Origin of the sequence: Pseudomonas sp. LRP2-20 (assembly GCF_024349685.1) — a bacterium.
In the GTDB taxonomy this organism is placed as follows: domain Bacteria; phylum Pseudomonadota; class Gammaproteobacteria; order Pseudomonadales; family Pseudomonadaceae; genus Aquipseudomonas.
Genome location: NZ_AP025944.1, coordinates 2932348 through 2990018, shown reverse-complemented (window position 1 = coordinate 2990018; position 57671 = coordinate 2932348). Strand labels below are relative to the sequence as shown.

Annotated in this window: 51 protein-coding genes and 1 pseudogene (2 of these 52 only partly in view); 20 read left to right on the top strand and 32 right to left on the bottom strand. The window is 63.6% G+C overall.

Annotated elements, in window-relative coordinates; translation table 11 throughout:
• A protein-coding gene (locus OCX61_RS13235) for a sensor histidine kinase (protein ID WP_261944220.1) crosses the window boundary here: on the bottom strand, nt 1–334 show its beginning. The gene continues 1214 nt to the left of window position 1, outside the view; only the first 334 of its 1548 coding nucleotides appear in the window; the start codon lies at nt 332–334; the stop codon falls past the left edge of the window.
• Between the two features lie 182 nt (nt 335–516).
• Between OCX61_RS13235 and OCX61_RS13230 the strand changes: the two genes are divergently transcribed.
• Nucleotides 517–897, top strand: coding sequence for a response regulator (locus OCX61_RS13230; RefSeq protein ID WP_261944219.1), 381 nt, complete (start codon nt 517–519; stop codon nt 895–897).
• 110 nt (nt 898–1007) lie between these two features.
• On the opposite strand, the gene OCX61_RS13225 is transcribed toward OCX61_RS13230, so the two are convergent.
• The gene (locus OCX61_RS13225; protein ID WP_261944311.1) at nt 1008–1301 is read right to left on the bottom strand and encodes a DUF6555 family protein; all 294 of its coding nucleotides are present in this window, start codon (nt 1299–1301) and stop codon (nt 1008–1010) included.
• A gap of 299 nt (nt 1302–1600) precedes the next feature.
• Nucleotides 1601–2200, bottom strand: a complete 600-nt coding sequence (wrbA, locus tag OCX61_RS13220) for an NAD(P)H:quinone oxidoreductase (RefSeq protein ID WP_261944218.1) — start codon at nt 2198–2200, stop codon at nt 1601–1603.
• 55 nt (nt 2201–2255) lie between these two features.
• On the opposite strand from wrbA, the gene OCX61_RS13215 reads away from it, so the two are divergent.
• Together OCX61_RS13215 and OCX61_RS13210 are read left to right on the top strand one after the other, a co-directional pair.
• Nucleotides 2256–2483, top strand: coding sequence for a hypothetical protein (locus tag OCX61_RS13215; RefSeq protein WP_261944217.1), 228 nt, complete (start codon nt 2256–2258; stop codon nt 2481–2483).
• A 30-nt stretch (nt 2484–2513) separates the two neighbouring features.
• Nucleotides 2514–3380, top strand: coding sequence for a patatin-like phospholipase family protein (locus OCX61_RS13210; protein ID WP_261944216.1), 867 nt, complete (start codon nt 2514–2516; stop codon nt 3378–3380).
• A 284-nt stretch (nt 3381–3664) separates the two neighbouring features.
• Here the strand turns inward: OCX61_RS13210 and OCX61_RS13205 are convergent, their stop codons facing one another.
• The 4 genes from OCX61_RS13205 to OCX61_RS13190 form a co-directional block, all read right to left on the bottom strand.
• Complete coding sequence (locus OCX61_RS13205; RefSeq protein ID WP_261944215.1) at nt 3665–5191, bottom strand: FAD-dependent oxidoreductase; 1527 nt, start codon at nt 5189–5191, stop codon at nt 3665–3667.
• Nucleotides 5192–5269: 78 nt separating this feature from the next.
• Nucleotides 5270–6994 carry an amidohydrolase gene (locus OCX61_RS13200; protein WP_261944214.1) on the bottom strand — a complete coding sequence of 575 codons (1725 nt, stop codon included), beginning with the start codon at nt 6992–6994 and terminating at the stop codon, nt 5270–5272.
• Between the two features lie 124 nt (nt 6995–7118).
• Entirely contained in the window at nt 7119–7742 is a 624-nt protein-coding gene (locus OCX61_RS13195; protein WP_261944213.1) for a dTMP kinase, read from the bottom strand.
• 144 nt (nt 7743–7886) lie between these two features.
• A complete protein-coding gene (locus tag OCX61_RS13190; RefSeq protein WP_261944212.1) occupies nt 7887–8639 on the bottom strand; it encodes an SDR family NAD(P)-dependent oxidoreductase in 753 nt (250 codons plus the stop codon).
• Nucleotides 8640–8743: 104 nt separating this feature from the next.
• Between OCX61_RS13190 and OCX61_RS13185 the strand changes: the two genes are divergently transcribed.
• A complete protein-coding gene (locus OCX61_RS13185; protein ID WP_261944211.1) occupies nt 8744–9667 on the top strand; it encodes a LysR family transcriptional regulator in 924 nt (307 codons plus the stop codon).
• Nucleotides 9668–9749: 82 nt separating this feature from the next.
• The gene (locus tag OCX61_RS13180) at nt 9750–12290 is read left to right on the top strand and encodes an HWE histidine kinase domain-containing protein (protein WP_261944210.1); all 2541 of its coding nucleotides are present in this window, start codon (nt 9750–9752) and stop codon (nt 12288–12290) included.
• On the opposite strand, the gene OCX61_RS13175 is transcribed toward OCX61_RS13180, so the two are convergent.
• The gene (locus OCX61_RS13175; RefSeq protein ID WP_261944209.1) at nt 12291–13568 is read right to left on the bottom strand and encodes a peptidase MATCAP family protein; all 1278 of its coding nucleotides are present in this window, start codon (nt 13566–13568) and stop codon (nt 12291–12293) included.
• An 85-nt stretch (nt 13569–13653) separates the two neighbouring features.
• Nucleotides 13654–14595 (bottom strand): GlxA family transcriptional regulator, encoded by a 942-nt coding sequence (locus OCX61_RS13170; protein WP_261944208.1) that lies wholly within the window; start codon nt 14593–14595, stop codon nt 13654–13656.
• A 176-nt stretch (nt 14596–14771) separates the two neighbouring features.
• On the opposite strand from OCX61_RS13170, the gene OCX61_RS13165 reads away from it, so the two are divergent.
• Both OCX61_RS13165 and OCX61_RS13160 read left to right on the top strand, forming a co-directional pair.
• A complete protein-coding gene (locus OCX61_RS13165) occupies nt 14772–15908 on the top strand; it encodes an HlyD family secretion protein (RefSeq protein ID WP_261944207.1) in 1137 nt (378 codons plus the stop codon).
• On the top strand, nt 15905–17470 hold the full coding sequence (locus tag OCX61_RS13160) for a DHA2 family efflux MFS transporter permease subunit (RefSeq protein WP_261944206.1): 1566 nt from the start codon (nt 15905–15907) through the stop codon (nt 17468–17470). Before OCX61_RS13165 ends, OCX61_RS13160 begins: the two co-directional genes overlap by 4 nt.
• Before the next feature lie 46 nt (nt 17471–17516).
• On the opposite strand, the gene OCX61_RS13155 is transcribed toward OCX61_RS13160, so the two are convergent.
• The gene (locus OCX61_RS13155) at nt 17517–18020 is read right to left on the bottom strand and encodes a peroxiredoxin (RefSeq protein ID WP_261944205.1); all 504 of its coding nucleotides are present in this window, start codon (nt 18018–18020) and stop codon (nt 17517–17519) included.
• Between the two features lie 68 nt (nt 18021–18088).
• Between OCX61_RS13155 and OCX61_RS13150 the strand changes: the two genes are divergently transcribed.
• The gene (locus OCX61_RS13150) at nt 18089–18406 is read left to right on the top strand and encodes a DUF7693 family protein (RefSeq protein ID WP_261944204.1); all 318 of its coding nucleotides are present in this window, start codon (nt 18089–18091) and stop codon (nt 18404–18406) included.
• Here the strand turns inward: OCX61_RS13150 and OCX61_RS13145 are convergent, their stop codons facing one another.
• On the bottom strand, nt 18407–19900 hold the full coding sequence (locus OCX61_RS13145) for an aldehyde dehydrogenase (protein ID WP_261944203.1): 1494 nt from the start codon (nt 19898–19900) through the stop codon (nt 18407–18409).
• Nucleotides 19901–20208: 308 nt separating this feature from the next.
• On the opposite strand from OCX61_RS13145, the gene OCX61_RS13140 reads away from it, so the two are divergent.
• On the top strand, nt 20209–21588 hold the full coding sequence (locus OCX61_RS13140; RefSeq protein WP_261944202.1) for an APC family permease: 1380 nt from the start codon (nt 20209–20211) through the stop codon (nt 21586–21588).
• Between the two features lie 515 nt (nt 21589–22103).
• Nucleotides 22104–23291 carry an MFS transporter gene (locus tag OCX61_RS13135; RefSeq protein ID WP_261944201.1) on the top strand — a complete coding sequence of 396 codons (1188 nt, stop codon included), beginning with the start codon at nt 22104–22106 and terminating at the stop codon, nt 23289–23291.
• A 315-nt stretch (nt 23292–23606) separates the two neighbouring features.
• Here the strand turns inward: OCX61_RS13135 and OCX61_RS13130 are convergent, their stop codons facing one another.
• Nucleotides 23607–24530, bottom strand: coding sequence for a LysR substrate-binding domain-containing protein (locus OCX61_RS13130; protein WP_261944200.1), 924 nt, complete (start codon nt 24528–24530; stop codon nt 23607–23609).
• 377 nt (nt 24531–24907) lie between these two features.
• On the opposite strand from OCX61_RS13130, the gene cprA reads away from it, so the two are divergent.
• On the top strand, nt 24908–26056 hold the full coding sequence (gene cprA, locus OCX61_RS13125; RefSeq protein ID WP_261944199.1) for a cationic peptide resistance protein CprA: 1149 nt from the start codon (nt 24908–24910) through the stop codon (nt 26054–26056).
• A 149-nt stretch (nt 26057–26205) separates the two neighbouring features.
• On the opposite strand, the gene OCX61_RS13120 is transcribed toward cprA, so the two are convergent.
• The 14 genes and pseudogenes from OCX61_RS13120 to OCX61_RS13055 all read right to left on the bottom strand — a co-directional run bounded on the left by OCX61_RS13120 (nt 26206) and on the right by OCX61_RS13055 (nt 42050).
• A complete protein-coding gene (locus OCX61_RS13120) occupies nt 26206–27171 on the bottom strand; it encodes a 2-hydroxyacid dehydrogenase (protein WP_261944198.1) in 966 nt (321 codons plus the stop codon).
• Nucleotides 27172–27188: 17 nt separating this feature from the next.
• A pseudogene (locus OCX61_RS13115) lies at nt 27189–28473 on the bottom strand (MFS transporter).
• Between the two features lie 63 nt (nt 28474–28536).
• Nucleotides 28537–29487, bottom strand: a complete 951-nt coding sequence (locus tag OCX61_RS13110; protein ID WP_261944196.1) for a sugar kinase — start codon at nt 29485–29487, stop codon at nt 28537–28539.
• On the bottom strand, nt 29480–30265 hold the full coding sequence (locus tag OCX61_RS13105; RefSeq protein WP_261944195.1) for a sugar phosphate isomerase/epimerase family protein: 786 nt from the start codon (nt 30263–30265) through the stop codon (nt 29480–29482). Before OCX61_RS13105 ends, OCX61_RS13110 begins: the two co-directional genes overlap by 8 nt.
• 70 nt (nt 30266–30335) lie before the next feature.
• Nucleotides 30336–31358 carry a LacI family DNA-binding transcriptional regulator gene (locus OCX61_RS13100; protein WP_261944194.1) on the bottom strand — a complete coding sequence of 341 codons (1023 nt, stop codon included), beginning with the start codon at nt 31356–31358 and terminating at the stop codon, nt 30336–30338.
• A 265-nt stretch (nt 31359–31623) separates the two neighbouring features.
• Entirely contained in the window at nt 31624–32862 is a 1239-nt protein-coding gene (locus tag OCX61_RS13095) for a cytochrome c (RefSeq protein ID WP_261944193.1), read from the bottom strand.
• Nucleotides 32863–32874: 12 nt separating this feature from the next.
• Entirely contained in the window at nt 32875–34659 is a 1785-nt protein-coding gene (locus OCX61_RS13090; RefSeq protein ID WP_261944192.1) for a GMC family oxidoreductase, read from the bottom strand.
• Nucleotides 34660–34662: 3 nt separating this feature from the next.
• Entirely contained in the window at nt 34663–35397 is a 735-nt protein-coding gene (locus OCX61_RS13085; protein WP_261944191.1) for a gluconate 2-dehydrogenase subunit 3 family protein, read from the bottom strand.
• A 286-nt stretch (nt 35398–35683) separates the two neighbouring features.
• Nucleotides 35684–36967: an OprD family porin gene (locus OCX61_RS13080; RefSeq protein WP_261944190.1), complete on the bottom strand. Its 1284-nt coding sequence runs from the start codon at nt 36965–36967 to the stop codon at nt 35684–35686.
• Between the two features lie 41 nt (nt 36968–37008).
• On the bottom strand, nt 37009–38325 hold the full coding sequence (locus OCX61_RS13075) for an MFS transporter (protein ID WP_261944189.1): 1317 nt from the start codon (nt 38323–38325) through the stop codon (nt 37009–37011).
• 67 nt (nt 38326–38392) lie between these two features.
• The gene (locus OCX61_RS13070; protein ID WP_261944188.1) at nt 38393–38917 is read right to left on the bottom strand and encodes a gamma carbonic anhydrase family protein; all 525 of its coding nucleotides are present in this window, start codon (nt 38915–38917) and stop codon (nt 38393–38395) included.
• A complete protein-coding gene (locus OCX61_RS13065) occupies nt 38918–40120 on the bottom strand; it encodes a CaiB/BaiF CoA transferase family protein (protein WP_261944187.1) in 1203 nt (400 codons plus the stop codon).
• Nucleotides 40120–41040, bottom strand: a complete 921-nt coding sequence (locus OCX61_RS13060) for a hydroxymethylglutaryl-CoA lyase (protein ID WP_261944186.1) — start codon at nt 41038–41040, stop codon at nt 40120–40122. The genes OCX61_RS13065 and OCX61_RS13060 overlap by 1 nt, the downstream gene beginning before the upstream one ends.
• A 98-nt stretch (nt 41041–41138) precedes the next feature.
• The gene (locus tag OCX61_RS13055) at nt 41139–42050 is read right to left on the bottom strand and encodes a LysR family transcriptional regulator (RefSeq protein ID WP_261944185.1); all 912 of its coding nucleotides are present in this window, start codon (nt 42048–42050) and stop codon (nt 41139–41141) included.
• 207 nt (nt 42051–42257) lie between these two features.
• Between OCX61_RS13055 and makC (OCX61_RS13050) the strand changes: the two genes are divergently transcribed.
• From makC (OCX61_RS13050) to OCX61_RS13020, 7 genes are all read left to right on the top strand, one after another.
• On the top strand, nt 42258–42650 hold the full coding sequence (gene makC, locus OCX61_RS13050; RefSeq protein ID WP_261944184.1) for an alpha-pore-forming tripartite toxin MakABE regulator: 393 nt from the start codon (nt 42258–42260) through the stop codon (nt 42648–42650).
• Nucleotides 42651–42683: 33 nt separating this feature from the next.
• A complete protein-coding gene (gene makC / locus OCX61_RS13045) occupies nt 42684–43085 on the top strand; it encodes an alpha-pore-forming tripartite toxin MakABE regulator (RefSeq protein WP_261944183.1) in 402 nt (133 codons plus the stop codon).
• 15 nt (nt 43086–43100) lie between these two features.
• A complete protein-coding gene (gene makB, locus OCX61_RS13040) occupies nt 43101–44198 on the top strand; it encodes an alpha-pore-forming cytotoxin subunit MakB (RefSeq protein ID WP_261944182.1) in 1098 nt (365 codons plus the stop codon).
• 46 nt (nt 44199–44244) lie between these two features.
• Nucleotides 44245–45357 (top strand): alpha-pore-forming cytotoxin MakA, encoded by a 1113-nt coding sequence (gene makA / locus OCX61_RS13035; RefSeq protein ID WP_261944181.1) that lies wholly within the window; start codon nt 44245–44247, stop codon nt 45355–45357.
• Nucleotides 45358–45425: 68 nt separating this feature from the next.
• Nucleotides 45426–46487: an alpha-pore-forming cytotoxin subunit MakE gene (makE, locus tag OCX61_RS13030; protein ID WP_261944180.1), complete on the top strand. Its 1062-nt coding sequence runs from the start codon at nt 45426–45428 to the stop codon at nt 46485–46487.
• A gap of 64 nt (nt 46488–46551) precedes the next feature.
• Nucleotides 46552–47403, top strand: coding sequence for a LysR family transcriptional regulator (locus OCX61_RS13025; RefSeq protein WP_261944179.1), 852 nt, complete (start codon nt 46552–46554; stop codon nt 47401–47403).
• Between the two features lie 99 nt (nt 47404–47502).
• Entirely contained in the window at nt 47503–48498 is a 996-nt protein-coding gene (locus OCX61_RS13020; RefSeq protein WP_261944178.1) for an aldo/keto reductase, read from the top strand.
• A 137-nt stretch (nt 48499–48635) separates the two neighbouring features.
• On the opposite strand, the gene OCX61_RS13015 is transcribed toward OCX61_RS13020, so the two are convergent.
• The 4 genes from OCX61_RS13015 to OCX61_RS13000 form a co-directional block, all read right to left on the bottom strand.
• Nucleotides 48636–49988: an MFS transporter gene (locus tag OCX61_RS13015; protein WP_261944177.1), complete on the bottom strand. Its 1353-nt coding sequence runs from the start codon at nt 49986–49988 to the stop codon at nt 48636–48638.
• Between the two features lie 126 nt (nt 49989–50114).
• Nucleotides 50115–50444, bottom strand: a complete 330-nt coding sequence (locus OCX61_RS13010; RefSeq protein ID WP_261944176.1) for an NIPSNAP family protein — start codon at nt 50442–50444, stop codon at nt 50115–50117.
• Nucleotides 50444–52162, bottom strand: a complete 1719-nt coding sequence (locus OCX61_RS13005) for an FAD-dependent oxidoreductase (protein WP_261944175.1) — start codon at nt 52160–52162, stop codon at nt 50444–50446. The genes OCX61_RS13010 and OCX61_RS13005 overlap by 1 nt, the downstream gene beginning before the upstream one ends.
• A complete protein-coding gene (locus OCX61_RS13000) occupies nt 52159–52986 on the bottom strand; it encodes an SDR family NAD(P)-dependent oxidoreductase (protein WP_261944174.1) in 828 nt (275 codons plus the stop codon). Before OCX61_RS13000 ends, OCX61_RS13005 begins: the two co-directional genes overlap by 4 nt.
• A 176-nt stretch (nt 52987–53162) precedes the next feature.
• Here OCX61_RS13000 and OCX61_RS12995 point away from each other — a divergent pair, with 176 nt between their 5' ends.
• Entirely contained in the window at nt 53163–54041 is an 879-nt protein-coding gene (locus OCX61_RS12995; protein WP_261944173.1) for a helix-turn-helix domain-containing protein, read from the top strand.
• Between the two features lie 70 nt (nt 54042–54111).
• A complete protein-coding gene (locus tag OCX61_RS12990) occupies nt 54112–55359 on the top strand; it encodes an IS256 family transposase (protein WP_261940477.1) in 1248 nt (415 codons plus the stop codon).
• Between the two features lie 190 nt (nt 55360–55549).
• On the opposite strand, the gene OCX61_RS12985 is transcribed toward OCX61_RS12990, so the two are convergent.
• Complete coding sequence (locus tag OCX61_RS12985; RefSeq protein ID WP_261944172.1) at nt 55550–56956, bottom strand: hypothetical protein; 1407 nt, start codon at nt 56954–56956, stop codon at nt 55550–55552.
• Nucleotides 56957–57103: 147 nt separating this feature from the next.
• A protein-coding gene (locus OCX61_RS12980; protein ID WP_261944171.1) for a lipocalin-like domain-containing protein crosses the window boundary here: on the bottom strand, nt 57104–57671 show its 3' portion. It continues 497 nt past the right edge of the window; only the last 568 of its 1065 coding nucleotides appear in the window; its start codon lies beyond the right edge, outside the window — the gene reads right to left on this strand; it ends in the stop codon at nt 57104–57106.

The window sequence follows — 57671 nt, the reverse complement described above, 5'->3', positions numbered from 1 at the left end:
TGGAGAGTACCGGCCTGTAGGTAGCCAAGGCGTACCCAGCCGGGCTGGCCAGATCGCCACCCACCGTCGCCCGCCCAATGTCATGGGCATCCCAACCAACACCGTGGGACAGGACAAAGCTTTCCCCGTCCTCCGCTGGCTGGAGCACCTTGGAAAATCGAGTGTTCATGCCCTCAGCGACTACTTCACATGCATGGGTGAGCAAGTGATCCAAGTCAGTAGCCTTCAAAGACATCACGCCAAACTCTACAACCAGTTCATGTTGGCGGTGCAGGCGCGCATGGGTCTTCTTCAAGGCCGCTCGAATTGTTTCGTCCGCTGGTAGCTGCTGCATAGTCTTCCCTTCCGATTTAACGGGAACGCCCTGAATCCCTTCTGGTCGTGAAGGCGGTTCGCTTACCGCTGTCCAACGATAGCCGCTAATCCATGGCGGCGCATAGCGCACCACTCATCGCCTCAGGGCAACGGCGTAAAGCCCCCGCGCCCTAACGCATATGAGAAGCGAGCAGACCCTTCATGCCGAAAACCATTCTGATTGTGGAAGATGACGTCCTCCTCAGAGACCTTACCGCCGAGAGTCTCTCGTCACTCTACGCCGTAACCATCATGTCCTGCGCAAATGCGGACGAGGCGCTGCATCGTCTTTGCTGCGAAAAAATACCCACGTTGGTAATGACCGATATCCATATGCCAGGCCCCATGAACGGCTTGGGCCTGGCGCAGGAAATCTGGCGCAGGTGGCCTACCCTGCCGGTGATTCTGACCTCGGGCGACGCAGTCATCGACACCGGGCTACTGCCTGCTCGCACAGCATTTCTCCCCAAACCCTGGCAAATGTCCGATCTGGCCTCGTTGATCAATACGCTAGTCACACTGCCGCCTCAGTCAGAGCGCTGAAGCAAAGGCCTGGCCGAGTTTTTCAGGCTGGCATAGCCATAGGGGCGCCAGCGGCAGCGGGCCAGGCCTTCATGGCAACACCTCCAAAGAGGTGGGTCGGCTGCAGGTCTTCAGAAACCTTCGGCAGCCCCTGAGAACTTGCCGACATCAATAGGTTGCGCAACAAACTCGGGGCCCTCGCCCGCCAGCCGCCACGTCACCTTGGCGATGCCGTCGCGCTCGGCCATCGGGCGACTGACCATTTTGATCTTCTGCTGACTGAATCTCGGGATGATGCCAACGCCGGCATCGCAACTGGCCCAGTGCCAGGCGATGGCATTGTCCATTTTCTCCAGGCGAATAATGAATGACCGAGGCTTACCGTGAAGCTCGTACTCAATGACATAGAGTTGCTGTCCCACCACCACACTTCCCTCGCTGATAGATGCGCTATTGAGCAAGCCAGGGAAGAAATAATTCCATCGGAACGGCAGCTGGTACGGCATTCTTCGAATACAGCCAGGTGTCGGGGCTGCTTGCCCTGAGAGCAAGCACCTCCAGCGCCCCGTTTTTGCGAACACTTGCAACGATCATCGCTGTTTGATCGAGTCTGGCCATTCAATGGCTCGCTGCGCAGCAGATGCCCCTGCTTGAGCGGCCAATGCGAGCGCCCGAACGTATTGACGCTGCGACAACCGGGGGTTGCGAGCGCTCGCAGAATTGCCTAACCCGCCAGCTTGGCCACGAATTTCGCGACGTATTCGCCTTGATGCTCAGCGATACCCAGTTCGCGGGCATCTGGTTGGCGGGAGCCGTCCCCCCCTGCAATGGTCGAGGCACCGTACGGGGTACCGCCACCCACCTGCGAGATGTCGAACAGGGCCGGCGTGCTGTAGCCAATCGGCACGATGATCATGCCGTGGTGAGCCAGCGTCGTCCAAGTGGAGGTGATGGTCATCTCCTGGCCACCGCCCGTGCCGGTGGAGGTGAATACGCTGGCAACCTTTCCAACCAGCGCGCCGCTTGCCCAAAGGCTGCCGGTCTGATCAAGGAAGTTGCGCATCTGGCCGGACATGTTGCCGAAGCGGGTCGGAGTGCCGAAGATGATGGCATCGTAGTCACCCAGCTCCGAAGGGCTGGCAACGGGCGCCTGCTGGTCGACCTTGCCATGCGCGGCTTTGAAGGCCTCGGGATCCATGGTTTCCGGTACCCGCTTGACTGCCACTTCGACGCCAGGAACCTTGCGAGCGCCTTCGGCCACCTTATGCGCCATGGTCTCGATATGGCCATACATCGAATGGTACAGCACCAGTACTTTTGCCATTTTTACGTCCTCTTCGCGTGGAGTGTTGTTGGCATCGCCACTCAAGAAACGCGCGATGCTGCTGAACCAACCCATGTTGCAACCTCCGTTTCAAACGCAGGGCCGCAACATCGCCTGTGCTCTCGGGGCCAGGCGCAATGTCGTATTTGGCTTCATGACCCTCATCCAGCGTAGCCGCTATCAGGCCTACCTTCGCAGGCCATTCAGGGATTGCCAGCATGCGTTGATCAGGGCGATGCGCAACGAACGCAACGCCATGAAACAGGGCACCCACTACACTTAGTCGACACAGGTCTGCACAGAGGCTGCCGCCATGACGACGCAAACTGCAATCGTGTTCGCGGGTGGTGGCAGCCTGGGCGCGGTTCAAGTTGGCATGCTGAGGGCGCTGGTCGAGGCCAATGTTCAGTTCGACCGGGTCATTGGTGCTTCGGTGGGCGCAATCAATGGTGCCTACTTTGCCGCCCGGCCCAACGCTCAGGGGGTCGAGACGCTCGCCAGTTTCTGGCGGGGGCTGAACAGAACGGACATCTTCCCCCTGTCCTGGCTCGATACCTGTAGAGGGTTGATCAAACGGCGCGGTTATCTGCTCCAGCCGGCAGCGCTACACCGGTTGCTTGGCCAGGCGCTGCCGATTCACCGTATCGAGGATGCGCAGCTGCCTTTGCATATTGTCACCACCGACTTGCTCAGTGGTGCCGAAACCGTCCTGGCCAGCGGTGAGCTTGAGCAAGCGTTGCTGGCCAGCGCCGCCATCCCGCTGGTATTCCCCAGCGTGCAAATCGGCGAGCAGTTCCTGGTGGACGGCGGCGTGGCCAGCAACACGCCGATTTCGACAGCCGTAGCCCTGGGCGCTGACAAGGTCGTGGTCATCCCCACGGGATACAGTTGTGCCTTGACCCAGCCACCCAAGGGGCTGGTGGCCCTGGCCCTGCACACCGTCAACCTGATGAGCATGCGCCAGCTGGTGAGCGACATCGAACACTTCCGTGCGCTGACCAGCCTGCACATCGTTCCGCCGTTGTGTCCTGTCGATGTCTCGGTGTTCAATTTCGACCAGACGGATTCCCTGCTGGCGCGTGCCTATGAGCAAACGCTTCAGTGGCTGGAGCGCGGCGGGCTGGAGCGAACCAAGGTACCGGGTGCACTGACCATTCATTCGCACGCACGCGAGCACTGACGGGGCCTCAGGCTTTACCGCCGGTTCCGCCTGTTCCGCCGTTGCCATCAAGCCAAGTGGCCGAGGCTGTCAATTGACCCGATATAGGGTGGCGCAGACCCGAACATGGGCGAACGCTCAGGTACGTGACGATGGCCACTGCATCCACGGCTAGCACGGCTACGGCGACCAGGAACATGAAGCAGTGGTCTTCAAAGAGCATTGCCGTATTACCCACGTTGAGGAGTCTTGCAGTCTCTCAGCAATTCCTGTTCCAAGGCGCAGGCAGCACTGAGAGGGACGCCTCAGGCAGAAAGCATGATGCCGTGCGTCTTGAAATATCGGCTCAATGCAGATGAGTCCCCCTCAGGGTCAGCCAGCGCAACATAGCTATCAGGCCTCAACAGATAAGCCGCATTTCTGGCAACGCCAGCTTGCTCGTACGCAGGTTCCCAAGCGAAAACACTCAGTGCAATGCCGTGCTGTGCGCACCATTGGGCCAGGCCTGCCTTGGCTTCGCCGTACACATGCACTTGCCACTCAGTGCCTGCCAGTGAGGCGTAGTTGTCCGCAACATCCCCAGGCAACCACGGCAGGCGATCACCGCCCTGGACCTCACCGGCCTTGCCTTGGCTCAGCGGGCTGTCGCGGTAATCAATGGTGGTTTGCGACACCACGCGGAACAGGTACTCACGCACGCTTTCACGCTTGTACGCAACGCTTGCGATCGCCGGCGCGATGCGCGTACGCACAAAATCGGCGAAACCGCCTTGAGCGGTCACCAAGGTGAACAGTTTGTCCGTTGTCTCCACCAGCTTGCGGGCGAACGCCTGGCGTTCGGCCTGGTAGCTGTCGAGCAGCGCATCGGGGGCTTTGCCTTTGACCACCGCGGCCAACTTCCAGGCCAGGTTGTTCGCGTCGAGAATGCCGGTGTTCATGCCCTGCCCGCCTGCCGGGCTATGGACATGCGCAGCATCGCCAAGCAGAAACGCCCTGCCACGGCGGAAATGATCGGTGACACGGTGGTGAACGCGGTAGCTGGAAAACCAGTTCACCTCGGTGATCTTGAGGTTCAAGCCGTTGATGGCATCATGGCCAACATCGGCGAACGTCAGATGCTCAGGGTGCTCGGCACGCTCGTCTCGCACGGTGCCAATCAGCCGGTATTGGTCCTTTTCGCCGTAGCACAAGAGCAGTACAAAGTCGGATTTATCAAACGCGATGTGTGCCTCACCCGCAGGTTCGACACCCGTTAGCCTGACATCCGCTACGTAGAAAAGCTGCTTGTAGGTCCCCCCCTCGAAACCGCTGCCGAGCGCATGCCGAACCCGCGAGTGAGCGCCATCGCAACCCGCCAGGTAAGCGGCAGTGCAGGCCCCTTCCCGCCCATCGGCCTGTTTCAGAATGGCCGTGACCTGGCTTTCCCCCTGTTCGAACGACAGCAGTTCGGTCCGCCATTCCACTTCCACGCCGAGTGCATGCAGGCGCTGCCCCAGCAAGCGCTCATGGCGATCCTGGGGATAGATCAACACGAAGGGATACGCCGAAATGGCTGCGCCTGCATCCTGCAAGGGGATGCGCGCCCGGCGGCGGCCTCGGGCCCACAGGTTCATGGCAGGGGTTTTATAGCCGGCTTCGATCACCGCCTCGGCCAGGCCGAGCTGGCGATAAAGTTCCAGCGTGCGGGCCTGAACCGCCATGGCGCGGGACGCTTCGCCAGGGCCGCTGCTCTTGTCGACGATCCTTACCGCGATGCCCTGCCGGGTGAGCCAAAGCGCAAGCGCCAGCCCGGTCGGGCCGGCGCCAACAATGAGCACGTCGGTGTGCGCCATGATCTCATCTCGCACATGAATGACTACACCGCCATTAATGTGCCTGAGCCCAGGCAAAGTCAACGATACCCGGGCCGTTCAGCGGGCGTAGATCTGCTTGCCCGCGAACCAGGTCTGTTCCACCTGGGTGTCGCGCAGCGCTGCCGGTGCAACGCTCAGCACATCGCGATCGAGGACGATCATGTCGGCCTGCTTGCCGACCCTGAGCGACCCCACCTGCTGGTCCAGGCGCATGGCCTTGGCGGCGTTGAGGGTGTAGGCCTGGAACATCTGCTCGCGGTCGATGGCTTCGGCCGCGTTGAGCACACCCTTCGGCCCTTTACGGGTCACCGCCTGGTAAATGGCTTTCCACGGCTCCGGAGTGGTGATCGGCCAGTCGCTCGCGCCCGAAAGGGTCGCGCCATGCTTGAGCAGCGAGCGCGCCGGGAAGGTATGCATGAAGGCCATGGCGTCGACATAGGGCTTTACCAGCGCCATGTTCGACTCATCGGCAGCCGCCCAGTACAGCTGCATCGCGGCAATCACGTTCAACGCCTTGAAGCGTGGGTAATCCTGCGGGCTGACCATCTGCAGGTGGGTGATCGAGTGCGCAATACCGCTGGCGCGATCATGGCGGGCCTGGGCAATACCGTTGAGTGCCTCGCGCACCGCGCGGTCACCGATGGCATGCACGTGCACCAGCCAGCCACGCGCGTCTGCGGCGCTGACCAGTTCGCCAAAGGTTGCCGGGTCCAGCAGCAACTCGCCGCGCATGCCTGTGTTCTTGTAGGGTTCGAGCATCGCTGCAGTCTGCGCCGGGGCTTCGGCCACACCATCAGCAAAAACCTTGATCCCTGGCAAGGTGAGGTTATGCACGCCCAGGAACTGCTGACGCACCTTGTCCAGCTCATCCAGGTCGGCTGGGCGCGCCTTGGAACTGGCCATCAGCAGCGCCGCGACGTGAACGGTAAGCTCGCCGCGCTCGGACAGGTCCTTGTACACCGGCAACAAGCCGAGGGAGTCGTTCTTCACGTCAGCCCCTGGCAACTCGTTGGCCAGCGGGTCCATCCAGCCGGTGATGCCCAGTTGCTTGTAGTAGTTCAAGGCCATGCGCCCTGCGGTCATCAGCACTTCATGGCTCAGTGGCGGCAACAGCTCGGTAACCGGGTAGTAGCTGGCATCGGCGAGAAAGCCGTTGGGTGAGCCATCGGGGTGCTGGCCGATCGTATTACGCGCATCAGCAGGCAACGCGGCAAGGGTCTTGGCGTCGATCCCGGCGCGCTTGAGCATGGCCTGGTTGGCCCAGCCGGTGTGCATGTCGTTGGCAGCGAAGAGAATCGGCTGCTCGGCCCATTCGCCATGGTTGAAACGTCGCTCAAGGGCGGCGATATCATCCCAGTAGGTGCCTGGTACGCCACCGACCGAGAGGAACTCGCCACGACGGGCTTTACCGTTGTCGCGCCACTCGCGCAGGCGCTGCTCCAGCTCATCGAGCGGAATCTGCTCGCCCGCCAGGTTGGCCAGCTCCAGCTGCAGCCCACCCTTGATGGCGTGGGAGTGGGAATCGAGCATGCCCGGCATCAACACCTTGCCGCCAAGGTCGATGACCTGGGTAGCGTTGCTCTTCAGGCGCAGCACGTCCCGGTCGGCGCCCACGGCAACGATCTTTTCGCCTTCGACAGCAACGGCCTGCTGCAAAGGCTGGCCTGGCTCGGCGGTATAGACCTTGGCGTTATGCAGGATCACATCCACGGCGGCCAGTCCTGGTAGAGAGGTGCAGGCCAGTCCCGCCGCAATCGCCATGTTCAGGAGCTGCTTGTTCATTCGAGGCCTCGTTCTTGTCTTGATCGAGGCGCAGCCTAGCCAAGCCGCCAGGGCGGTTAAATGCGAAGGCAGGCACAACTTTTTTTGCAAAAAGGAAAGAATCCTCAAGCCAAGGTAAAGCAGCTCAAGGACGCGGTACGTGGAGCACGCGCTGGATCTCGGCAACCACCTGGTCCGTCGCCTGCGCGATCGTGCCTTCATTGCGGCACAGCACCCAGCCATGTTCGGCCACCGCCCGTTCGAAGGCTTCGGTGCAGGCGATCTGTTCATCCAGCTTGTGGATTACCGTACTGCCCAGCCCGCGCGTGCGGGCCGCAGCCCGCGCCCAGGACGTATCAGGCGATGTGACCACGCCGACATGCAGGTCTGGCACTTGCACGTTGCGCTCGTGGTTCATGCGCAGGATTTCGGCAAACGGGACCGTTCGGCGAAACGCGGCGTCGGAGGGGTACCAGCGATCGATCAGGATGATGCTGTCCGCAGGTTGCCTGGGCAGCACATTGCGGGAAATCCAGGCGCGGCTATCGGCCAGGCGCGCGCAGACCTTCAACTCCAGGTCCCGGCAGGGGTTTCTCACCAGCGTGTTGACCAGCGCCATGGTTTCCCCCCTGAAGGGGTCGCTTTTCTTCTCGCAAAGCCGGATCACCTTCCTGTCATCAGCCCTCAGCGCCCGGGTGATGGCCTCCAGCAGCGTGGTCTTGCCGGTGCCCTTGGGGCCATCCAGCGCAATAAACAGCGGACGTTTCATTTTCAATACTGCGTGGAAGCAGACCTGGATACAGAGATGAGCATGATGCACGCAAAGCAGGCCACAGTCTCGCTTGTCAGCCTGATGGCGGTTTACCGGGCGGAGTACATTTGTACTCCTTCCGGTAAACCGCCATCCTGAGGGTCAGATCTGCGCCTGGCCACCGTCCACGAACAGCTCGGCGCCGTTGACGAAGCTGGCGTCATCGCTGGCCAGGAACACGGCAGCATTGGCGATTTCGACCGGCTCCCCGACTCGCCCCAGCGGCACCTGCGACGCCAGGTAATCCAGCAGGCCCTGCTGTTGCCCGGCATCCGGCCCGGCGAGGTCGACCAACCCTGGGGTACGCGTTGCGCCTGGGCTCAGGGTGTTGACCCGCACGGCGCGATCCTTCAGATCCAGAATCCAGCTACGGGCAAAGGCCCGAACGGCGGCCTTGGATGCCGAATACACGCTGAAAGCCGCTGTGCCGGAGCTACCGGCCGTGGAACCGGTCAGAATGATCGAGGCGTTCTGCGCCAGCAGCGGCAGCGCCTTTTGCACGGTGAACAGCACACCTTTCACGTTACGGTCGAAGGTGTCGTCATAGTGGGCTTCGGTAATGTCGCCCAATGGCAGCATGGAGCCGCCGCCAGCGTTGGCGAACAGCACATCCAGGCGGCCCTTTTCCTGAGCGATGCGGGCATAGAGTGCATCCAGTTGCTCCAGCCGGGTGGAGTCCACCGCAATACCGGTGGCGTTGCCCACCAGCGCCACCGCCTTGTCCAGCTCAGCCTGGCGGCGCCCGGTGATGTAGACATGGGCACCCTCCTCTGCAAAACGTTTTGCCGTGGCCAAGCCAATGCCGGTGGTGCCGCCAGTGACCAGTGCGATCTTGCCTTCAAGTTTCTTGCTCATGGTGTTTCTCCCGTTGAGGTGGTGAGTTGCTGTGGGGAGAAGCGTATCGACCGGCAGATCATTTCAAAATAGAATCATTTGAAAGCCATCATTGCAGAAATGAAATGCCAAGAATTCCAGATTTCGAAGGCCTGGCGATGTTCGCCAAAGTGGCCGAAGAAGGCTCTTACGCCGCCGCCTCACGGGCCCTGGGCGTTTCGGTGCCCACCGTATCGCGCGCAGTTGCGCGCCTGGAAGAACGCCTGGGCGCACGCCTGTTCAACCGCACGTCGCGCCAGCTCTCGCTGACGGAGTTCGGCCAGGGGATGGTCGAGCAAGCCAGCGCGCTGTATCGCCAGGCCGAGGCAATGGAAAGCGAGGCCCAGGAGCTGTCGCTGCAGCCGCGCGGGTTGGTGCGCCTGGCAGTGCCGATGGCCTTTGGCTTGCGTTGGGTCGCGCCGCTGCTGCCCGAACTATTGGCGCTATACCCGGAGCTTGAGCTTGACCTGCATCTGTCGGACTCGACCGTCGACCTGGTCGCCGATGGCTTCGATGCGGCCTTGCGCATCGCCGCCCTGCCCGACTCATCGCTGGTGGCACGGCGCATCTGTTCGGTCAGCCAGTACCTGGTGGCCGCACCGTCCTACCTTGCCCGCCATGGCCAGCCCACGCACCCGCGCGAGCTGGCTGGCCACGCCTGCATGAGTTACGCCTATCGTGCCCGCAGCCAGGTGTGGCGCTTCAGCCACAGCGACGGCAGCAGCCACGACGTGGTGCCCCGCGGGCCGCTGCGGGTGACCAATTCGGATGCCCTGGTCGCGCCCTTGCTGTCGGGCCTGGCCATTGCCGAGTTACCGGAATTCATGGCCGCCGAGTACCTGGCCGACGGACGCCTTGTGCACCTGCTGCCCGAATGGCGGATGACCCAGGGCGGGCTGTACTTCGTGACCCCGTCGGCGCGTACACGGCCACGCAAGGTCCAGGCACTGGCCGAGTTTTTCGTCGAGCGGTTGGCGAACCCGCAGTGGCAAGTTCAGTTGTCAGGCTAGCGTCGAGGCCTGCCCCCGATTCTGCCGGTTGATGCTGTACTGTAAGTCAGGTATTTGTCTCTCTTTTTCAGGCGCGGGCCCAATGACCTTCGACCCCCAGGTAAACCTGACCAACTGCGATCGCGAGCCGATCCAGGTTCCCGGCAGCATTCAACCCCACGGCTGCATGCTTGCCTGCGATGCGTCAGCGACGGTCGTGCTGCGCCATTCGCTGAATCTGCCACAGATGCTTGGTGTGACAGGTGCAGTCAATGGCCAGAGGCTGAGCGCCTTATTCGGTGATGAAGTGGCTCACACCCTGCGCAACTCGCTGGCCCGCACCCGCGAAGGCACACGGCCATCGCAGACGTTCAGCATGCAGCTGCCTTCAGGTCAGGCGTTCGATGTTGCGGCCCACGTGTTCAAGGGCACCGCGATCATCGAGTTCGAGCCCGCCGGCGCCAGCATTGCCGAACCCATCGAACTGGCACGCACGCTGATCGCCCAGCTGCGCGAAGTCGACCAGACCCACAAGCTGTTCCGCGACGCCGCCCGTTTCGTGCGTGCGGTGCTCGGTTATGACCGCGTGATGATCTACCAGCTGGGTGCCGACGGCGCCGGCAAAGTCGTGGCAGAGGCCAAGCGTGGCGACCTGGAAAGCTTCCTTGGCCAGTACTTCCCGGCGTCCGACATCCCCCAGCAGGCCCGCGCCCTGTACCTGCGCAACCCGATCCGGATCATCTCCGACGTCAAGTTCAAGGCGGTTGCCATCGACCCAGTACTGGACCCGTCCGGCGAGCCCCTGGACCTCTCCTACGCGCACTTGCGCAGCGTTTCGCCGATCCATTGCGAATACCTGAGCAACATGGGTGTGGGGGCCTCGATGTCGATCTCGGTCATCGTCGGTGGCGAGCTATGGGGGCTGATCGCCTGCCACCATTACGCACCGCGCACCCTGGCCATGGGGCAACGGGTGGCGGCGGAAATGTTCGGCGAGTTCTTTTCGCTGCACATCGAGACCCTGCGAACCCGCCAGCACCTCGAAGCGGCCGTCAACGTCCACAAGGCGCTGGATGCGCTGCTGCGCGACGCCAACCATGCGCCCGACATCGAGGCATTCTTCCATTCGCGCCTGGGCGAATTTCAGTCGCTGATCCCGTGTGACGGCATCGGCATGTCGATGCAGGGACGCTGGACGTCGACCGGCCTGACGCCACCCAAGGCGGCCATTGCCGAACTGCTGGGGCTGGCGCAGGGGGTCAGCGAAGGCCAGACCTGGGCATCCAACCGGCTTTCGATGGCGCTCCCTGCGGCCCAGGACTACTGCACGGAAGTCTCCGGCGTGCTGATCATCCCGATGTCGCAGCAGCCAAGGGACTACCTGATGCTGTTCCGCAAGGAGGTGGTCGAGACCTTGGACTGGGCCGGTGACCCGAACAAGACCTACGAGAGTGGCGCGCTGGGCGACCGCCTGACACCGCGCAAGAGCTTCGCGATCTGGAAAGAGACGGTGCACCGGCAATCACTGCCCTGGAGCGAGCAGGACCGGCAGTTCGGCGAGGCCATTCGCCGGGCGATCGTCGAAGTGGCATTGCACAACAGCGAGCTGCTGGCCAACGAGCGCTCGAAGGCTGAAATCCGCCAGCGCATGCTCAACGAAGAGCTCAATCATCGGGTCAAGAACATCCTTTCCTTGATCGGCGCACTGGTTGCCCACCCAACGTCCGAGGGCCAGACGCTCAAGGACTATGTGGCGACGCTCAAGGGCCGCATCCACGCGCTGTCGCTGGCCCACGACCAGGTGGTGCGCGGCGACGGTGGCGGGCGCCTGGCCACCCTGCTCGAGGCCGAGCTGTCGCCCTATCGCACCTCGGCCGAGGCCATCGAGATGACCGGGCCCAATGTGATTCTCGACGCACGCGCCTATTCGGTGATGGCCCTGGTGTTGCACGAGCTGGCGACCAATGCGGCCAAGTACGGGGCGCTGTCGAGGGCCGGCGGCAGGCTCTGTGTCAGTTGGGCGCTCGATGCGGGCAATGCCTGCGATATCACCTGGCGCGAGCGCAACGGGCCAACGGTTCGCCCGCCGAGCCGCCGTGGCTTTGGTACGGTGCTGATCGATCGCAGCATACCGTTCGACCTGGGTGGCACCAGCAACGTCGAATACCTGCCCGAAGGCCTTCAGGGCTTTTTCAGAATCCCGGCCAGGCACCTCTCGGTGGCCGCAGCGCCTGAAGCGCTACACCCCGCTACGCCGATGGCGCAACCGAACGCTGTGCTCGCTGCGCGCGCAGATGCCTGTGTGCTGATTCTGGAAGACCAGCTGGTCATTGCCGTAGGGCTTGAGCAAATACTCAACGATGCTCTGATCACCAACGTCATCACCGCTGGCTCCGAGCATGAGGCGATGAAGCTGTTGGGCCAGCGCACGCCTGACGCCGCGATACTGGACATCAACCTGGGCACCGGCACATCGATCTGCGTGGCCGATGAGCTGGTGCGGCGTGGCGTTCCGTTCCTGTTTGCCACGGGCTATGGCGATGGCGTCAGCATTCCGCAGCATTTGCAGGAGGTTGCGGTGATACGCAAGCCCTACGATGCCAATGCCATTCTGGCCAGCCTGCAGGCATTGCTTGCGCCGTGATCACTGGGCGCTGGCATCCGCCTCGTGGTCGTCGGCAAAGGCCATGAACATTGGCAGGTCGAGTACATCCAGCCTGATCTGGGCGATGAAAGCCGAAAACGCAAGATTGGCGGCGAGCCTGCGCATGTCGCAGGCCCAGGCCGGAATGTAGCTCGGCGCCTGGAGCCAACCGGACTCGAACAGCGGCGCCAGGCGCACGGTATCGGCCAGGGTCAGGCGCCCGGCAAACAGGTGGCCGACCAGTTCCGGTCGGTTGTCACGGATCGCCACGCGCAGCAGGGTATGCACACCCAGCAAGCCGGTCAGGTAGGCAGCATCCTTGGTAAAGGCCGAGCCACCGCGCAGGTCGGCACCGCGGAAAATCCGCTGGGTCGAGCGGAACGACTCTTGCGGCGACTGCCCGGCGTTCACAAAGCCTTCGAAGACTTCAATGAAGTCAGCGCCATCCAGTGCCTGCTGCACCGCCAGCGCACGCAGGGCGACACGGCGCAGGCGGTTGATGTCCATGCTGCCAGTGAACAGTTCGGCCAACGTGGCGATGCCCTCCTGGGTCTGGGTGGTCCGTGGCGCGCCCAGGCCCAGGCTCTTGAGGTTGGGCTGGTTGGCACCGTTCTGGGCGGTGGCAACATGCACGAAGGCCTCGTGCTGCAACAGTTGCTGCTTGTCCAGCTCGCTGAACAGGGCGCCAGCACGCAGGCGAATACGGCGGCTCCCGGCGATGGCCTTGGCGGCGAGGTTGGCATCCAGCACGATGCTGATCCGGTCCGGCCCAAAAAAACGGTCCACTTCCGGTTGCATCCAGGCAGCGAAGTCCTCGGCAGGAATGTCAGCCTCGGTTGGCGGAATCTGCTCGCTGCCCAGCAGGGCATCGGTGGTCTTGAGGAAGAAACCGGCCGCATCGAGCATGGTCAGTTGCTGCCTGGGGTAGAGAAAGTCCGGGCGCCGGTACAGCGCCGAGGAATAACGCGTGAAGTCAGGGGTGCCAATGGCCCCCAGCATGCGACCGGCGGTGGCATAGCTGCGTGCGGTCATCGCCAGGAAGCGCCCGGCTGGATGCCCTTGATCGCATTGCCCGATAAAGGCCTCCAGCGCGGCGATATCGCTGCTGTGCTCGCGCGGCTGCAACTGCACCTGGGGCAACTGCGCATTGCCGGCGCGCCACTGGCTGAGGAATACCTGCTCGATGCCATCCGGCCAGGCCAGGGCATCGAGCACGCGGATCTTGCGGGCAAGTCCTGGCAGCGCGGCATCGAGCTCGGACAGGGAGGCAGTACCCATGGCAGTGTCCTTGAGTCACCCAGCGTCATCTCGACAGCTTAGCCCGTGCCGGTTCTGTGCGTAGCCGCAGGGCCAGCAGCTGCCCTCAGCCCATCGGGGTGCCGCTGCGCCGTATCATTTGCGGCGTCTGACCGATCGTACGCAAGAACGCCCGCCTCATCCTTTCCCGGTCGGCGAAGCCTGCCTCCCGGGCAACGACTTCGATGGAATGCCCGCTGTCTTCGAGCAGCATTCGCGCCGCCTCGACCCGAAGGTGCTCCACCGCCTTGGCCGGCGATTGACCGGTTTCGGCAGTGAACGCGCGGCTGAACTGCCGGGGGCTCAGGTGCGAAACCCCAGCCAGTTCTTCCACGCTCAAGGTGTTTCTCAGGTTGCGCCGGGCGTAATCGAGGGCTTTCTGGATGCGATCGGACTTGGGCTCGAGGTCCAACAGCACCGAAAACTGCGACTGCCCGCCGGCCCGGCGGTGATAGACCACCAATTTGCGGGCAACGATCCGGGCGGTTTCCAGGCCATGGTCCTGCTCGATCATGGCCAGCGCCAGGTCGATGCTTGCGGTCATGCCTGCCGAGGTCCACACAGGGCCATCGATGATGTAAATCCGGTCCGGTTCGACCTTGACCTTGGGGTAGCGCTCCTCCAGTTGCTTGGCAAACAGCCAGTGGGTCGTTGCCCGCCGGCCATCGAGCACGCCACTTTCGGCCAGGACGAAGGCGCCAACACAGGGCGCGGCAACTCGACGAGCAGTGTCCATCGACGCGCGCACAAAGCTGGCAAGGCCGGTGGTGACCGGCATCACCGACGTGCCAGAGCCGAACATCACGGTATCGAACACCTGCCCGCCGCCAAACGCGCGGGTCTCGATGCGAATACCCGCCGAAGACGTGACCAGCCCCCCGTCCTCCGACAGCAGTGTGACTTCGTAGGCGGGCTTGCCCAGGGTCAGGTTGGCGATCTCGAACGCCGTGATCGCCGTCAGCCCCATCAACTGGAAGCCTGGAAGGACGACAAAACCGAGGGTGTGCATGCGGATACCCGATGTCCTAAAAGGTGTCTTATATGACATTTAAGGCATGACCACAAGGCAATAGGATGTCATCCAGACGCGGCGCACATCCCTTGCCGTAATCGCCGACATCCGGGGCGGCCGATAGCAGGTGGCACCCCCTTCATTAGCCAAGCTCAGACAGAGGACTGACCGTCATGAACGCTCAGGTCGACATCGAACCCGGCGCGGTCCTGGACAGCGACACCGCGCCTGTCAAAGCCTTTGGCCGAGTAGCTGCCCTGCGCTTGGGCGCCCTGGCGCTGGCAATCATTGCCGGCGTGGCCTGCGCGAGCCACTGGTGGGTCAGCGGCCGGTTCATCGAAGACACCGACGATGCCTACGTGGGCGCCGAGGTGACCGTGATCAGCGCCAAGGTCCCCGGCTACATCAGTGAAGTCGCGGTGGTCGACAACCAGTTCGTCAAGGCGGGTGACCTGTTGGCGCGGATCGACGTGCGCGACTACAACGCCGCCTTGGCCAAAGCTGAAGGAGCCGTGGCGGCGCAGCATGCGCGCCTGGCCAATCTGGACGCGGTCGAACTGCTGCAACAGGCGGTCATCAGCCAGGCCAAAGCACAGATCGACGCGCGTAGCGCCGAAGCCCAGCGGGCCATGGATGACAGAACGCGTTATCAAAACCTGGTGCAAAGCCAGGCGGTCTCGGTGCAGAGCGCCCAGCGCGTCGACACGGCCTGGAAAACCGCGCAAGCCGATCGCGTCCACGCGCAAGCCGGCCTGCTGGCCGCACGCCAGCAGCTGGCCGTGATCGACACCCAACGCCAACAGGCACGCGCCGCACTGGCCCAGGCCGAAGCGGACCGCGAGCAAGCCCGGCTCAATGTCGAATACACCGAGCTGCGTGCGCCGGTCGATGGTTACGTCGGCAATCGCCGAGCCAAGGTCGGCGCCTATGCCGCAGCCGGTAGCCAACTGATTTCGGTGGTACCGGCCCACGGGTTGTGGATCGACGCCAACTTCAAGGAAGACCAGCTGGCACGCATGCAAGTGGGCCAGGCCGTCAGCATCACGGCCGATATCCTGCCAGGGCGCACCTTCCACGGCCGTGTCGAGAGCATTGCGCCGGCCACCGGCGCGCAGTTCAGTGTGTTGCCGCCCGAGAATGCCACCGGCAACTTCACCAAGATCGTGCAGCGCGTGCCGGTGCGTGTCCGCCTGGCAGATGGCGATGCCGACTTCGGCGCCCTGCGCCCTGGCCTTTCGGTGCTTGCCGAAATCGATACCAAGGCCCCGCGCGAGACGCCAGCGGGCCTCGCCACGGCTAGCCAGCCATGAACAGCGAACTGCCGGTGCTCAGCCCCCGCCAGAAGGTGGCAGCCTTTGCCTCCATGTGTGTGGGAATGTTCATTGCCTTGATCGATATCCAGATTGTCTCGGCATCGCTCAAGGACATCGGGGGTGGGCTGTCTGCCGGTGCGGATGACACCGCCTGGGTGCAGACGGCCTACCTGATAGCCGAGATCATCGTGATCCCACTCTCAGGCTGGCTGTCGCGGGTGATGAGCACGCGCTGGCTATTTGCCGCCTCGGCCGCGGGCTTTACCTTGACCAGCCTGCTCTGCGCAGTGGCCTGGAACATCCAGAGCATGATCGCATTCCGCGCGCTGCAAGGCTTTTTGGGTGGGTCGATGATCCCCCTGGTGTTCACCACGGCGTTTATCTACTTCAGCGGCCCGCAACGGGTGATTGCCGCCTCGGTGATTGGCGCCATCGCCTCGCTCGCGCCAACCCTGGGGCCAGCGGTTGGCGGCTGGATCACCGATGTCTCGTCCTGGCACTGGTTGTTCTACATCAACCTGGTGCCCGGTATCTTCGTCACCGTCGCTGTCCCCCTGCTGGTCAAGGTCGACCAGCCCAACCTGGCTTTGCTCAAGGGCGCCGACTACCTGGGGATGGGCCTGATGGCAGTGTTTCTGGGTTGCCTGGAGTACACCCTGGAAGAAGGGCCACGCTGGAACTGGTTCAGCGACAGCACGATTGCCACCACGGCCTGGCTGGCAGGCCTGTGTGGCGTTCTGTTCGTATGGCGCAGCCTGAAGGTGGCGCAGCCCATCGTCGACTTGCATGCCCTGGGCGATCGCAACTTTGCCCTGGGTTGCCTGTTTTCGTTCATCACCGGCATCGGGATCTTCGCCACGATCTACCTGACACCGTTGTTCCTGGGCCGTGTGCGCGGTTACGGTGCCCTCGATATCGGCCTGGCGGTGTTCTCCACCGGGGTATTCCAGCTATTGGCGATCCCGGTGTACGCCTTTCTCGCCAACCGTGTGGACTTGCGCTGGATACTGATGTTGGGCCTGGCACTGTTTGGCCTGTCGATGTGGGACTTTACGCCCATTACCCATGACTGGGGTGCCAGGGAGCTGTTGTTGCCCCAGGCCATTCGAGGGTTCGCACAACAAATGGCGGTGCCGCCGACGGTCACGCTGACCCTGGGGGCGCTGTCGCCGGCACGTCTGAAGCTCGCCTCGGGCTTGTTCAACCTGATGCGCAACCTGGGCGGCGCGCTGGGCATCGCGGCCTGCGCCACGATTCTCAATGACCGTACCAACCTGCACTTCTTGCGCCTGGCCGAGCACCTGAACATTCGCAACGAGACCATGAACACCTGGCTCGAACAATGGCATGACGGCGCCCAGGCACTGGGCCAGAACAGCTCGCAAGCTAGCCAGACTGCACTGCATCAGCTCTGGGCATTGACCTGGCGCGAAGCGCAGACAATGACGTACGCCGACGCCTTCCTGGTCATCATGCTGTGCTTCGCGATCGCCACGCTGCTGGTCCCGTTGATGCGCAAGGTCCAGCCACCACGGCAACCGTCGGCGGATGCCCATTGACCCGGCCCAGGCAGCCGCCAGGGCCGGCCAGGTCATCGCCGCCGCGTCATGCCTTGACCACGGCCAGCATGCTCGCCGCGTCGCTGACCTCGAACTTGCCAGGCGCCTCCACCGCAACGTGCTTGACCACGCCATTGTCGACCAGCATGGCGTAGCGTTGCGAACGCCGGCCCAGGCCACGGGCCGAAAGGTCCTGGATCAGCCCCAGCGCCTCGCTGAACTCGCCGTTGCCATCGCCGATCATCCTCACCGCCTCGCCCACCTGCAGGCTATTGCCCCAGGCGTTCATGACGAAGGCATCGTTCACCGAAACACAGAGAATTTCGTCAACGCCGGCCGCGAACAGCGCCTGGGCTGCAGCCACATAACCTGGCACGTGACGCTCCGAACAGGTCGGTGTGAACGCACCGGGCAATCCGAAAATCAGCACTTTCTTTTGCTTGCAGCGCTCAGCCACGGAAAACGCATTCGGGCCGATCGGGCAGGCGCCCTCATTGCTGTTGTACTCGTAGAGCGTCACATCGGGCAGTTGCTCGCCGGGCTTGATCATCGCTGTCTCCTGGGTAGGCAAGGGGCTGAGGCTGGTATGATGCAGCATTCCACCACACCGGGTACATGATGCTCGCTCCAGGCCCCCTCACCCACCGCGAAGTCAGCCAGTTGCTGCGCGAAATCGCCCTCGGCGTGCGCAGCATGCAGCGCCAGGGCGATGCCAGCTGGGCGCAGATCGGCTGTGGCCCGATGACACTGGCATGTGACGGCTGGCAAATCACCCTGTTCAACGACAACAACGCGCTGGCTTATTGCGTCAGCTGCCTCAGCCCATGTGGCCGGGCTTACGTGTTCGAAGCCGCGCAGGGCTTTGGCAGCAACCCGGTGGAGTGGTTGAGCACCTGGGAGCACCGCCAGCTCGGGATGCTCCTGGGCAATCTGTAATCACCCACGCAACTGGTACCAGGTGGTCTTCAACTGCGAGTACTTGTCGAACGAGTGCAACGACAGGTCGCGGCCGAACCCGGACTGCTTGCCACCGCCAAACGGCACGGTCACATCCAGCGCATCGACCGTGTTGACCGACACCGTACCCGCCTTGAGCGCACGCGCAACCCGGTGCGCACGGTTCAGGTCATCGCTCCACACCGACGCCGCCAGCCCGTAGATGCTGTCGTTGGCCAGGCGGACGGCCTGTTCCTCGGTATCGAACGCACTGACTGCCAGCACCGGGCCGAAGACCTCGTCCCGGGCAAGGCTCATGCCGTTGTCGACGCCGGCAAAGATAGTCGGTTCGATGAAATTGTCCGAGGCCCCGATGGTCAGGCGTCGCCCGCCACAGACCAGGCGCGCGCCCTGCTCCGAGGCCAGGCCGATGGCCCGGGCGATGCGCGTGGTCTGTTCGCCATCGACGATGGCGCCTGCACGGCTGGCCGGGTCCAGCGGGTTGCCTGGCAGCCACTGGCGGGCCTTGGCCTGCAGGCGTTCGATGAATTCGTCATGGATCGCGCGCTGCACATACAGCCGCGAGTTGGCCGAACACACTTCGCCCTGGTTGAAGAAGATGCCAAAGGCGGCCTTCTCGGCGGCCAGGTCCAGGTCCTGGCAGTCAGCGAACACCAGGTTCGGGCTCTTGCCGCCACACTCCAGCCACACCTGCTTGAGGTTGGACTGTGCCGAGTACTGCATGAAGTACTTGCCGACCTGGGTGGAGCCGGTGAACACCAGGCAGTCGACGTCCGGGTGCAGGCCCAGCGCGCGACCCGCCGTTTCGCCAAGGCCCGGGACCACGTTGAGCACGCCCTCCGGCAGGCCGGCTTCCAGTGCCAGTTCGGCCAGGCGCAAGGCCGAGAACGGCGATTGCTCGGCGGGCTTGAGGACCACGCTGTTGCCCGCCGCCAGCGCCGGGGCGAGCTTCCAGGCGGCCATGTCGAGGGGGAAGTTCCACGGTACCACGGCCGCGACCACCCCCAGCGCTTCGCGGGTGATGGTGGCCAAGGCGTTGGCCGCGGTCGGTGCGACCTGGTCGTAGAGCTTGTCGAGTGCCTCGCCATACCAGGCGAAGACGTGGGCCGAACCCGGTACATCGATGTTGTAGGCGTCCATGACCGGCTTGCCCATGTTCAGCGAGTCCAGCAGCGCCAGCTCTTCGCGGTGGGCCATGATCAGCTCGGCCAGGCGCAGCAGCACTTTCTTGCGCTCGCCGGGCGCCATGCGTGGCCATGGCCCCTGCTCGAACGCCCTGCGCGCTGCGCTGACGGCAAGGTCGACGTCGGCCTGGTCACAGGCAGCGACACGGGCAAGGACCTGTTGGGTGGCGGGGTTGATGCTGTCGAACGTTGCACCGCTGGCTGCCCCGACCTGGCGGCCGCCGATCAAGGCCTTGTCTCGCAAGCTCAGGCCTGCAGCGCGCTGTTGCCAGTATCCAAGATCGTACATACACACTCCTGACGACCGTCCGTGCGGTCCGCTTGTTATGGGTCTGGCGAACATTCTTGGCCCAGCCGCAGGCCTGGCGAAACCAGCTTTTTGCTGCCCCTTGCAGAGGAAAATGCTCGCCAGCGCCGGGCGCCAGGGTTTACGCGACTGGCGCAGGACGCTCCCCCCAAAGGGTGATTTCGAGGGTTCCCCGAGTGTGGGAGCATTCGAGCCGCCCCACCCCAGCCACGCCTCTGACCAAACGCCCTTACCAGTAGCGAGCCCGCTCGCCTACTGCAGCTTCCTGCATCCCATTTCAGGAGTCAGCCATGCATACAACAACAAATACAGCCCAGCCCCATCCCCATCAGCCAGCATCACCCAGCAACGCTTCAGGTCGTTTCAGAAAGTCCATGGGCATGACCGCGCTGGTGCTGTTCGGCCTCGCCTACATGGTCCCGCTCGCCGTGTTCACCACCTACGGGCTGGTCACCCAGATGACCAAGGGCCACCTGCCCATCGCCTACCTCCTCACCCTCGCCGCCATGCTGCTCACCGCCTACAGCTACGGGCGCATGGTCCAGGCCCACCCCTACTCCGGTTCGGTCTATACCTATACGCGCAAGGCGTTCGGCAGCCACTTCGGCTTCATCGCCGGCTGGACCTTGCTGCTGGACTACATTTTCCTGCCGCTGCTCAGCTACCTGCTGATCGGCATCTACATGTCCGAGTATTTCCCGGCCATCCATGCCTGGGTGTGGGTCGCCGGGTCGATTGCCTTGGTGACGTTCCTCAACCTGATCGGTATCGAGTCGATCACCCGGGTCAACTGGATCCTGGTGGTTGCGCAGTTGGTGTTCATCGTGGTGTTCGTCGCCCTCTCCATACGCCACGTGGGTAGCCAGGCCGCGCCGGTATCGCTGCTGGCACCGTTCCACCATGAAGGCTTCAGCGTGCCGCTGATCATGACCGGGGCGGCGGTGCTGTGCTTGTCGTTCCTGGGCTTTGATGCGGTGTCGACCATGGCCGAGGAAACCAGCAACCCGACCCGGCGCATACCGCAGGCGATCATGGCAGTGTCGCTGATCGGCGGCCTGCTGTTCCTGGTGGTGTCGTACTTTGCGCAGATGGTGTTCCCCGACTGGGCCAGCTTTGCCGACCCGGATTCGGCTTCGGTGGACGTGATGCGCCGTGTGGGGGGCGAGTACCTGGTGACGGCCTTCACCGCGACCTACGTGGCGGGTTGCTTCGCTTCGGCGATGGTGTCCCAGGCCAGCGTGTCGCGGGTGTTGTTCGCCATGGGCCGCGATGGCGCGTTGCCGCGGGTGTTCGGCCAGCTGGTGACGAAGAAACGCGTGCCGGCGGCAGCGATCATGCTGGTCAGCCTGCTGTCGCTGGTGGCGCTGTTCATTACCCTGGATACCGTGGCCAACATGATCAGCTTCGGCGCGCTGTTCGCCTTCTCGGCGGTGAACCTGGCGGTGGTCAAGCACTACCTGGTGGACCAGCAGTTGCGAGGGATGCGCAACTGCCTGCTGTATGGCGCCATTCCAGCGCTTGGGTTCCTCAGCACGATCTGGTTGTGGACCAGCCTGTCGAGCATGTCCTTTACCATTGGCTTGTGCTGGATGGGCGCGGGGTTTGTCTGCTTGCTCGGGCTGACCAAGGCGTTTCGGGTGAAGTTGCCGGAGTTGCAGATGGCTGAATGAGGGGGGGTGAGTGGTTTTGAAGTGCCAGCCGTTAGATTTTCTGTGGCTGTGGGATGTGCCCGCCGTTAGATTTTCTGCGGTTGTGGGATGTGCCCGACGTTAGATTTTCTGCGGTTGTGGGATGTGCCCGACGTTAGATTTTCTGCGGTTGTGGGATGTGCCCGACGTTAAATTTTCTGCGGTTGTGAGATCGAGCGCCGCCCGCGCGGCGCATCGCGAGCTTTGCTCGCTCCTACGTTTGTTTCGGGCCAATTATTCCTGGCGGATTTGCGCGCGAACGTTTTGGTGCATGACGCGATATCGCGCCGTACAAACAAGGCGGTCGCGCGCGCCTGCCACAGGTGTTACTGGCCCGAAACAAACGTAGGAGCGAGCAAAGCTCGCGATGCGCCGCGCGGGCGGCGCTCGATCTCACAGGCGCTGCACCTCTTGAGGCATACACCCTGCGCCCCACCCCATCCCTGAATGATATGATCCCCCGTTAAACGTTTCAGTATGTTTCACAAGGGACCCCAATGTCTGTTCAGGAATCACCGCCACTCGCCGTTTCCAAGGGCGATGTCGGCAAGATGGAAGCTGCCATGGCGCTCGGCAGCTTCGCCATCGGCACCGGCGAATTCGCCATCATGGGCCTGATGCCCGATATCGCCAGCAACCTGCAATTGAGCGAGCCACAAGTCGGCCACGCCATCAGCGCCTACGCGCTAGGTGTGGTGGTCGGCGCCCCGGCCCTGGCCATCCTCGGTGCCAAGCTGCTGCGCAAGCACCTGTTGCTGTTGCTCATGGCACTGTATGCCCTCGGCAACCTGGCCACCGCCTTCGCCCCGTCATTTGCCAGCATGGTTGCCTTCCGCTTCATCAGCGGCCTGCCCCATGGTGCCTACTTCGGCATCGCCGCCGTGGTCGCGTCGAGCATGGTGCCCAGCAACCAGCGCGCAGGCGCCGTGGCACGGGTGATGATGGGCCTGACCCTGGCAATGCTGCTGGGCAACCCGGTGGCAACCTTCCTCGGCCAGTTCTTCGGCTGGCGTTCAGCGTTCATCCTGGTGGGTGCCATCGCCCTGTGCACCATCGCGCTGGTCTGGCGTTACGTGCCACAGCGCCACGATGAACCGCGCAGCGACCCGCGCAAGGAACTGCAAGCCTTTACCCTGCCACAAGTGTGGATGGCGCTGGGCATTGCCGCGATCGGCTTTGCCGGCATGTTCTGCGTGTTCAGCTACCTGGCGCCGACCATGCTGCAAGTGACCCAGGTGGCGCCGGAGTGGATCCCCTTCGGCCTGGCCGCGTTCGGCGCTGGCGGCATCATCGGCAACATTGCCGGCGGCAAGCTGTTCGACCGCCTGCAGTTCCGCGCCGTGGGCATTGTGCTGGTGTGGTCGGCGGCCGTGCTGCTGTTCTTCAGCTTCGCCGCCCACGCGCTGTGGTCGGTGCTGTTGGGGATCGGCCTGGTCGGCACCATGATCGCCCTGGCCGCGCCGCTGCAGATCCGCCTGATGGACATCGCCCATGAAGCGCCGAGCCTGGCGGCCGCTTCCAACCATGCTGCCTTCAACCTGGCCAACGCCCTGGGTCCCTGGTTTGGCGGCATGGCCATCAGCGCCGGGCTGGGCTGGACCAGCACCGGGTATATCGGTGCGGCAACGGCAATGGCGGGGTTGCTGATCTACCTGGTGGCACGCCGGATGAAGGGCGGGCACTGAGCTTTCTGCCAGGTGCCTGTCTTGAGTGTTTAGGGGAGGCATGAAACGAGCGCCGCCCGCGCGGCGCATCGCGAGCTGCGCTCGCTCCTACATTTGTTTCGGGCCAATCATTCCTGGGGGATTTTCGCGCGCACGCCTGGGCGCATGACGCGATATCGCGTCGTACCAACTAGGCGGTCGCGCGCGCCTGCCACAGGCCTCACTGGCCCGAAACAAACGTAGGAGCGAGCGCAGCTCGCGATGCGCCGCGCGGGCGGCGCTCGATTTCACGGGCGCCAAGCATGCTGAGGCGAACATCCCCCAGCATCAAATCCCCTACCCGACCCGTATCTCACGATTGCCACTCATGTAGTACTCCAACCGCCCACGCAGCCAGCGCTCTGCCGGGTCGCTGTCGGTAGTGCTCAGCCAGACCATGGCCAGCTCCAGCGGCACGGTATCGAACGGCAAGGTTTCTGCCTGCAGGTTGCCCCAGCTGGCCATGGCCTCGGCAGCGTAGTCCGGGCAGCAGGCAAGCAGGTCGGTGTCGGCCAAAATGGCCGGCAATGAACTGAACTGCGGCACCGACAACACCACATTGCGCGAATGGCCGATTTCCTTCAGCCAGTCATCGACCACTCCCTGGGTGTTTGCCGTTGGCGACACCTGCACGTGGGGGCGCTGGCAAAACTGCTCCAGGGTCAGCGCTTGCGCGGACTTGTCGGCCCTGAGCACCCGCGCCTGCATGGTACGTAATACTTTACGCTTGGCATTGGCCGGCAAGCCGCGGGTCTGGCTGATGCCCACCGTGACCTCCCCCGACGCCAGCAGGTCGGGGATACGCCAGTAGTCGACATGCTGCACGACCACCACCACATGCGGCGCCTCGGTGCGCAGCGCCCGCAGCAACGGCGGCAGCAGCCCAGATTCGACATCATCGGACAAGCCGATCCTGAAGGTCATCGTACTGGTCGGCGGGTCGAAATCATGGGTCAGGCTCAGGGCAGCCGACATCGCGTCCAGTGCCGGGGTAAGGTGCTTGATCACCTCCGCCGCCCGGGCAGATGGCTCCATGCGGTTGCCGACACGGACCAGCAACGGATCGTTGAACATCGTGCGCAGCCTGGCCAGGGCCGCGCTGACTGTGGGCTGGGCGAGAAACAGCTTCTCGGCGGCGCGGGTGAGGTTGCGCTCTTGCATCAAGGCCTCGAACACCACCATGAGGTTGATGTCCGCCTTGCGCAGTTCGTTTCGATTCATGCCCGCTCCTGATTGTCGTCCAATGCCAACAGGATAGGCGTCAGCTCAGTGCACCGCCCAGCCCCGGCTTATCGCCCCGGATAATGGTCTCTGCGTGCGAGTTTCCCGGCGCCCTCAGAGCCTGAAGGTATTTTTCACATTTAACTCACTTGCTCATAACAACGCCTATGTCATATTTGCACAGCGCATCATTTAATTAATAAAGGCTAAAACTTTCATTAACTTTTGTTTCATATGAAACCCGCATTTCGTTAATTGCAACTTTCCTCCCAACGCCCTGACAATCGGCTCCGCTCCGAGCTGAACGCCAGTCCCTGCGCGCTCCAGGCACGAGCTCAACCCTCGATACCCGCCAATAAACTTTTCAGAGGAAGTTTATGAACGCGCCTGCCCCACACATCAACTTCGCTCTTCACGAACATCTGCTGCTGACCGGCGCCACCGGTTTTCTCGGTGGTTCGGTCACGGCCCAACTGATCGCCAATGGCCGCAGTGCCAACTTATGTTTCCTGGTCCGTGCCGACAGCCGAGAGCAAGGCCTCGAACGCCTGCGCGACAACCTGCGCCAACACGGCGTTGGCGAACGTGACTGCCAGGCCTTGCGCGCCGACCAGATCATTTGCGGCGACTTCCTCGATACCCGCTGGCTGGCCGAGGCCACGCCCCGGCTGATGCAGATCGACCGGGTGATCAACTGTGCGGCGGTGGCGTCGTTCTCGAAGAACCCGAACATCTGGCCGGTCAATGTCGAAGGCACCTACGCCTTCGCCGAGGTGATGAGCCGCTCGACGCGCCTCAAGCGCTTCCTGCACGTGGGCACGGCCATGAGCTGCGGCCCGCAGCGTGAGTCGCCGATCAGCGAGTCGTGGGACTTCCCCGCGGCCGAGCAACAGCTGGTCGACTACACCGCCTCCAAGGCCGAGATCGAACGGCGCATGAGCGAGCAGCTGCCGCAACTGCCGCTGGTGGTGGCGCGCCCGTCCATCGTGGTCGGCCACCGCACCCTCGGTTGCCAGGCTTCGGCCAGCATCTTCTGGGTGTTCCGCATGGGCTTCGCGCTGGAGAGCTTCACCTGCGAGCTGAACGAGCAGATCGATGTGATCCCGGTCGATTACTGCGCCGAAGCGCTGATCGGCCTGACGCTCAAGCCACGCCTGGAGCACAACCTGTACCACATCTCCGCCGGCCACCAGGCCGCCTGCACCTTTGGCGAGATCGACCAGGCCTTCGCCCATGCTAACGGCGCGCAGCCGGTTGGCGAGCGCTACCGCAAGGTCGATGTCGATGACCTGAAAAGCCTGGCGCAAGACTTCGAAGCGCGCATCGGCCCGGCCAACCCGCGCCTGGTACTGCGCGCCCTGCGCCTGTACAGCGGCTTTGCCGACCTCAACTACCTGTTCGACAACAGCCGCCTGCTCGAAGAAGGCATCGCCATGCCGCCACGGTTTACCGACTACCTGGATGTGTGCGTGAAGTCGTCCAGCGGGGTGAGCATCGCCACCCAGATGCAGTGGGATTTCAAGTAGGTCCATACCTCAAGGCTTGACACTCGCCCTGTGGGAGCGGGTTTACCCGCGAAGAAGGCGACGGTGCATGGCACCGGCTTCGCCGGTGTTCGCGGCGGTTCGACGCCTCGATGAACCCGCTCCCACAGAGAAGCGTTGACCATGCTTAATTAGCGGTCGTTGACCAGATTTGGCGGTCTGTGGCCCGACAAGGCACTCAACAGGTTGTCTACCGCACACCTGGCCATGGCCTCCCGCGTCTCATGGGTCGCTGAACCGATATGCGGCGTCGCCACCACGTTATCGAGCTGCAACAACGGCGAATCGGCAGCCAACGGCTCCTGTACGAACACATCCAGCCCGGCCCCGCGAATCCGCTTGTGCTGCAGCGCCTCGATCAACGCTGCCTCATCCACCACCCGCCCACGGGCAATGTTCACCAGGATCGCCTCGGGCTTCATCAGCGCCAGCTCACGGGCGCCGATCAGGCCCTCGGTGCTGGCACTGAGCGGCACCGTCAGGCACAGGTAATCGGCCTCGGCCAACAGCGTGTCCAGGCTGCAGTAACGCGCGGCATAACGCGCATCCACGTCGGGCTTTGGCCGCGAACTGTGGTACAGCACGCGCATCCCGAACCCGGCCGCGCCACGCCGCGCCAGCGCTTCACCGATGCGGCCCATGCCAACGATGCCCAGGGTCTTGCCGTGCACATCGGTGCCGAAGTGCGCTGGCCCAAGGCTCGCCTGCCATTTCCCCTGGCGAACCCAACCGGCCAGCTCGACCACCCGCCGCGCAGTAGCCAGGATCAAGGCAAAACCGGTATCGGCCGTGGTTTCGGTGAGCACGTCAGGGGTGTTGGTGAGCATCACACCACGCCGTGTCAGGTCGGCGATGTCGTAATTGTCGACCCCAACCGACACACTGGAAATCACCTCCAGCTGCGGCGCCAGGTCGAGCAAGTCGCTGTCCAGGCGCAGACTGGCGCCCAGCAGGCCATGCGCGCCGGGCAAGGCGTCGCGCAGACGCGCCAGGCCATCCGCGGCGCTGGTGTCCACCCAGGTCACCTCCACCTGTTGCTCAAGCTTTGCCTGCAAGGCGTCGGACAGGCGTTTGTACAAGACGATGCGTTTCTTCATTGCAGCTTCCTATTGGCTCATGGCCAGTCGTGGGCCGCCGCGCTTGGCCCGGCCTGAGGTCTGTGAGGTTTTCAGTACGGCGGTCAGGGCGACAGCAGTCAGCAGCGCCCCCGACATGAACAGGTAAGAGGCGCCCGGGCCACCCGTGGCGCCGTTGAGATAGCCCACCAGCCACGAGCCACCGAACGACCCCAGCGCGCCCATGCTGTTGATCAGCGCCATCGCCCCGCCGGCCACGTTGCTCGGCAGAATCTCCGGCACGATGGCGAAGAACGGGCCGTACGGCGCGTACATGCAGGCACCGGCAATCACCAGCAGCGCGTAGGACAACCAGAAGTGCTCGGTGCCCAAGGCATAGGAGCCGTAGAACGCCACCGCAGCGATCAGCAGCGGCGGCCAGACGAAGCGCTTGCGCTTCTGCAGCCGGTCCGAGGCCCACGACACACCGATCATGCCCAGCACGGCCGCCATGTAGGGCACCGAGGCCAGCCAGCCGGCCGCAACGATATCGACATTGGCCGCCTGCTTGAGAATCGACGGCAACCACAGCACGAAGCCATACACACCGATGCTCCAGCAGAAATACTGCAGCGACAGCACGATCACCTGGGGCGAGCGGAACGCCTCGCGGTAATTCTTCACCGGTTTGATACCTTGCTGCTCGGCCGCCAGGGCCTGCTCCAGGCTGGCCTTTTCCTGTTCGCTCAGCCACGTCACCTGGGCCGGGCGGTCATCCACCAGGCGCCACCAGATGAAGGCCCAGAGCACCGCCGGCAGGCCCTCGATGATGAACATCCAGCGCCAGTCGAAATGCTTGATCAGGTACCCCGACACCACCGACATCCACAGGATGGTCACCGGGTTGCCGAGCATCAGGAAGGTGTTGGCCCGCGAGCGCTCGGCGCGGGTGAACCAATGGCACAGGTACACCAGTATGGCCGGCATCACCGCCGCTTCCACCACCCCGAGCAGGAAGCGGATGGCGATCAGCAGGTAGACGTTGCTGATCATCCCGGTCAGGGTCGCCAGGCCGCCCCAGAGGATCAGGCTGACGAAAATCAGTTTCTTCACGCTGCGCTTTTGCGCGTAGATCGCGCCGGGCACCTGGAAGAAGAAGTAGCCAAGGAAGAACAGCGCCCCCAACAGCGAAGACAGCACGGGCGTGATCTTCAGGTCGTCGGCCATGCCCGAGGCAGCAGCAAAGCCGTAGTTGGCGCGGTCCAGGTAGGCCAGGCTGTAGGTGATGAAGACGATCGGAATGATGTACCACCAGCGACGTGGTGCGAGGCGAGTCGATTGCATGAAACGTTCTCCTGAGCTTGTTGTTTTTGTCGCAACAGGGCCGGCATGCCGGCGTTCAGCGGTTCAGGCACTTCTGCGCAGTTCGTGCGCTTGCAGCTCAAAGCGGTGTGGCAGGCCTTCCATGTCGCCACGTGATTGCACGGCGCGGCTGCCGCACCAGTTGCCGCGGGCCACCGCGTCGGCCAGCGGGCGGCCTTCGAGCAGCGCGCTGACCACACCGACGGCAAAGGCATCACCGGCGCCCACGGTGTCCACCACCTTGGCCACCGGTACCGGGGCGACCTGCCCCGAGCCTCGGCCATCGCGGTAGTAGGCCCCTGCATCGCCGAGCTTGATCACCACGTGTTCCACGCCCTGGTCGAGGTAGAAGGCCGCGATGTCGGCGGGTGTATGCTGGCCAGTCAGCAGGCGGCCCTCTTCCAGGCCGGGCAAGACCCAGTGGGCTTTCATCGCCAGGGCGTTGATTTCACGGACCATGGTCGTGCGGTCAGGCCACAGCGACGGGCGCAGGTTCGGGTCGAATGACACACTCCGCCCCGCCGCCCGCATGCCGTCGATCAGGGCATGGGACAGTGCCCGGCAGCTGGCCGACAGCGCCGGAGGAATGCCCGTGGCATGCAGATGGCGGGCCTGCAGCAGTGCCGGGTCGAGCAGCGCGGTGGACAGGCGGCTGGCGGCCGAGTCGGTGCGGAAGTACTCCACGGCCGGATCGCTGCCATCATCGCAACGGCTTTTCAGCTGAAAGCCGGTCGGGCGACTGGCATCGACCTCGACGCGGCTGCAATCGAGGCCTTCCTGGCGCAGGCTGGCGAGCACGAAACGCCCCAGCGAGTCATCGCCTACCCGGCTCAGCCAGCGCACGCGAAAACCCAGCCGGGCCAGGCCAATGGCAACGTTGCTGTCGGCGCCGGCGATGCGTTTGCCGAAGCTGCCGACGCTGGCCAGGTCGCCGGCCTGTTCGGCGACGAACATGGCCATGGTCTCGCCGAAACACAGCACGTCATGCTCAAGCATGGCTTACCTCCTCGTTCATCCCCAGCCCCAGTCTTGCCAGGTTGTGTACCTGGGCGCGGGTCAGCGCCAGCAGGTCATCGCTGACCAACGGGTATTCGACCGCACGCACCAGGCCGGGGCTGAATTCATCGAACAGCGCCGCCCAGGCCAGCAGGTCGGCAGCCTTCGGCGCCGTAGCGTGCAAGCGGCCATCTGCGCCTTGCTGCACCGCCTTGCAGTGCACGTAACGCACCCAGCGGCCAAGCTGGCGGGCGGCTTGCAACGCGGACTCTCCCTGCCACCGCCAGTTGCCGATGTCGAAGGTCATGCCCAGCGGCAGCCCCCAACCCTGCGCTTGCTGGAAGAAACGCAGCAGCGGCTCGATACGCCCACCTTGTGGGGTCTGGTCATTCTCCACCAGCAACACAGGGGCCCCCTCGTGCAGCAGTGCCTGCAACGCACTGACATCGCATTGCTCATGGTAATGCCCCAGTGAAACCTTCAGCGCCACGGCGCCCAACGCCCTTGCCAGCGCCAGTTTCGCAGGCAGGCGTGGGTCTGGCTGGCCTTGCGCCGTCCACAGTTCCAGTGGCGAGGAATACAGACACTCCAGCCCTGCCCCGGCGATCGCTGCCGAAAGCGCGACAGTGTCGGGCGCTTCGTCAAACAACTCTTCGCGCAGTTCGATGCGCCTGGCGCCGGCAGCCGCCAGCAGTTCGACAAAACTCAACTGGCCGCGTTGCCGCACAAGGTCGGCGCCGTAGCTGGAGAGGCTGATGGAAACGGGGTTCGCGTACATTGTTGTTGTCCTTATGAAACCGGTTTCATTTTTTAGCTGCAGTAGCACGGGCAGCCCTGCTGCCCGCAGGTTATTGATGTGCCTGGGTAGAACCTCGGGTGATCAGCGTGGCCTTGAAATCAATGCGTCGAGGCGCGTCGTGGCTACCGCGCAGGCGTTCGAGCAGGCACTCGAAAGCGGCCACGCCGATGCGCTCGGTGGGCTGGGCCAGTGCCGTGATGCCGCTGCCGACCAAGGGGTACCAGTCCAGTTCATCGAGGGCGATCAGGCCCACCTCGCTGAACAGCTTGCAGCCCGAATCGTGCAACACGCGGGTAACCGCCAGGGTGGCCACGCCGTTGAAGGTGAAGATCGCCTGCGGCCCGTGGCCCTTGCTGGCAAGAAAGGCGCCGAGCTTGGCCGGCAGGCCGGCGTCGACTTCCAGCAGTTGCTGGCGCATGCCGTTGCGGTTGCTGATCGATGCGGTGAACGCCTGTACCCGCTCCAGGCGCGAGCTGGTGCCGTCGAGCGGTTCGGTGACCGCGAGAATATCGCGGTAGCCTTGCGCCTGCAGGTGGTCCAGCGCCTGCTCGATGGCATCGGCGTTGTCCAGGCCGACCAGGTCGACCTTGAGCTCCGGCAGTTGCCGGTCGACCAGCACCATGGGGATGTCGCGCTGCAGGTTGAGCAGTTCGCCGGGATGGCGGCCGAGGGTGTTCACGATCAGCCCTTCGACGTTGTAGGACTGCAAGGCCGTCAGGTGGTGGCGCTCCTGCTCGTCGTCGCGGTTGGTGTTGCACACCACCAGGCTGTAGCCGTGCTGGCGGCATGCGGTTTCCACGCCATGCATCACGGCCACTGAATAGGGGTTGAGAATGTCAGCCACGAGCATGCCGATCAGGCGTGTCTGCCCACGCTTGAGGCCGCGGGCCATTTGGTTGGGCCGGTAGCCCAGACGTTCGATGACCTGTTCCAGGCGCTTGGCGGTGGCTTCGGCCAGCAGCTGGCGATCGCCGCCGATGTAGCGCGAGACCGTGGCCTTGGACACACCGGCCACACGTGCCACTTCGCTGATGGTCACCCGCTCGCGGGCATTGGAGGGTGAATCGGTCATTGCGGGTCCCTTGTGATTGTTTTGGGTGACGGCGAATGAAACCGGTTTCAATACAGCAAAACCTTGCGCGTTCGTCAACCTGACTTTTGCCGGGAGTGTCACAAGGAGAGTGAGGTAAGGCAAGAAGTGTGTGCAATAACCTATTGATTTAAATACTCAAGGTTGACACCAGACGGTGTGGGAGCGGGTTCACCCGCGAATGCGATGTCGGGTTCAACAACGCATTCGCGGGTAAACCCGCTCCCACAGAGTTACAGCGCTGCAGTTACCGCAGCTGCTTCACATCAGCGGCGCTGACCGCACTGCCCTGGTTACCCCAGCTAGTGCGAATGAAATTGACCACATCCGCCACTTCCTGGTCGCTCAGGCGCCAGCCGAACGCCGGCATGGTGAAGTTCGACGGCGCCGTATGGGTCGCCGGCACCGTGCCGCCCGCCAGCACCACATGGATCAGCGAGGTGGCATCCGCCGTCTGCACCACCGGGTTGCCCGCCAGGGCCGGGAACACCCGGGTATAGCCATGGCCATCGGTACGGTGGCAAGCCGCGCAGTTGTCGATGTACACCGACGCCCCCGGCTTGCTGTCGTCGCCCTGCCACAAGGCATCGGCCACCTGCTTGTCATACACGTGCGGCTTGTCGTTCGGATCGCTCGGCGGCAGGGTCTTCAGGTAGCGGGCGATGGCGGTCAGGTCGGCGTCGCTCAGGTGCTGCATGCTGTGTTCGACCACATCGCTCATGCCGCCGAACACCGCGCTGCGGTCGCTGCGCCCCGTCTTGAGGAACTGCACCAGCTGCGCCTCGCTCCAGCTGCCCAGGCCGTCCTTGTAGTCGCCACGCAGGTTCTTGGCGATCCAGCCTTCCAACGGCGCACTGCCAGCCAGGAACTGCTCGCCGTCCGCGGGGCTCAGCGCCTTTTCCTGCATGGTCAGGGCGCGCGGGGTGTGGCAGGCGCCACAGTGGCCCAGGCCTTCGACCAGGTAGGCGCCACGACTGACCACCGGGTCTGCAGCGGCTGGGGCCTGCCAGGCTTGCACCTCGGGGGCGAACAGCCCGCGCCAGATCGACAGCGGCCAGCGCATGCTCAACGGCCAGGGGATATCGGTCGGCTTGTTGGCCTGCGCGACCGGCTCGACGCCGTGCATGAAGTACGCATACAGCGCCTGCATGTCGTCGTCGCTGACCCGTGCATAGGACGGGTACGGCATGGCCGGGTACAAGGTGCTGCCGTCCTTGGCGATGCCTTTGCGCACGGCCTGGTCGAAGTCGGTGAAGCTGTACTGGCCGATGCCGCTGGCGTGGGGCGTGATGTTGGTGGAATACACCGTGCCGATCGGGGTTTGCATCGGCAACCCACCGGCAAAGGGCTGGCCGCCCTTGGCGGTATGGCAGGCCACGCAGTCACCCGCGCGGGCCAGGTATTCGCCCTTCTTCACCAAGGCATCGTCGGCCTGGGCTGCGGCGGTGGCGCCCAGCAGCAGGGTTGCGATCAACAGGTTCTTCATGTTCATCGCTCCTCAAGCCTGGACCAGCGGGCCGGGGTTCTTCAGGTACTGCTCGCGGATCGCCCGGGCCGACCAGTAGGTCAGCGCGGCTACCAGGCCCGTGGGGTTGTAGCCCAGGCCCTGGGGGAACGCCGAAGCACCGGGGACAAACACGTTGTGCACGTCCCAGCTCTGCAGGTAGCGGTTCAGGGCGCTGGTTGCAGGGTCGCTGCCCATGATCGCGCCACCGTTGAGGTGGGTGGTCTGGTAGCTGGCGGTGTTGAAGTGCTCCTTGACCTTCTTGCCGAGGATGGCAATGGACTTGGGGTTCATCGCCTGGGCGATCTTGCTCAGCTTGTCGACCATGAACTGGTTCATCCTGATGTCGTTCTCTTGCCAGTCGAAGGTCATGCGCAGCAGCGGCTGGCCGTAGGCATCGCGGTAGGTCGGGTCGAGGTCAAGGTAGTTACCGCGGTAGGACTGGTGCGCACCGTGGGCGTCCATCGACACCTGGTGGGTGTAGTAGTCGGCGGTGGCCTTCTTCCAGGCGCTGCCCCAGGCCGGGGTGCCCGGCGGGTTGGCGACCCCGGCGATCGGCCGGCTGCCGGCCTGGTTGACCCACATCGGCGAGCCACCGACGAAGCCGTGCGGCCCATGGTCGAAGTTGTCGGCGTTGAAGTCGTCGATGGCCACGCCGTTGCCGCCAGCACCGATGAAGTTGTTGGTGTAGGTGTCCTTGTCGAAGAACGCCTTGACCGTGCCCATGTTCTGGTAGGCAAAGTTGCGCCCGACCACCCCTTCGTTCTTGACCGGATCGTAAGGCTTGCCGATGCCGGACAGCAGCATCAGGCGCACGTTGTTGAACTGGAAGGCGGCAAGGATGACGATGTCCGCCGGTTGCTCCACTTCGCGGCCCTGGGCATCGATGTAGGTCACACCGGTGGCCTTGCGCTTGCTGTCGTCAAGGTTCACCCGCAGCACGTGGGCGTTGGCGCGCAGTTCGAAGTTCGGCACCTGGCGCAGCGCCGGCAGGATGTTCACGTTCGGCGAGGCCTTGGAGTACATGTAGCAGACGTAGCCGCTGCAGAAGCCGCAGAAGTTGCACGGGCCCATCTGCGCGCCGTACGGGTTGGTGTACGGCCCGGAGGTGTTGGCCGACGGCAAGTTGTAGGGTTTGTAGCCGAGGCTGGCGGCGGCCTTTTCGAACAGCTTGGCCGACACCACGTTCTTTTGCGATTCCAGCGGGAACGGGTTGGAGCGGTCAGGCGCGTAGGGGTTGCCGCCCTTCCCTTCGCCCACCCGCTTGCCCTTGACGGTCCAGGCCTGGCCCGAGGTGCCGAAGACCTTCTCGGCGAAGTCGAAATGCGGCTCGAGCTCCTCGTAGCTGACGCCGAAGTCCTGGATGGTCATGTCTTCGGGGATGAAGCGCTTGCCGTAGCGCTCCTCGTAGTGGCTGCGCATGCGCAGCTCCATCGGGTCGACCCGAAAGTGCACGCCCGACCAGTGCAGGCCCGCACCGCCAACGCCCTTGCCCGGCAGGAAGGCGCCGAGCTGGCGGTTGGGCAGCGCAACATCGTTGACGCTGTGGCGGATGGTGACGGTTTCTTTCGACACATCGACGAACAGCTTCTTGCGCACGCTGTAGGTCAGCTCGTCGATCACCTGCGGGTAGCTGCCATCCGGGTAGGTGTCCTGCATCGGCCCGCGCTCCAGCGCCACCACCTGCAGCCCGGCTTCGGTGAGCTCCTTGGCCATGATTGCGCCGGCCCAGCCGAAGCCGACAATCACCACGTCAGCCTTCTTCATTGCATTGGCCATGCCTTACGCCCTCTCGCCACGAATCGAAACTGCCGGGAACGGGTATGGCGCGTTGCGCTCGACCCAGTCCATGAAATCTGCCCGGGCACCTGGGAAGCCGATCTGCGTCCAGCCGACCATGCCTTTGTTGCCGCCGTGAATCGGGTCGCAGAAGAAGCCTTCGCGGGTGTTCTGCACCAGCAGGCTGAAGAACACCTTGGCCGGCAACTGCTCGAAAACGATCTCACCGGCTTCGATCTTGCCGAGAATCCTGTCTCGGGTAGCGCTATCTTGCTCGGCAAAGGTTTTACCGCTGGCGTTTTTGCTCCAGGCCTCCGTGGCGGCTATCCCTAAGCGGTAGATCTGTTGCGGGCTGAGTTGCAGCTGGTAGCCGAGCTCCGGGGCGGCGTCGGCCTTGAACGGGCCTTGCATGTACCACTGGGCGCCGGTGGCGTAAGGGGTGTTCATCTGGCGGTCGATGAATTCGGCAGCGCCAGCTTCCAGTGCACCGGGGCCGAGTTCGTCAGCGGGAATGATGCGCGACACGGCCGCTTGCAGGAACGCCCACTCTTCGGCGGTGAAAAAGGTCGGCTGATAGTTGCCAGCCGGGGGTGTGGCCGGCACCTTGGGTTCGCGCACAGGCTCGGCCAGCAACTGACTGGCACCGAGGCCGGTACTGGCCACGGTGACCACCGGGATCAAGGTCAGGGTCTTGCGCAGGAAGTCCCGGCGCGGGTTGTCGGGGGCATGCTCAGGCATTTCTAGTCCTCATCGGCATTGGGGCGGCCTTGGGTTGCGCCATCTGGTGTCCGGTCAGGCCGGAAAAACGGCGTAATCTAGCTGGTTTGGACATCTTTTGAAACCGGTTTCAGAGCCTGCGACATCTTGCACCTTGACACGGCCCCCTGTGGGAGCCGCGCTTGCCGGCGATCGAGGGCAAAGCCCTCGCCTGTTACCTGCAGGATTTTTGAAGCCCCGACAACCCTGGGGCCGCTGTGCGGCCCATCGCCGCCAAGCGCAGCTCCCACAGAAGAACTGCCGCACCTCAGAAATCGAAGGTATAGCCGACAATCAACCGGTTCTCGTCCGCCGCATCGGCAAAATTCGAGCGCATGCTCGCGTTACGCCAGCGCAGCGACACGTTCCTGAATGGCCCCGATTGCACCACATAAGTGATGTCCGTGGTCCGCTCCCACTCCTTGCCCTCACCGTCCCGTACCTCGAGTGCCCTGCCCTTGGCCGTGGCGATACGCTGCGGGTCGACCTGGTCACCCTTCACATAACGCACGTTGAATGTCAGCCCAGGGATGCCGAGGGCGGCAAAGTTGTAGTCATAGCGCAGCATCCAGGCACGCTCGTTGGCCAGGGCGAAGGTGCTGACCTGCTGTTCACTGAACAGGTAGGTATCAGTACCGCCCACATAGGCGTAGGCGGTATCGCCGCGGATCTTCTGGTAGCCGCCGCTGAGGCTGTGGCCGTGCAGGCTGTAGCCGAAGTTGGTACTCAAGGTGCGGTTGTCCACCTCCCCCAGCAACGCTCTGCCCTGTTCCCTGGCGTTGAACCAGCGCCACTCGGTGAACGCCTCACCCGGCCCCAGGGCGATGCGGTACTTGAAACCGGCGAAATCACGGCGGAACAGGTCTTCGAGTTCACTGCTGTGCACGCTCAAAGTCAGGTTGTTCAAGGGTTGGTAATCGGCCCCGGCGTAATACAACCGGTCACTGCTCACCGTCGCTGAATAGGCGCCTTGTTGCGCCATCGCCGTCAGGTCTTCGAAGTCGGTGGAATCGCGCAGCTTGGTAGCATCCACCTGCAACACGGTGAAGGTGAAATCATCCAGGTCCTTGCTGACCACCTGCACCCCATTGAACCATTGCGGGAACAGGCGGCTGTAATTCGACGCCAGCAGCGGCAGTTGGGGGCTCAACCCACCCGCCTGCAGCTCGGTCCGTGACAGCTTCGCCTTGAAGGTGACGACCGCCTTGCCATAGTTGTCCGCAGCACGCTTGTCACTGCCTCGCGGCAACAGCCCGGTGCCGCTGCGGTCGGGCGCAGAGTCGAGCTTGACGCCCAGCATGCCGGCCGCGTCCAGGCCCAAGCCGATAACCCCGTCGGTATAGCCGGACTGCCACTTGAGCATGAAACCCTGGGCCCACTCGCCGCGCCGCGACTGGTTGGCCGTATCACCATGGAAATCGCGGTCGAAGTAGAAGTTGCGCAGTTCCAGGCTGCCCTTGCCGTCATCGACCCAGCCTGCCTGGGCTGCCTGGCACGCGCAGCCAAGCGCCGCGAGCATCAGCGATGCCCGCTGGGAGTGAGAAATGTTCATGGTTTCGCCTTGTTATTGTTCTTGTTGGACAGCAGGGGAACTCAGGCTTTCGGGTTCCTGACGTAGCGCATCACCACCAGGCAGGCGATCAGGATCAGCGGCGCAATCGACAACATGCCCATGTAGCTGCTGCCGGTAAGGTCGTTGATCTTGCCGACCATCACCGGCGCGACGATGCCGCTCAACTGGCCGACCGAGTTGATCGCCGCCGTGCCAGTGGCAATGGCCAGGCCCGAGAAGGTCGACTGCGGGATGGTCCAGAAGATCGGGATGGCGATGAAGGTGCCGGCGGTGGCCAGCACCAGCGCCGCCATCATGGCCCAGGACGAGTCCGCGTACAGGCACGCCAACAGGTAACCCAGCGCCGACGCCAGCAGGCAGTACACCAGGTAACGCTTGCGTTCGCCGGTGCGGTCGGAGCGCCGGGTCAGCAGCACCATGCCGATGCAGGCCACCGCATAGGGCAGTGCCGACAGCACACCGACCCAGAGCATGTCCTGCACGCCGGACGACTTGATCAGGTGCGGCATCCAGAAGTTCAGGCCGTAGGAAGCGGTTTTCACCACGTAGTAGATGAACGCCATGATCGCCACTTCACGGGTCAGCAGTACCCGCCAGATCGACCCCAGCACCGGCTTCTGCACGCGTCGGTCCTGGGCCAGGTTCTCTGCCAGCAGGTCTTTCTCCTGGCGGCTCAGCCATTTGGCCGACTCGATGTCGCGGTCCAGTTTCCACAGCACCAGCCCGCCCAGCAGCACGCACGGCAACCCCGACATCAGGAACAGCCAATGCCAGCCGGCCAGGCCCAGCACGCCATCCATCGTCCCCAGCAGGAAGCCCGCTGCCGGCCCGCCCACGGCACCTGCCAGGGGCACGGCGAGGAACCACAGGCCGTTCATCTTCGCCAGGTGTTTCCTGGGGAACCAGCAGGCCAGGTAGAACAGGATCGCCGGCCCGAACCCGGCCTCCATCACCCCGATCAGAAAGCGCAGGAAGTACAGCGTGTACTGGGTGTAGGCAAACACCAGTGCCGCCGTGGCCAAGCCCCAGGACACCATGATCCGGCAGATCCACGCCGGCGCTCCGTAGCGCTTGAGGCCCAGGCTGCTCGGCACTTCGAACAGCACGTAGCCGATGAAGAACATGCTGGCGGCCAGGCCATAGGCGGCATCGCTCAGGCCCAGCTCAGCCTGCATCTGGGTCTTGGCAAAGCTGATGTTGATGCGGTCAAAGTAGGAAAACAGAAAGCAGATGATGGCCAGCGGCATGATGCGCCAGGCCACACGGCGGTACAGCAGCAGTTCATCGATGTGGCTGTCGGCGCGCTCGCGCGCCACTTCGCCGGTCAGGGCAACCATGGTGGATCTCCATTCTTGTAATTATTGGAGAGCGACGGCGCCCCAGGTGGGCACCGCGTGCAACGCGTCAGGCAATGCGCACGAGCTTGCCCTTGAAGGCCTGGCCCTTGCGCGCGTACTCGGCGGCATTGGCCTGCAGGCCAGCGATGGCTTCTGGGCTCAGCTCCCGTACCACCTTGGCCGGCGCCCCGAGGATCAGCGAGTTGTCGGGGAACACCTTGCCCTCGGTGACGATAGCGCCGGCACCGACCAGGCAGTTGCGGCCGATGACCGCACCGTTGAGTATCACCGCCTGGATCCCGACCAGCGCGCCATCGCCGATGCTGCAGCCGTGCAGCATGGCCTGGTGGCCGATGGTGACGTTGCCGCCCACGGTCAGGGCAAAGCCCGGGTCGGCATGCAGCACCGCCCCTTCCTGGACGTTGCTGTGCTGGCCGATGCGGATTGGCGCGTTGTCACCGCGCAGCACCGCCTGCGGCCACACACTGACGCCCTGCTCCAGGGTGACGTCGCCAATCACTGTGGCCTCCTCGGCAATGAAGGTTTGCGGGTGAATGGCCGGCGCCAGCGTGTCGTATCGATAGATCGCCATTCAGCGCACTCCCTGGTCCTGATCGTCGGTTTTCAGCACGCCAGCCGCGCACAGTTCGGCGATGTGCTCATCGCTGTAACCCAGCTCGCGCATGACCTTGTACGTGTGTTCGCCAATGCGCGGGATCGGCCGGCGCGGCTGCAGGCGCTGGCCGTCCAGCGACAGCGGCAGCAAAGGCATCGGCGTGCTGCTGCCATCTTCCAGCAGCTGCTCAGCCAGGCCACCGCTCTGGGTCAGGTGCGGGTCATCGAACAGCTCTTCCGGGCGGCGGATCGGCGCGAACGGAATGCCATTGGCCTCCAGCTCCACAGCCAGTTTCCGGGCATCGAGGTTGGCGAACACCTCGGCCAGGTGCGCCAGCAGCCGCGGCCGCTGCAATACCCGGTCATTGTTGCTAGCCAACGTCGGGTCATCGAGCAAGGCGGCCTGGCCCAGCAGCTGGCACAGGGCATGCCACTGGCCCTCACCCGTGGCGGCAACGAACATCTGCTCGCCACCCGCGAACGCGAACACATCGTAGATGGCCCAGGCGCTGATGCGGTTGGGCATCGGCGCCGCCGCCTGGCCCGTCACCACGTACTGCTGCATGTGCTGGGCCGCGAGCAGCACGCAGTTCTCGTACAGCGCGCTCTGCACTTCACGGCCAAGCCCCGTGGTGTTGCGCTCGTTGAGCGCGGCCAGTACACCAATGGCGCCGAACATGCCGCCCATGATGTCGTTCACCGAACTGCCGGCGCGCAGCGGGCGGCCCACCGGGCCGGTCATGTAGGCCAGGCCGGCCATCATCTGCACCACCTCGTCTAGGGCCAGGCGGTTGTCGTACGGGCCACTGAGGAAGCCCTTGTGCGAGGCGTAGATCAGCCGCGGGTTGCGCTGGCGCAACGCGGCATGGTCCAGGCCCAGCTTGAGCATGCGCCCGGGCTTGAAGTTCTCGATGAACACGTCAGCGGTGTCGATCAGCGCCAGCACCGCCTCACGGCCCTGGGGCGTGTCGAGATCGACGGCGATGCATTGCTTGTTGCGGTTGAAGGTGCGGAAGAACCCTGCCCCCGCCCCCAGCAACCGGCGCGTACCGTCACCCCGGGTGGGTTCGATCTTGATCACTTCGGCACCCAGGTCACCGAGGATCATGCCGCAGGTGGGGCCCATGACCATGTGCGAAATCTCGACGACACGAATGCCGTCCAAGGGGAGTCTGGACATTATGCGATTCCTGGGTAATTGAGCGGCAACCCGGCGCGGGCGATAGCGCCGTAGAGCGGTTCATCCGGCAAGGCCTCACGCAGCAACTGGCGTGTGGCGATCAGCGCTGGCAAGTCGATACCGGTGTCCAGGCCCATGCTGTGCAGCATGAACACCAGGTCTTCGGTCACCGTGTTACCCGACGCTCCCGGTGCGAACGGGCAACCGCCAAGGCCGGCAAGCGATGCATCCAGCTCGCGAATACCCTGCTGCACCGCCACCAGGCTGTTGGCCAGGGCCAGGCCACGGGTGTCGTGGAAGTGCGCGGCGCGCAGGCGCTCGCCGGCAATGCCTCGCACGGCCTGGATCACCGTTGCCACCTGGCCGGGGTTGGCGTAGCCGGTAGTGTCGCCCAGCGAGACCAGGTCGCAGCCCGCCTCGATCACCTGGCGAGTCAGCTCGCACAGGTCGGCCAATGGCACATCACCCTGGCGGGTGCAACCAAAGGCCACCGACATGCCGGCGATCATCTGCACATCGTGACGCCCCAGCTCGCTGCGCAGCTGGCACATGCGCCCCAGTTCCTCGACCATTTCCTGCGGCGTGCGGCGCACGTTGGCCAGGCTGTGGGCGGTACTGACCGATACCGGCGCGACGATACGCTGGGCGCCGGACTCCAGGGCATCCTGCGCACCGCGCAGATTGGGCGCCAGCACTGTCACCAGCAGGTCGGGGTAAGTCAGGGCGTGGGCCACCACCTGCCTGGCGTCGGCCATCTGCGGCAGCAGCCGGGCCGGCACGAACGAGGCGACTTCCATATGGCGCACGCCGGCGGCATAGGCGCTGTCGATCCAGCGCAGCTTGGCGGCGGTCGGCATCACCGTGTGCAGGCTCTGCAGGCCATCGCGCATACCGACTTCATTGAGGGTTATTGTTGTCATCGGGGTCTCTCTGTCTGAAGCGTGGGGCCAGACTAAGAGCAGCACGGCGGGCAGAAAAGACGTGTTTCACGGGCTGATCCATCGCCAGCCACGATGGATCAATTGCCTGTTTGCCAAGCCGGCGCGCGCAGCAGCAAATGGTCCAGCAAGCGGCGCGCAGACAGGCTCAAGGCATGACGGTCGCGCATGCAGATGACGAACTCGCCCAGCGCCCAGTCATCGGTCAGTGGAATCACCCGCAGGTCGAACAGCTGCGCATAGCGCGCCACCGCCTCCTGCGGAAACACCGCCAGGCCCAGGCCAAACTGCACCAGGCGATAGGCCGCATCGAACGACGACACGTACGAGCGAAAGCGCAGTTCCTTGCCCGCCGCCTCGGCGCTGTTGCGCATGAACGTGTTGAGCGTGGCGAATGCCGACAAACCCAGGTGTTCGTAATCCAGCGTCTCTTCGAACGCGATGCTGCCCCGCCCGGCCAGCGGGTGATCGGCGCCAACCACCACGGCCAGATGATCCTGCCGGTACGGCACGAACTCCAGATCGCCGACGGCCATCGACGTGCGGCAGATCCCCAGGTCGGCACTGCCTTCAGCCACCCCACGTACCACATCAGGGCTGAAGCGTTCTTCGATATCGGCCTGGATCAGCGGGTTGTCGAGCATGAACGCCGACAACTCTTCAGGCAGGAACTCCATGATCGACGACACGTTGGCCAGCACCCGCACATGCCCGCGGGCGCCTTCTGCGTACTCGCTCAACTCGCTGTCCAGGCGCTCCATGGCCCGGGTCAGGCCACGGGCATGACGCAACAGCGCAAGGCCCGCCGGGGTCGGCTCTACGCCGCGTTTGCTGCGCTTGAGCAACGCCGTGCCAAAGCGCGCTTCGATATCCGAAATCCGCTTGCTGACCGCCGATGGCGCCATGAACGCCCGCTCGCTGGCACGGGCGATGGTGCCGGCTTCGCAGACCACGATGAACAGGTGCAACGACAGGTGATCGAGGGGTTGCATGGCGGTACCCATTGCGCAAATGGCAGCCATCCTAACACCAGTCGTCGGCTTTCCCAGCGCCGCCACGGGCAGGCTCAACCATTCATCTGGCGGCACCTTGCCCTCATCCAGGCCCTCATCTACACCTAAGACGTTCCGGCCATGATGGCCATGTGACTTACCCCGTCGGCAGGCTTGCCACGCATCCGTCACACAGGGAGAAGGACCTTGAACCGCATCGATATCCTGATTGCAGTGGATGTGATCGGCGCGCTTGCCGCCGGCTCCCTGCAAGGCAATGTCTATCTGGTCGACACCAACCAGTACCTGGGCTCCTGGCAGGAAGGGCAAAGCCCCTTGAACACCGTGGGCCAGGACGGCCAGTTGCTGACCTGGTCAGTGGTCGCTGTCGACGCTGCCAGCCAGGTGACGATCCAGGCCTTTTCCGGCCAGATGGTCGAGCAGAAAGTCTGCATTCCCTCCCCCGATCCCTTCGCTGGTGATGGCGTGTGGAACGCCCGCGTGCAAAGCCAGGGCCGCTACGCCAGTTTCCCCTACAGCGTCACCCTGTCGATGAACGGCAGCACCCTGACGTTCGCCAGCTACCTGAAAGTCGTCTGAACGCTTCATCCACCCCAAGCAGGAAGCACCACCATGGCCAAGCAAATCAACGTGCTGATCGTCGTCGATGTCGAAGGCGCACTGGCTGCCAACGACCTGAGCTCCAATGTGTACCTGATCGATACCAACAAGTTCTTTGGCTCGTACAACGAAGGCCAGACCGAACTGGTCACCACCTGTTCCGACGGACAGGTAGTCATCTGGTCAGTGGCCTCGGTCAATCCCGGCGATGACGTCGAAATCGTCGAGTTCACCGGGCAGATCATCGAACAGGGCATCTGCCAGCCCAAGCAGTCCACCCTGACCACCGGTGAGGTCGTATGGGCCGGGCGCGTCGAAAGCCGGGGTGCCCAGGCCAAGTACCAGTACAGCGTCACCTTGTCGTTCGATGGCAAAGCCATGAACTTCGACCCCTTCCTCAACGTCAGCCAATGAGCGAGGGCCGCCGCCATGCTTGCTCCCGACCCGAACGATGCCATCGCCAGACTCACCGATGCCTACGCCGATATCGTCGGCATCGACAACTTTGCGCTCAGCTGCCAGAGCATCCAGATCGTGCCCATTCCAGATGAACCCGCCTGGCTGCCGCCCGTGGCCGGGGAGTTCAAGCGCCTGGATGCCGCCGCCGACGTCTGGCAACTGGACCGTGCGCAGGTCTGGGCCCCGGTGATCCTGGCCTTCCAGAACTACTCTGCCGTGTTCAGCGCATTCGCCGGGGTGGCCAAACCCCAGGCCAATGACGCGCACATGTGGATCGAGCTGATCACCCAGACCTTGCTGCCTCAGGTTGCCAAGAGCCTGGCCACGACCCAGGCCGCTGAGAAGGAGCTGCAGGGGATGATGCAGGCGTTCAGCAGTGTGCTGCCGCAAATGGACGCGTCCATCGAGGCCGGCTGGAACGCCCTGGCCAGCGAGGAGCAGCAGATGCTCGCGCTGACCGAGGAGCTTGGTGAGCTGGTAAGCGCCGTGCAGGCCCTGGGCAGCAAGATCACCAGCGACGCCATCGGCTCTGACACCGGCATTGCCCAGTCCGCCGTATCGTTGTTGTATAGCGCCGGCGCAGCCGGGGCAGCGGCGACGGTGCCGGTGCTGGGCCTGGTGGTGGCCGTGCTGAGCATCGGCAAGAGCTTCTACACCTTGATCGAAGATGACCAGCAGCTGATCCGCAAGATGAACAAGATCAATGCGCTGAAGGTGCAGCTCTCCGGCGAGGCTCTGGGCCTGGCCCTGACCAAATCGACGCTGCAAACGCTGTACAGCATCGAAGCGCAGTACCTGGGCCTGCGCGATGCACTGCCCCTGCTGGTCGACCTGTGGGCCAACCAGCAGACCAAACTCCAGGATGCCGTTGCCGCACTCAGGGCCGGTGCCAGCCCTGACGCCTACCTCGATCTGGCCACGCTGCCCACCGCCCTGGCGGCCTGGCAGACGATCGATACCTTTGTGGCGCACTTGTCGAAGACTGACCTCACGGTCGGCGCGCCGGTAACGATCGACATCGGCAAGGCTCAGATCAGGCCGACATTCCCATCATTGGCATGGGCGTGAACGAACACCTGTCACCCACGCCCCCCACCCACCGAGGAGATTCATGATGAATATCGCCATCAAGGAAGCTACCGACCTGGCCCCCGCCCCGGACGACATCTTCGGTAACACCGGCGTTTCCTACAACGCCTCGCAACTGATCACCTTTGCCAGCCACGCCGTGCTCAACACCGTGTTCGTCGCGCCAAACCCCAAGCCGGCCTGGTTCGACAGCCTCAATGGTGACCTGCAGGCTGCCCAGGCGCTTGCCGGGCAATGGGTCAACCAGCTCGGCACCGAGGTTTCCAAGACCATCCCGCTGCAGGTGATCAATTTCGGCAGCACGTTCACTGCGGCCAGTGACGCGATCATCCAGATCGCCAACAGCAACCCGACCGCGCAAGGCGCCAATGACCCGTCGGTGGTGGAGATCCGCGAGATCATCGAGCAGACATTGCTGCCGCCGATCCAGGACGTCATCAAGCAGATGACCCGCGTCAGCGCCTCACTGACCCAGTGGGGCACACAGATGCAGGCGGCCCACGACAAACTGTCCACAGGCTCAAGCACCATCCAGGCGGCCGAGATCGATTTGCAGGGCGACATCGACAAGATGAACAACGCCATCACCAGCCTGCACAACGAAATCGATGCAGAGAACAAGGCCATCGCCGCCTCGGCCGCCGCCATCGGCATCGGTATCTTCGCGCTGGTGGTGGGCATTGCGCTGGCGCCGGAGACCGGCGGTGCCAGCCTGCTGATCGGCGGCGGCATCGGCGCCGCCGGCATCATTGGCGGCGCCGTGACCTGGGGCGTGATGCAGCACAAGATCAATGAGCAATTCGACCAGATCGCCAAGGATCAGAAGGAAAAGGCCGACGACCAACGTCAGCTGATTGCCCTGAAAGGTCTGGAAATGGCCTCGAAGAACGCCGTTTCGAGCATCGAGCTGGCGACCCAGAGCCTGTCCAAGTTGCAAACCCAGTGGGGCACCTTCCAGGGTGAACTGCAAGGGGTGGTGGACAAGCTGAACCTGGCCGACCAGGCGATCTCCACGATCGTGCAGAAGGTCTTCACCCAAGGCGCGCAGAACGAGTGGAGCACGGCCATCGACACCGCCAACCACCTGGTCAACGCCAAGATCGAAGTCGAGGCCAAGACCCTGCCGATGTCGGCCTGACAGTACCCGCCTGCCGGCCGGGGCACACTGTGCCCCGGCCGCCCACCTCTCTTTACAGGACGTTGCCCATGGCGTTCGATGCCGCGCAGGCCAATCAGCAGATCAGCGATTCGATCGGTTCGATGCTGCTGCTCAATGCTTCATGCCAGGCCTTGATCGAGGTGTCGATCGCGCCTTCGTCTTCGCCCTGGTACCCACAACTCGATGAGCAACTGGGCCAGGCCCAGGACCTCGTGGTCGGCTGGCGACAGAACGGCTACCGCTATTTCCAGAGCGAGATCCTGGCGCAGATCGACGCCTGCGGCAAAACCTTCCTGGCCGCGCAAGCGTGCATCGATGCGCTGTTCGAGCAGCTCCAAGGCGAGTACGACAGCGCTGTGCAAACGCGCATCGTCAACCAGCTCGAGGCGCTGCAGGCCCCTGTCCAGGCAATGCTGGCTGCCATCGAGGGTTACAGTGCCAGGCTCACGGCCTTCGAACAGCAGCTCGGCCAGCCCTACGCCAGGATGACCACCAGCATTGCCCAGATCCAGGCGCAGGAAGCCGATATCCAGCAACAGATCGATACCATCAACCAGCAGATCCAGCAATTGCAGCGGCAAGTCCAGGCCGACCGTGACGCCATCGCCAAAGCCCGGGCGCAGAAAACCCAGGGCTTCGTCGAAACGGTCTTCGGCGTGCTCCTGACCCCGTTCACTGCCGGGCTGTCACTGGTCCTGGCCGGCATCGGCGTGGCCACACTGGCCCAGGCACAAGAGAAGATCGATGCGCTGCAGTCCACCATCAGCCAGTACCAGAGCACCATCAGCGCGGACCAACAGGCCTTGTCCACCGACCAGCAGCAAGTCGCCACGCTGAACGGCCTTACCCTGAGCCTGTCATTGGCGATCAATGACATCAACGCCATCGACAGCGCGCTCGATGCATTGAAAGTCAGCTGGACCGTGCTTGCAGGTGAGCTTGGCAATGCCACAAGCGCCGTCGCCAAGGCGCGCGATGCGCAGCAGGCCATCGTCGCCAGGGTGTGGTTCGATGCGGCCTGCAACAGCTGGCGCACGATCGATGACTTCGTCGAATCGATGCAGGCCAACAACGCCCCAGTACCGAAGCGGGTCGCCATCGGTCAGTGATTGCCCTGCGGTCGCGGCAGCGGGCAGGACGCCGTATGATGGCCGTCCACACCTGAGGCCCACCATGCTCGACTGGGAAGACCTGCGCCATTTTTCCGCTTTCATCAACACCGGTTCGCTGTCGGCTGCGGCCAGGCAGCTGGCTGTCGACCATGCCACCGTGGCCCGGCGCATCGCTGCGCTGGAGGCCGCCTTGAACCTCAAGCTGGTCGACCGCCGCCCCAGGGCCTACGCGCTGACCGAGGAAGGCCGCCGCGTCGGCGAATACGCCGAACGGATGAGCCAGTCGTCGTTCGCCCTGGAGCACTTCGCCAATGCCGGGCAACAGCAGGTGGAAGGCGAAGTGGTGCTGGCCGCGCCGCCTGCGTTGCTCGGCAGCATCATTGCCCGGCGCCTGGGTACGCTGTTGCAGCGCTACCCGCAACTGCACCTGAAACTGGTCGGCAGCAAGTCGCGGGCCTCGCTGGCCCGCCGTGAAGCCGATATCAGTATCACCCTGGCCAGGCCCACCGAGCCGACCCTGGTGGCCAGCCTGCTGGGGTATCTGGATTACCGCTTGTACGCCGCACCCGCCTACCTGCGCAGTACGGGCGCGCCGCGCTACATCGGCTATGACGAATCCCAGGCCAAGTCGCCGCAGCAGCAGTGGCTGCTCAGCCAGACCGGCAACCCGCCCTTGGTGCTGCAGAGCAACGACCTGCGCATCCAGGCCCAGGCGGCTGCCGGCGGGGTTGGCATCGCCTGCCTGCCGGCATTCATGGCGCAGGAGCATGGCCTGGAGGTCGCCGGTCAGGACCAACAGCAGATGAGCATCGAGATCTGGCTGGCCGTGCACGAGGACGTTCGCAACACCCCGCGCATCAAGGCCGTCACCGACTTCCTGCAGCAACAGGTCAAGCCGCTGCTGCGCTTGTGAATTTTTGCGGATGGCGCCTGCACCGATTCGGGATTTTCGCAGGCAGCCATCACCGCTAAGCTTCCCTGCATCGCACAACCGATCACTGAGGAGCAGCGGATGCAATACGTCAAACTGGGCAACACCGGCCTGGACATCTCGAAACTGTGCCTGGGCTGCATGACCTTTGGCGAACCGGATGCCGGTACCCACCCCTGGACCCTGGGCGAAGCCGACAGCCGCCCGATCATCCGCCACGCCGTCGAGCAAGGCATCAACTTCTTCGACACCGCCAACAGCTACTCGGCCGGCACCTCGGAGATCATCCTCGGCAAGGCGCTCAAGGAATTCACCCGCCGCGAGGAAACGGTGATCGCCACCAAGGTGTTCTTCCCCGCCAACATGTGGGAAGGCAGCACCCGCCCCAACGAGCAGGGCCTGTCACGCAAGGCGATCATGGCCAACATCGACGCCAGCCTGGCCCGCTTGGGCACCGATTATGTCGATCTGTACCAGATCCACCGCTGGGACTACCACACGCCCATCGAAGAGACCATGGAAGCCCTGCACGACGTAGTCAAGGCCGGCAAGGCGCGCTACATCGGCGCGTCGTCGATGTATGCCTGGCAGTTCGCCAAGGCCCAGCAAGTGGCGGCCAGCAACGGCTGGAGCCGCTTCGTGTCGATGCAGAACTACCTCAACCTGATCTACCGCGAAGAAGAGCGCGAGATGATCCCGCTGTGCCTCGACCAGGGTGTCGGCCTGATGCCCTGGAGCCCGATGGCCCGCGGCCGGCTGACCCGGCCACATGGGCAGCAGACCGCACGTACCCGTACTGATATTTCCGGGCAGTCGTTCTACGAGAAAACCGAAGTGGAAGATGGCCGGGTGATCGATGTGGTCGAGCAGATCGCCGGTGAGCGCGGTGTGCCGATGGCGCAGGTGGCGCTGGCCTGGGTGCTGGGCAAGCGCGGGGTGTCGGCGCCGATTGTCGGGGCCTCGAAGGTGGCACAGCTGGATGATGCGATTGCGGCGTTGGCGTTCCAGCTGAGCGCCGAGGAAATCGCCCGGCTGGAAGCGCCCTATGTGCCGCATGCAGTGACAGGGTTCAAGTAAACCTGCACTGGCCTCTTCGCGGGTGAACCCGCTCCCACAAGGACCGCATCATCTTCAGCTTTGTGGTGATCCTGTGGGAGCGGGTTTACCCGCGAAGAGGCCCGCACAGCCATACAGCGCTGCCGATCTGACTCTGATTATCCTCGCGACGAATGGAGTACATCCGTACTCCTTGCTGAATTTGCGCGCCACCCCTGCAGCAGCACCGCCAATGCAGCGAGCCCCGCCGGGACCAGCAGCGAGGCGAACACCTGGGCGAAACTCCAGCCCAGCGCCAGCATCTGCGCACCGGCAAAGGCACTGAGAATGGCACCGAAGCGACCAATGCCACTCATCCAGCTGGCGCCGGTAGCGCGCGCCTCGGTTGGGTAGAACGCCGCCGCCAGCGCATTCATGCCCACGCTCGCGCCGTTCAGGCCAAAGCCCACGGCCCAGGCGATGGCGCACAGCCAGGCGAAATCGCCGGCCACCTGGCCAATCGCGAAAATCACCACCCCACTGAACAAGAAGGTCAACATCAGCACCCGCTGCGGGTGGCAGCGGTCCATGGCCCAGCCCACCGAAATCGCGCCGACCGGCCCGCCGATCTGGAAGCAGGCCGTGACGATGGCCGCTTGCGACACCGAAAAACCACCGCCCTCCTTCACCAGGGTCGGCAGCCAGCCGCTGAACAGGTAGACCAGAAACAGCGCCAGCACGTAGCCCGTCCACAGCATCAGTGTGCCGAAGCGATAGCGGGGTGAGAGGATGGTGCCGATGGCGCCGCCCTTGTGTGCGCTGATGGCGGGTACCACGAAGGTGCTGTCGGGGCCGCAGTGTGCCGGTGCCAGGCGCTGGACGATGCGCCGGACACGCTGCGGGTCGGCGCCTTGGCTGACCAGGAAGGTCACCGACTCGGGCAGGCGCCAGCACAGCAATGGCAAGACCAGCAGCGGCAACACCCCGCCCAGCGCCAGCACGCTGCGCCAGCCCAGGTTGGGGATCATCCAGGCGCTGACGAAGCCACCCAGCGCCGCCCCCAGCGAGAAACCGCAGAAGGCCAGGGTGATCAGCAGCGAGCGGCTGCGCGCCGGGGCGTATTCGCTGACCAGGGTACTGGCGTTGGGCATCGCCGCGCCCAGACCCAGGCCGGTCAGAAAGCGCAGCGCCACCAGGGTTTCCAGGTCGGGGGAAAAGGCCGAGGCCAGGGTCCACAGGCCGAACAGCAGCACGCTGCCGAGCAGCACCGCCTTGCGCCCGTAACGGTCGGCCAAGGGGCCTGCGACCAGGGCGCCGAGGGCCAGGCCGATCAGCGCGGCACTGAGCACCGGGCCGAGGGCCTGGGGGCCTAGCTGCCATTCGCTTTTCAGCTGGGGGGCGATGAAACCGATGATGGCGACGTCCAGACCGTCCAGGGCGATGATCAGGAAACCGAGGAAGACTACCCATTTCTGGTAGGCGCCGATGGGTTGCTGGTCGATCAATTGACGTATGTCGATGGGATGGTTCATTTACCTGACCTCTTGTTGTTTTTATTGGGGGTAATGCGCGGTATTTGTGGGAGCGGGTTCACCCGCGAATGCGTCGTTGAATCCACCACCGCTTTCGCGGGTAAACCCGCTCCCACAGGGGCCCAGTCAACTCATCAAGCTATTGCGCAAGCGCACTGGCTTGATGATCCGCGTCTCCTGCGCCACCACCAGGTCGCGGGTGGCCTGCAGGTACGCGGCAAAATCCGGGTCGGCATCGCGCGCCGCGCTACGCCGCTCGAAATCCTCCAGGCTGTCGTAACCCCACAGGTGCACCACCTGGTTCAGCGGCCCGATGCTGCTGACGTAGAACCCCAGCGGTGTCCCCAGGTGCCGGCGCAGGATGGGCATCGCCAGCTGCTCGAAAGCTTCGAGAAACGCGGCCATGCCGCGCGGCCGGATGGTGTAGATACGGTGATCGACAATCGCCTTGTCCATCACGCCACCTCCCGCGTCTGATCGGCACTGGCCAGCCCCTGCTCGACCCCGGCCAGGTGCCGCCCGGTAATGTAGCCGAAGGTCATGATCGGCCCCAGGGTGATGCCAGCGCCGGGGTAATTGCCGCCCATGATGCTGGCGCGGTCGTTGCCCACCGCGTACAGCCCGGTGATGGCGCGCCGTTCGCCATCGAGCACCTCGCCGACCACACTGGTACGGATACCATCGAACGTGCCCAGGTCGCCCATCACCACCTTCACCGCAAAGTACGGCCCGTCACCCAGCGGCGCCACGCACGGGTTGGGCTGTTGTTGTGGGTCGGCCAGGTAGCGGTTGAACGTGGTGCTGCCACGGCCGAATTGCCGGTCCTCGCCGTGCACCGCACCCAGGTTGTACTCGCGCACCGTACGCTCCAGGCCTTGGCCATCGATACCCGCCTTGGCCGCCAGCTCGGCGAGGGTGTTGCCCTTGAGCAGATAACCGTTACGCAACAGTGGCCCCAGCGGCATCGGCGCAGGCTTGGCGTAGCCCAGGCCGTACTTGGCCAGGGTGCGCCGGTCGCAGACCAGCCACATGGCAGTTTCCGGCTGCTCGGCACAGGCCTCGATCAGCGCCGCGCCGACATCGTGATACGAGTTGGATTCATTGGTGAAGCGCTTGCCGCTGCGCAGCACGCCAATCACCCCAGGCTTGTAGCGATCAAGCAGGTGCGGAAAAGCCACCTGCTTGCCACCTGCCATCGGCACCTTCGAGACCGGCATCCACGCCGCCGCTGCCTGCAGGCGGATGTCCACCTTGCCACCCAGGGCCTCGGCCATGCGTGCACCGTCGCCGGTGTTGCCCGCTGGTACCGGCGAAAAGTGCTCGCCGCCCCGGCGCACATGCGGGTAAGCCTGTTTCAGGCGCTGCAGGTCATGGGAGAACCCCCCGCACGCCAGCACCACGCCCCGGCGCGCCTCGATGCGCAACTCGCCCGCCTGCTGCTGGGCCAGTGCCCCGCTCACCCGCCCGCCTTCGCGCAGCAGCTGCCGCGCCGGGGTGCCGGTGAGGATCGGGATGCCCAGGTCCAGCGCCGACTTCACCAGCCGCGCCGCCAGGGCATTGCCACTGGTGACCTGGGTGCCGCGGCGGTACAGCAGCAGTTCCTTGAAGTGGGTCAGCAGCCGTTTGGCCACGTAGCCGAACGAGGTCAGCGAACGGGTGACGTTGAAGAAGTGCTTGAGGTCGGCGTTCGACGAATTGAACATCATGCCGATGAAGGTGATGGTTTTCAGCGGCGGGCGCAGCCGTGCCATGTCCGCCCCAAGGCCGCGTATATCGTAAGGTGCGGCCAGGATCGAGCGGCCGATATCGGCACCGCCCTCGGCCTGCGGGTGGTAATCCGGGTACAGCGTGGGGACGAACTTGACCGTGGTCTCGCGCTCGAAAAACTCCACCATCTGCGGCCCATGTCGCAAGAACGCTTCGACCCCAGCCGCATCGAAACAGGCGCCGGTTTCATTGCGCAAGTAGGTCAACGCCTGCTCATGGCTGTGATTCTGGTCATGCCGGTTGCCTGGCACCCACAGCACGCCACCGGAAAACGCCGTGGTGCCGCCGAAGCAGTCGTCCTTCTCGATCACCAGCACGTCCAAACCATGCTTTTTCGCCGTGATCGCCGTCGCCAGGCCACCAGCCCCGGCGCCGATCACCAGCACATCGCAGCTGCGCGTGTTCATGCCTTCACCCCCTCGAAGCCGGGGCGCGGGATCAGCGCCATGGGCATGCTCTCCAGGCCACCATCCACGGTCAGTTCGGCGCCATTGATGTAGTCGGCGCGCGGGCTGGCGAGGAACAGCACGGCATCGGCGATATCCTGCGGTTCGCCGATGCGCTGGTTGGCGGTCATCGCGCTGCGCTGGCGTTCGACCTGCGGGTCGGCATAGAACGCCGCCGACAGCGGCGTGCGGATCAGCCCCGGGCACACGGCGTTGCTGCGCACCCCGCGCGGCCCCCACTCGACGGCGATCTGCCGCGACAGCATGCTGACCCCGGCCTTGGCCGCGCTATAGGCACCGCTGTTGGGTTGCGGGTAATGCGCCGCAATCGACGCCACATGCACGATACGCCCCTGGCCACGTGCAAGCATCCCGCGGCCGAAGCCTTGTGCGCACAGCAGGTAGCCGCTGAGGTTGACCGCCAGCACCTGGTTCCACTGCTCCAGGCTCAGTGTTTCCAGCGCCCCTGGGCGCAGCACGCTGGCATTGTTCACCAATACGTCGCAGCGGCCATGCAGCGCCTGCACCTGGGCGGCAGCCTGCTCGACGCTGGCCGGGTCGGCGATATCGCAGGCCAGTGCACTGACTTCACCGACACTGTGCTCGCCCAGGCTGGCAGCCAGCTCGCGGCACTTGTCAACGTCACGGTCCAGCAGCACCACATGGGCCTGCTGCTCGACCAGTGCCGCGGCCAGCGCCGCACCGATGCCACCGGCCGCGCCGGTGACCACGCAAACGGCTGAATCCAGGCCCAGCCAGTTGGAGGAAATCTTGTTGTTATGCATGCCGCTCTCCAGAGTGTCGCTTGATCTGGCGAACAGCCTAGGGCCGAGGGGCAGGCCGGCAGAATGGACAAAACCTGCAAGCGTCGCCACATTCCGGTCAATTTTGTGACCGGCACCTGAAGCCTGTGCCTGGCTGTGGCACAGTGGCCGGGTGCGATCAGAACAATTACAACAACATGAACAAGATCCCCAACTACGCCCTGTACGGCGAAACCGCACAGCCGGTGTGGCACGAATCCCTGCATGTGGAGCAGATCTCCCAGCGCTCCGGCGCGTACAACTGGGAAATCGCCGCGCACCGCCACGACGGCCTGCTGCAGTTGCTGTACCTGCAGAGCGGCAGCGGCGAAGTGCTGTTCGACAGCGAGCGCGTGCACGTCTGCGCACCCTGTGTGGTGTATGTACCGGCGCAGGTGGTGCACGGTTTTCGCTGGGCCGGCGAGGTCGAAGGCCAGGTGATCACCGCCGCCCAGCCACCGCTGGAAAGCATCGCCCAGGTGCTCGCCCCCAATCTGCTGGCGCCGCTGCACAGACCCCAGGTCATCGCCCTGCCCCATTGGCCCAGCGAAGACGACCCGTTGCTGCCGCTGTGCTTTGCCCTGCGCGAGGAATACCACAACCGCGCCCGTGAGCACGTGGCCAGCAGCATGGCGCTGCTGCTCACCCTGCTGATCCAGGCCTTGCGCCATGCCCAGCAGGCACTCGACCCGGCACATCGCCCCGCGTCACGGCGCAGCCAGCAACTGACCGCGTTTCGCGAGCTGGTGGACAGGCACTACCGCGAGCACCGGCCGTTGGGCTTCTATGCCAGTGAACTGGGCATGACCTTGGCGACGCTGGGGCGCCTGTGCCAGGAGCACCTGGGGATGACCCCGATGACTGTGATCAATGCCCGACTGGTGCTGGAGGCCAAGCGGGTGCTGGGGCATTCGGATGCGAGTGTGAAGGCGATTGCCCATGAACTGGGGTTTGCCGACGTGGGGTATTTCAGCCGGTTCTTTCGCAAGCAGTGCGGCGTGAGCCCGAGTGAGTTTCGCGGTGAAAAGCCCGGGTAGTCCGCTGCCTGTGCCGGCGAGGGTGTCAGAAATTTTGTGTTCGGGCATAACATGAGTAAGAGGTGCATGTATGCCAACCAAAAAGAAACCCCTGCGTGACCTGCCCAAAATCCCCAAGGAGCTGCTGGAGCAGTTCGGTGAGGGCCTGATGACCGCAGAAGCTATCGAGGATGCCTCTGCGGCGTTCAAGAAGGCCTTGATCGAACGCGCTCTGCATGCCGAGCTTGGCCACCACCTGGGTTATCCGCCGGGCGCGCAGCGCCCGGAGGATGAAACCAACCAGCGCAACGGCAAAAGCGGCAAGACAGTGCTAACCGGCGATGGGCCTCTGCGCTTGGATATCCCTCGCGACCGTGACGGCAGCTTCTCGCCCATCCTGATCCCCAAACATGAGCGCCGTTACACTGGCTTCGACGACAAGATCATCGCCATGTACGCCCGTGGAATGACAGTCAGAGAGATCCGGGCCTTCCTGTCCGAGCAGTATGGAACCGACGTTTCACCCGACTTCATCAGCTCTGTGACAGACGAGGTCATGGACGAAATTGGCGCGTGGCAACAGCGGCCATTGGAGCCGATGTACCCGGTCATTTTCTTTGATGCGCTGCGGGTGAAGATTCGCGAAGAAGGCCTGGTGCGCAACAAGGCCATTTACTTGGCTTTGGGCGTTCTACCCGACGGGACGCGCGACATCCTGGGCATCTGGATCGAGAACACTGAGGGTGCGAAGTTCTGGATGAAGGTGTTCAACGATCTCAAGACACGTGGCGTCGAGGACGTGCTGATTGCCGTGACCGATGGCCTTAAAGGCATGCCAGAAGCCCTCAGCGCCGTGTTTCCAGAGACGACATTGCAGACGTGCATCGTGCATCTGATCCGCAACAGCCTGGACTACGCGGCCTGGGACAAACGGCGCGCACTGGCCAAGGAACTGAAACCGATTTACCAAGCCATCAATGCCGAAGCGGCTGAGCAAGCACTCGATGAGTTTGAGAGCGGGCCGTGGGGTGAGAAATATCCAACGGTGGTGGCTGCCTGGAGACGCGCCTGGGATCGCGTGATTCCATTCTTTGTCTTTCCGCCCGCCATCCGGAAGGTGATCTATACCACCAACGCGATCGAGAGCATCAACGCCCAGCTACGCAAGGTCATCAAGACCCGAGGGCATTTCCCGAATGATGACGCAGCGACCAAACTGATTTGGCTGGGATTGCGCAACATAACAGCCAATTGGGGAAAACCGGCCCATGATTGGAAAAGCGCGATGAATCAATTTGCGATTCTGTACGGAGATCGGTTCATCAGGCCAACCTGGTGAAGATCAGGGCCTGCCTGACGGCAGGCCGTTACCGGCCCGCACACAAAAAATCTGACACTTCCGTGCCGGCCTCTTCTTCGGGCAAGCCCGCTCCCACAAAGACGGTCTCGCACTTGAGACGCGTGGTACCTGATAGAGCGGGCTTGCCCGCGACGAGGCTCACATGTCCAGTCACGGCTGCTGGTACTGGCTATTCGACTGGCAGTGCGCTTACCTCGAGATTGTCCAGCACCATGCGCTTGTCTTCACCTCCGTCATCAATATAAACCGTCACTATTTCTGGGCCGTCGATAATAAACTCATCGGTCCCATAGCGCAGTTCAGGCTCCACCGAAAGGACTTTCTGATTTTCCGCAATGGTCGTATATCTCATACAGTAATCGTTGCAACCCCAGTTATATCGTACTTTACGCCGCCCCTTGCCCGGCAATAAAAAATGAATGTAATGCTCGAACGCTAAGTGCTTAAGCTTAATCAGCTCTTGGCCCACATACTTATCATCGCTGATGCCACCGCGGTTAGCCATTAAGAACGTGACACCGTCAACAACAAAATCATTACGTTCACCCACCGGTTCGGATTCGAAATCAATGTTAGGTTCGGGAACAGGTCGCCCCACGGCCTGATCCTCTTCGGCGTAGGTAAACACCATGACCTGATCCTCGTCAGTTGGAAACTTCGTGCGAATGACAGGGATTGACTGGGCATACCGTTCGTAGCGAATCTGGTCATACTGCGCCTTCACCTGCGCTTGTTGATCACCTTCGACATAGAAGAATGCCTGCACTGGTAGCTTGGCCCCGCTGCCCGATGGCCAGACGGGCAATAATATCTCGTTGAACCCCATCCACGTCTCACCCACCAGGCCTGCTCTTACTTCAATTGCCATGTCAAACCATTCGGCTCTCATGTTTGCCGGTTTTTCGCGAAGGTCCCAACCGCAAATCCACGCCCTCTTCACATCCTCAACGCTGTACCTTCTCAGCCAATCGTCCGCACTCGTTATGCTCACCTTCTGGCAGGCATCAGTTGTACTTTCGAGCCCTTCGCGAGGGCCGCACCCCTGTGCAGCTTCGCGCACGTCCGTATTGCCGTCGGTGGGAAAGGTACACAGTACTTCAAGGTTGTTGATCTTGCCTTCCGGCACGCCCTGAGGGGGTGGCAACAAGAACCCGTTCGCCCTATCGAAGGGGCGGCCAAAGTTGCTGTCACGGCGGACCCAGGAAAACGCGATGCTGCCTTTGTCGATATGCTTCTCACTGGGATCCCATGGCAGCGAATCCGGGCTGGTGGCGGTGGCGCGCAGAGCGATACCGCTGCACAGGTAGCTCGGCTTGTCTGGCCCGCCACAATCATCGGTGGTGGAGTCATACCAGCGTTTGAGTTGCTCTACTGCTCGTGCGCCGCGTTGGTTCAGTTCGACCAGCAATGGCGACTTTACTGTTGCCAGCAAAAGAACTTGGGTTTCTGCAACAGGGCGTACAGGTACGGAAGGTCGCAGCAGAATCCAATATCCCGTCAAACAGCTTGCGATGACAAACAACAGGCACATTAGCAAACGCATTATCGAGCACCGTTCTTCGAGTGAGTAAGCCATTCAGCGCATTGCTGCGCTGTATCAGGTGATGGCTTAATTTGCTCACAGGTGCAAAAGCGCGCTACTGGCAGATTTACCAGGTGCTGACAGACTTTCCAGCATAACCGCGAGATGAACCCTACATTCGTCTTCGTCGATTCTTCGGCGCTAGTACCCGGTCATCTCCAGATACCCCCGCCCTTGTGCGCTGCCGCTCACCCGCACCGGCCCTTCCCAGTAAGGAAATCGGGTGCCCATCCAGGCCTTGGGCTGCACCGCCTCGACTTGCACATCCAGCTGCACCGCGGGCAGCTGAACCCGCCAGCGGGTCGGCACGCGCTTGCCGTTGGCCTGGCGTGTCCAGTCCAGCGGCGTCAGCTCGACCTCAGCCCCCTGTAACGCCCGTACCTCCCCGTCAGGCCCAACCCAGGTACCCGCCCGATACGGCTGCCCCTGGTCCTCACGCACCTGAAACAGCATCAGCTTGGCGCCACTGCCCAGGTGCAGCGAAAACCAGTCCCAGCCACGTTGCCCGGCCGCCAACGGCTGGCTGCTCCACTCCCGGTCCAGCCAGGCCTGGCCGCTTACCGGAATGCGCTGCCCGTCCCGCTCGACCTCGCCGCTGACCTGGTAGAACGGCTGGCTGTAATAGTACGAAGCCTGGCCCTTGCCGGACTTTTCGCTGTAACCCCGGTCGCCGTGCAGCACCAGCGGCTTGTCACTGGCCAGGGTCAGG

Coding starts and splice junctions, on each gene's coding strand:
- OCX61_RS13175 (WP_261944209.1), bottom strand. CDS start 13,568: ATGGGTACTGCCTCCCTGTCCGAGCTCGATGCCGCGCTGCCAGGACTT.
- cprA (WP_261944199.1), top strand. CDS start 24,908: ATGAACGCGCCTGCCCCACACATCAACTTCGCTCTTCACGAACATCTG.
- OCX61_RS13105 (WP_261944195.1), bottom strand. CDS start 30,265: ATGTACGCGAACCCCGTTTCCATCAGCCTCTCCAGCTACGGCGCCGAC.
- OCX61_RS12985 (WP_261944172.1), bottom strand. CDS start 56,956: ATGGCTTACTCACTCGAAGAACGGTGCTCGATAATGCGTTTGCTAATG.
- makB (WP_261944182.1), top strand. CDS start 43,101: ATGCTTGCTCCCGACCCGAACGATGCCATCGCCAGACTCACCGATGCC.
- OCX61_RS13180 (WP_261944210.1), top strand. CDS start 9,750: ATGACCTTCGACCCCCAGGTAAACCTGACCAACTGCGATCGCGAGCCG.
- OCX61_RS13205 (WP_261944215.1), bottom strand. CDS start 5,191: ATGGCGCACACCGACGTGCTCATTGTTGGCGCCGGCCCGACCGGGCTG.
- makC (WP_261944183.1), top strand. CDS start 42,684: ATGGCCAAGCAAATCAACGTGCTGATCGTCGTCGATGTCGAAGGCGCA.
- wrbA (WP_261944218.1), bottom strand. CDS start 2,200: ATGGCAAAAGTACTGGTGCTGTACCATTCGATGTATGGCCATATCGAG.
- OCX61_RS13160 (WP_261944206.1), top strand. CDS start 15,905: ATGAACAGCGAACTGCCGGTGCTCAGCCCCCGCCAGAAGGTGGCAGCC.
- OCX61_RS13190 (WP_261944212.1), bottom strand. CDS start 8,639: ATGAGCAAGAAACTTGAAGGCAAGATCGCACTGGTCACTGGCGGCACC.
- OCX61_RS13110 (WP_261944196.1), bottom strand. CDS start 29,487: ATGCTTGAGCATGACGTGCTGTGTTTCGGCGAGACCATGGCCATGTTC.
- OCX61_RS13230 (WP_261944219.1), top strand. CDS start 517: ATGCCGAAAACCATTCTGATTGTGGAAGATGACGTCCTCCTCAGAGAC.
- OCX61_RS13095 (WP_261944193.1), bottom strand. CDS start 32,862: ATGAAGAACCTGTTGATCGCAACCCTGCTGCTGGGCGCCACCGCCGCA.
- OCX61_RS13025 (WP_261944179.1), top strand. CDS start 46,552: ATGCTCGACTGGGAAGACCTGCGCCATTTTTCCGCTTTCATCAACACC.
- OCX61_RS13005 (WP_261944175.1), bottom strand. CDS start 52,162: ATGAACACGCGCAGCTGCGATGTGCTGGTGATCGGCGCCGGGGCTGGT.
- OCX61_RS13055 (WP_261944185.1), bottom strand. CDS start 42,050: ATGCAACCCCTCGATCACCTGTCGTTGCACCTGTTCATCGTGGTCTGC.
- OCX61_RS13200 (WP_261944214.1), bottom strand. CDS start 6,994: ATGAACAAGCAGCTCCTGAACATGGCGATTGCGGCGGGACTGGCCTGC.
- OCX61_RS13085 (WP_261944191.1), bottom strand. CDS start 35,397: ATGCCTGAGCATGCCCCCGACAACCCGCGCCGGGACTTCCTGCGCAAG.
- OCX61_RS13010 (WP_261944176.1), bottom strand. CDS start 50,444: ATGGACAAGGCGATTGTCGATCACCGTATCTACACCATCCGGCCGCGC.
- OCX61_RS13215 (WP_261944217.1), top strand. CDS start 2,256: ATGCTGCTGAACCAACCCATGTTGCAACCTCCGTTTCAAACGCAGGGC.
- OCX61_RS13000 (WP_261944174.1), bottom strand. CDS start 52,986: ATGCATAACAACAAGATTTCCTCCAACTGGCTGGGCCTGGATTCAGCC.
- OCX61_RS13120 (WP_261944198.1), bottom strand. CDS start 27,171: ATGAAGAAACGCATCGTCTTGTACAAACGCCTGTCCGACGCCTTGCAG.
- OCX61_RS13135 (WP_261944201.1), top strand. CDS start 22,104: ATGTCTGTTCAGGAATCACCGCCACTCGCCGTTTCCAAGGGCGATGTC.
- OCX61_RS12995 (WP_261944173.1), top strand. CDS start 53,163: ATGAACAAGATCCCCAACTACGCCCTGTACGGCGAAACCGCACAGCCG.
- OCX61_RS13185 (WP_261944211.1), top strand. CDS start 8,744: ATGCCAAGAATTCCAGATTTCGAAGGCCTGGCGATGTTCGCCAAAGTG.
- OCX61_RS13130 (WP_261944200.1), bottom strand. CDS start 24,530: ATGAATCGAAACGAACTGCGCAAGGCGGACATCAACCTCATGGTGGTG.
- OCX61_RS13150 (WP_261944204.1), top strand. CDS start 18,089: ATGCTCGCTCCAGGCCCCCTCACCCACCGCGAAGTCAGCCAGTTGCTG.
- OCX61_RS13075 (WP_261944189.1), bottom strand. CDS start 38,325: ATGGTTGCCCTGACCGGCGAAGTGGCGCGCGAGCGCGCCGACAGCCAC.
- OCX61_RS13140 (WP_261944202.1), top strand. CDS start 20,209: ATGCATACAACAACAAATACAGCCCAGCCCCATCCCCATCAGCCAGCA.
- OCX61_RS13070 (WP_261944188.1), bottom strand. CDS start 38,917: ATGGCGATCTATCGATACGACACGCTGGCGCCGGCCATTCACCCGCAA.
- makA (WP_261944181.1), top strand. CDS start 44,245: ATGAATATCGCCATCAAGGAAGCTACCGACCTGGCCCCCGCCCCGGAC.
- OCX61_RS13080 (WP_261944190.1), bottom strand. CDS start 36,967: ATGAACATTTCTCACTCCCAGCGGGCATCGCTGATGCTCGCGGCGCTT.
- OCX61_RS13155 (WP_261944205.1), bottom strand. CDS start 18,020: ATGATCAAGCCCGGCGAGCAACTGCCCGATGTGACGCTCTACGAGTAC.
- OCX61_RS13065 (WP_261944187.1), bottom strand. CDS start 40,120: ATGTCCAGACTCCCCTTGGACGGCATTCGTGTCGTCGAGATTTCGCAC.
- OCX61_RS13020 (WP_261944178.1), top strand. CDS start 47,503: ATGCAATACGTCAAACTGGGCAACACCGGCCTGGACATCTCGAAACTG.
- OCX61_RS13210 (WP_261944216.1), top strand. CDS start 2,514: ATGACGACGCAAACTGCAATCGTGTTCGCGGGTGGTGGCAGCCTGGGC.
- OCX61_RS13170 (WP_261944208.1), bottom strand. CDS start 14,595: ATGCACACCCTCGGTTTTGTCGTCCTTCCAGGCTTCCAGTTGATGGGG.
- OCX61_RS13195 (WP_261944213.1), bottom strand. CDS start 7,742: ATGAAACGTCCGCTGTTTATTGCGCTGGATGGCCCCAAGGGCACCGGC.
- OCX61_RS13060 (WP_261944186.1), bottom strand. CDS start 41,040: ATGACAACAATAACCCTCAATGAAGTCGGTATGCGCGATGGCCTGCAG.
- OCX61_RS13165 (WP_261944207.1), top strand. CDS start 14,772: ATGAACGCTCAGGTCGACATCGAACCCGGCGCGGTCCTGGACAGCGAC.
- OCX61_RS13015 (WP_261944177.1), bottom strand. CDS start 49,988: ATGAACCATCCCATCGACATACGTCAATTGATCGACCAGCAACCCATC.
- OCX61_RS13145 (WP_261944203.1), bottom strand. CDS start 19,900: ATGTACGATCTTGGATACTGGCAACAGCGCGCTGCAGGCCTGAGCTTG.
- OCX61_RS13090 (WP_261944192.1), bottom strand. CDS start 34,659: ATGGCCAATGCAATGAAGAAGGCTGACGTGGTGATTGTCGGCTTCGGC.
- OCX61_RS13100 (WP_261944194.1), bottom strand. CDS start 31,358: ATGACCGATTCACCCTCCAATGCCCGCGAGCGGGTGACCATCAGCGAA.
- OCX61_RS12990 (WP_261940477.1), top strand. CDS start 54,112: ATGCCAACCAAAAAGAAACCCCTGCGTGACCTGCCCAAAATCCCCAAG.
- makE (WP_261944180.1), top strand. CDS start 45,426: ATGGCGTTCGATGCCGCGCAGGCCAATCAGCAGATCAGCGATTCGATC.